We start from the raw sequence: 57,671 nt of genomic DNA, 5'->3' as shown, positions 1-57,671 counted from the left end.
TGAATTCGGATATGGATTATCTTATACCACTTTTGAGTATCGAAATTTAGGTTTTGATAAAGTATTCATTAAAAAGAAAGATTCAATAAAAATAACCATTGATGTTCAGAATACGGGAGTAAGAAAAGGAAAAGAAGTGGTGCAATTATATGTTAGAGATATGTTTGCGAGTGTTACACCAGAGGTAAAAGTGTTAAAAAGATTTAAGAAAATAGAATTGCAACCCGGAGAAACAAAAAAAGTGTCGTTTGTTATTGATAATAGAGACTTGAGCTTTGTTGATACAGAGGGTAATTGGGTGTCTGAGGACGGGGAATTTGAGGCGATAATTGGTGGAGTTGTTAAAAAATTTGCATTAGAAAAAGAATTGTAATTGTTTTTTGTTTTATATTTATAGTCATATTAATGTTAAATTAATGTGACTATAAATAGTTTTTAAGCTATTTTTTACGAAATCATAAATACACAAATCACAATCACACATGCAACCTCTTAAATCTGTAGACTCTATATTATGGACCAAACTAAAATTAGGGGATCTAGATTCTTTTAATGAATTATATGATAAGTATATTGATGACTTATTCTTGTTTGGCAGGCAGTATACTCAAGATACAGGTTACATAAAAGATTGTATTCATGATCTTTTCTTGGATATTTATAAATACAGAAAAAAGCTTTCTGATGTAGATAATGTAAAATATTATCTTTTTACTTCCTTGAAAAGAAAAATTAATAAAAAATATAAATCAAAAATTAAATTATTTTCCTCTGAAGACAAAAAAGATGATATAGTGTCTGTCTATCAATCTGCTGAAGATGCTATCATAGAAAAAGAAAATTTTTCTGAAATCACAACCAAACTTTCTGATGCCTTAACTTCACTCTCGAATCGACAAAGAAGAGGTGTTTTACTTAAATTTAATGAAGAAAAATCCTATGAAGAAATAGCTTCTATTTTAGGAATTTCTATTGAATCAGTAAGAACCCTTATTTATCGTGCAATGAAAAAAATGAGAAATGAAATAGAAGTTAAATAAAAATTAAAAAAAGTATTTTTTTTTGTCTACGTTTAGTAACAATGTTTCTCTTAATAATATAGTAAGTCAAATTCACAATAGTAGTATTTAGTTTTTAAAACGAAATACTTGGATTAATATTAGTGTTTTGGTTGTAATACCAAAGAATAAATAAAGCCCTCAAAATGTTAACAGAAGAAGAAAAGAGTTTTCTAAAATATAGAATTAATACTTCTATAAATGAACATCAAAAAAGTGTCAGGAGGAAAAGGCAAAGACAATTTTTGATAGGAAGTATTGCGGCTATAATAGTTGTAGTTTTTTTGATAGTACCTTATACTGGGTTTAATAACTCAACTTCTAATATCAAAAAGTATGTGAATACTACAAATTTAGATGTTGATACAGATGGAGATATTAAGTTAGTTCTCAATAAAGAAGAAGAAGTGCGTATAGCTGATGAGATGTCTGAGATTAAGTATTCAAGTTCTGGAGGACAGGTTGCTATAAATAATTCGAAGAAAGTAGCACAATCCTCAGAAAACAGTTTTAATACGATTATTGTTCCTTATGGGAAAAGAACTAAACTAACACTTTCTGATGGAACTAAAGTTTGGCTTAATTCAGGATCAAAACTTACGTATCCTGTTGTTTTCTCGGGTAAACAAAGAGAAGTTTATCTCACAGGTGAAGGTGTTTTTGATGTAAAACATAATAAAAAGAAGCCATTTTATGTAGTTACCAATCAATATGACGTAAAAGTTTTAGGAACTGTATTTAATGTTAGTAGTTATCAGGATGATTCTTATGCAAGTACGGCACTAGAAAGAGGAAGCGTAGAGATAAAATATAACGGAGGATCTATATTTGGAAAATCGAGTATGAAGATTACTCCAGGGACACTGGCGGTATATGATGTGAAGACTAAAAATATGAGTAGTCGAAAAGTTGATGTTGCAAAATATATGTCTTGGAGGGATGGTAAGTTTATACTTAAGAAACAGCGATTAGATGGGATATTAAAAAAGCTGTCGCGCTATTATAATATTGAAATAGAAGTTGTTAGTGAAGAACTAAATAGGGAAACATTTTCAGGACATTTGGATCTTAAAAACAATATTGAAGAAGTATTGGATATTATTAAACAAACTTCAGATTTAAGATATAAAATTGAGAATAACAAAATTGTAATTAATTAAAAAAATAAGAATATATGATATAATCAAACAAGAGAATATATCACAAAAAAGTCAGAAAATGCGGGAACATCTCCTGACTACGTGATAGTAAACATTACCGACAAAGCAATATTAAACTACATCAAAAACAAAATTATGAATAAAAAAGCGAACTGGTGGTCTTTTTTCTCCGAAAAAAGAGCCTCCAATGTGTTGTTAACCATTATGAGAGTTTTTATTTTATTTCTGTGTTTTGGATTGTCAAGTGCCTATGCCAACAATTCATACTCTCAAACAAAACTCGATGTTGATCTCAAAAATGCAACTCTAGAAGAGTTATTTGAGCAGATACATTCTCAGAGTGAGTATATCTTTTTTTATAACGATAATATTATAGAGGACGATAAGAAAATCACGATTAATCTTCAGAACTCTACGGTCATGAAGATTTTGAATAAGGCATTTTTGAGTACAGATTTGACTTATTCAATATCAGATAGACAAATCGTAATTTCTAAATCAAAAAAAGAAATTCTTCCGAAATCGTTTTCAAAAAAAGAGGAGCCTATACAAAATTCTGTAAGCGGTACAGTGGTAACAGAAGATGGTACTCCTTTACCAGGAGGAAGTGTTTTGGTTAAAGGTACAGATCGCGGAACTCAAACAGATTTTGATGGTAAATACGAAATATCAGTTTCAAATGGAGATGTTTTAGTGTTTTCTTATGTTGGATTTGCTAATAAAGAGGTTACTTATAATGGGCAAGCCACTGTAGATGTTCAGTTATTAGAAGATGCAGCGGCTTTGAGTGAAGTTGTTGTAACTGGATATACAAAACAAAATACGAGAAATATTACTGGAGCAGTAACTGTTATTGAATCTGAAGTTATAGCTGCAACTACACCGACAGGAATAGAGCAAGCATTGCAAGGACAAGCTTCTGGTATTACTGTAGGGTCAGAAGGAGGACCTGGAGGAAATGCAGCAGTTCGTATTCGTGGATATGGTACCATTAATGGAAATGATCCCTTATATGTAATTGATGGTGTTCAAACGGGTCAAGGACTTAGTGATCTTAATCCAAATGATATTGCCTCTATACAAGTGCTTAAGGATGCTGCAGCTGCTTCTATTTATGGTATTGGTGCAGCAAATGGGGTGATAATAATCACAACCAAAGGAGGAAGAAAAAATAACAAAGTTACGTTTACCTATGATGGACTTACGGGTGTAGATTTTATTCCTAAGTCTGTATTTCCAGATATGGCAACACCACAACAATTAGCCGATGCTTTTTGGGGAGCGACTATAAACGATGGTAGTGCACCTAATCACCCGCAATATGGATCTGGAGCTAATCCTGTATTACCAGATTATATATTGCCAGCGGGAACAGTTGGTAGTATTGATGAAAGTGCATATAGTTTTCCTAATAATAGAATAACAAGAGCAAATAAGGCTGGTACAGATTGGTTTGATGAATTCTTTAGTGCCGCTTTTGTACAACAACATAATATTGGTATGCGTGGAGGAAATGAAAATTCTAAATTTTACATGGGTATTGGTGTTTTGAGTCAAGAAGGTGTTGCAAGGGCAACTAGTTATGATCGTTATAATATGAGGTTAAATTCTGAATTTAATGTTACGGATAAGTTTCGTATTGGAGAGACGTTAAACGTTTCTTTTTCGGATAGAACGAGTGTTTCGGATCCTCTAGGGTCTAATAATAATCAAGATAATGAAGGGATAATCGCAGCATTATATCGTATGCATCCAATTATTCCTGTATATGATATCGGAGGTAATTATGCTGGTACGGCTACCATTGGTGGTGTAGGTAATGGATATAATGCAGTAGCAGAAGTAGAAAGAAATAAAGATAATGTTAATGAAACATTGAGAGCTTTAGGGTCAATATATGCTGAATATGATATCACCGAAGACCTTATGTTCAAGACAACCTATACTGCGGATTTAAGAAACTCTAAGTTTTCATATTTTAGTCCAGAAGAACCAGAAACAGGTTCAGGAAATCAAATAAGTCAATTGAGAGAAACTTCTATAAATGAAAACAACACAAACTGGTTTAATATTCTTCAGTATACAAAAACCTTTAATGATGTTCATAGCTTAGATGTTTTTACAGGAACAGAGTTTAAGAAATTTAGTTATGAAGATTTTTATGCTAATATCGCTGATTTTTTATTTACAGGTCCTAATGCAACATATTTGAGTGCAGGTACTGGTACTGCAACTGTAGGAAGCAGCCAGTCTAAGTCTTCGAGTTTTTCTGTATTTGGAAAAGCGGATTATGCATATGACGATAAATATCTTATAAGTGCGACATTAAGACGAGATCAATCCTCTAAATTTGTTGGAGATAATCAAGTAGCTACATTTCCAGCGGCAAGTGTAGGTTGGAGAATCTCAGGAGAGAGTTTTTTAGAAGATTCTTCAATAGTTAATAACTTAATGTTGAAGCTTAGTTGGGGACAATTAGGAAACAATGCAATTCCATCCAATAGAGCGATAACATCTTATGGTCCGGATACGCAGTTTTATACTTATGGAGGAGAGACCGGTTATTATTTAACAAATATAGGTGACCCTGACTTGACTTGGGAAACTACAACTACAACCAATATTGGTATTTCAGGAACATTTTTTGATAATGCTCTTGACGTTAATTTAGATTTGTATGAGTCGGTAACAGAAGATATGTTATTAGCTACTCCTTTAGATCCTACAGTGAGTGGTAATACAATTAGCTCTATCTACCAGAATTTGGGTCAAATGACAAATCAAGGTATAGATGTAAGTGTGCAATATGCGGGTAGTGCAGGAGAAGATTTTAATTATTCTGTAGGAGTAAACCTTTCTCATTATAAAAATGAAGTAGACTTTTTAGATAAAGAGAATCCGGCACCAATTCCTAATCCTACTCTAGGAGGACAAACAGGTTTTGAAACAACGAATACAGTTGAAGGATATCCGATATCTTCATTCGTTGGTCTTACTTGGGAGGGAATAGATCAAAATACTGGAAGAGCTATTCTAACAGGAGATCCAAGAGATGTAATAGGTAATCCTCATCCTGATTTTACATATGGTATTAACTTTAGTGCTGATTACAAAAACTTTGACTTGTCTCTGTTTTTTCAGGGGTCACAAGGAAATGAAATTTATAATTTGACTAAGTTTTGGACGGATTTTGCAAACTTCGAAGGAGGTAAAAGTGTAGATTATATAGCAAATTCTTGGTCACCAACCAATACAGGGGGAACATTACCTGCATTATCTATTACTAATGCGAGTGAAGAATCTATAGGGTCTTCATATTATATTGAAGATGGGTCGTATTTAAGACTTAAGAATATTTCTCTTGGTTATTCTCTTCCTAAGGATATTACCTCTAGATTGAAGGTGGATAAAATTAGAATTTTTATGCAAGGTAAAAATTTATTAACATTTACTGGATATAGTGGTCTTGACCCTGAGATTAACTTGGTGAACTACACAGATCAAGAAACGGCAAACCTTGAAATAGGTGTTGATAGAGGAGCTTATCCAATCTCAAGATCGGTGAATTTAGGCTTAAATGTTACATTCTAAAAAGAAAGAAAGATGAAAGAATTATTTAAATATATAATAACAAAAAGAATATTAGTACTGACATTTTTTTCTGGGATGGTGATTTTTTTTCAATCATGTCAAAAAGAATTAGACGTTCCTCTTCAAGGGGAGTTTAGTTCTGATGTTATCCCTTTTGATGCAGATTGGATTAGTGGTCAACTTGTGGCTGCATATGGGATGTTAGATTTGAATTTAGATACAAGTGATCCATGGCGTTCTGCCCCTTCAAACTGGCTATATGGAGAAGTGCCTTCTGATAATGCATATAAGGGTAGTGAAGCTGGTGATCAAGGAAGTATAGATAATATGGAGTTTTATACGCCAAACTCAGGAGAGAGTAACTATTATGGGTATAAATGGAGTGCTATTTATGAAGGAGTTGCTAGATGTAATGAAGCGATACGAGGAGTTAATGAAGGTGTAGAAAGAGGAAATTTGACAGAAGCTCAGGCAGCCCAATTTATTGGTGAAGCTAGATTTTTAAGAGGGCATTATCATTTTGAAGCAAAAAAAATGTGGGATAATATTCCTTTTATTGATGAGACCGTAACTGTTTCTCAATCAAATGAAAATGTAGATTCATGGACTCTTATAGAAGAAGATTTTGCATACGCAGCATCAGTTTTGTCGGATGATTCAAGGTTACCGGAAGGAGGAGCAACTAGCTGGAATGCAAAAGCCTATCTAGGTAAAGTGCATATGTATCAATTAGATTATACAAGTGCAGCGCCAGTTTTGGATGATGTTATTAATAATGGTCCATATAGTCTTAATCCTAAATATTCTGATAATTTTAATGCAGAAACTGATAATAGTGCTGAGTCTGTTTTTGCAATTCAGCAAACTACGGATGACGGAGCATCACAAGATGATAATGCTAACTGGGGAGATGTGCTTAACTTTCCTAATGGAGCACCCGTAGGTACGACAGGGGGAGCATGTTGTGGATTTTTTCAGCCGTCACAAAATTTAGTGAATGCATATAAAACAGATGCTTCAGGGTTGCCTTTACTTGATACTTTTAATGACACAGATGTAACTAATGATGATGGTATCTCTTCTGAAGATGATTTTACACCATATACTGGAGAATTAGATCCAAGATTAGATTGGAAAGTAGGACGTAGAGGTATAGATTTTAATGGCTGGGGTATTATGCCTGGACAATCATGGATTAGAAGTCCATCTTATGGAGGGCCATACCTTCAAAAGATAACTATTTTTAGAGCAAGTCAATTTGAAGATCCAGCTATAGATAGTCAAGCTGGTTGGGGGCCTGGTTTAAGCGCAATGGATACCAATATTATTCGATTTGCAGAAGTATTACTATGGAGAGCAGAAATTATGGCTGCAACGGGAGAAGGTGATATGGGAGCTTCTTTGGTGGATCAGGTTCGTATGAGAGCTGCTAATGAAGAAGATTTTGTGAAAGCCTTAGATTCTGATGGAGAACCAACGGATGATCCAGCTGCAAATTATGTTGTCGGTTTATATGGTAGTTTTACCAGTCAAGATCAAGCAATAAAAGCAGTTGCACATGAGTATAGAATAGAAACGGCTCTAGAGGGGCACAGATTCTTCGATTTAGTGCGAAGAGGAGTTGCTTCAGAAGTTCTTACAGCATATTTGGCAGAAGAAGTAACTAAACGACCTCACCTTACTAGTGCTTCGTTTACACCAGGTACTAATGAACGTTATCCAATTGCACAAAGTGTAATAGGAGTAAGTAATGGAGAAATCAAACAAAATACGGGATATTAGCCAACTTAATTTATTTATTTTTTTTAAACAGCGTGGAAACACGCTGTTTTTTACATATAATTGTATAGTATAAATCGTCAAATCATAACTTATTCTTCCACTACAATGGCTTATAAATGTTTTTTACTTTTTATTGGTATAATTTTGGTTACTGGATGTTCTAAAAAAGAGGCTTCTAAAGAAGAAGTAGCTATTCTGGATACAAAAATTTTTGAGAATTTAGAGCCTTCCTCAACGGGTATTGAGTTTAAGAATATACTAACCGAAAATGATTCACTAAACTACTTTACTTATTCTTATTTGTATATGGGTGGTGGTGTCGCTACTGGAGATATTAATAATGATGGGTTACTTGATGTTTACTTTACAGGAAATCAAGTAGCTAATAAGTTATATCTTAACAAAGGAGATTTGAAATTTGAAGATATTAGTGAAAAAGCAGGGGTTGCAGGTGACGAAAGATGGTATACAGGGGTAACCATGATTGATATTAATAATGATGGCTTTTTAGATATTTATTGTTCTGTGGGAGGTTTGTTTAAACCAAAAAAAAATCAATTATTTGTTAATAATGGGGATGCTACTTTTACAGAGCGCGCATCAGAGTATGGTATTGATGATCTTGCAAATAGTGTACAAGGAACCTTTTTTGACTATGATAAAGATGGTGACTTAGATTTATATACAGCTAATTATCCACCTACATCATTTAAATCTCCGAATTTCTATTATAAACATAAGATGAAAAATGTAAAAGACCATGAGTCTGATCACTTATACAGAAACGATGGAAATACCTTTGTGGATGTTACTGAAGAGGCTGGACTCAAAACTTTTGGACTAACATTAAGTGCTACCGTTGGGGATCTTAATAATGACGGATGGCCCGATTTATATGTGTCTAATGATTTCAGTACACCCGATTTTTTATACCTTAATAATGGAGACGGTACATTTAAAGAAGTTGTTAAAGAAGCAACTTCACATACTGCTTTTTATGGTATGGGTGCTGATGTATCGGATTATAATAATGACGGATATTTGGATATATTTCAGGTAGATATGGATGCGCAATCCAATCGTCGTCAAAAATCAAATATGGCAAGTATGAATCCAAAATTGTTTTGGAGCACAGTCAATTCTGGTTTTCATTATCAGTATATGCATAATTGTATGCAGCTTAATACAGGAATCTCCAAAGATGGTATTCCTAAGTTCTCTAATGTTTCGCGAATAACAGGAACCTCTTCTACTGATTGGAGTTGGGGTCCTTTATTTGCAGATTTTGATAATGATGGGTATAAAGACTTATTCATAAGTAATGGAACACGTAGAGAGATTAATAACAATGATTTTTTTAATGAATTAGGTAGCCTAAAAAACAGGAATGATAGTTTATTGCAACGTAGTCTGAGTATACCCTCAGAGAAGATCGATAATTTTATGTTTCGTAATAAAGGGGATTATGATTTCGAAAATGTAAATAAACAATGGGGGATTCAATATGAAGGGTTTTCTAATGGCGTTGTATATGCTGATTTAGATAATGATGGTGATTTAGAAATTATAACCAATAACATTGATGATTACGCATCAGTATTCGAGAATAAAAGTTCTGAAAACAATAATTATATTAAAATACATTTTGAGGGGACAGAAAAGAATAATTTGGGACTAGGAAATCGAGTGTATGTAAAAGTAGGTGATCAAACGCAAATGCAAGAACTTACCTTGTCCAGAGGGTTTCAATCTTCTGTAGCACCAGAATTACATTTTGGAATTAACCAATCCAAAGAGATAGAAGAGGTAAAAGTGGTTTGGTCAGATGGAAAAATACAAATACTAAAGAATCCTGCCGTTAATCAAAAGTTACTTATCAAATATACAGATGCTATCGTAAGTAATAGTGTTGAGAACGAACCTTCTTATATTTTCTCTGAAGACGATGATCATTTGTTTCCTGAATATAAACACGAAGAAAACAGGTTCAATGATTTTAGAAAACAAGTACTGTTACCACACAAAATGTCTTCATTTGGACCAGCATTGGCGGTTGGAGATTTGAATGGCGATGGTAGTGATGATTATTTTGTCGGTGGAGCTTTAGGAAAACCAGGAGCATTGTTTTTTCAAAATCAAGTTGGTTTTGAAAAACAATCAGCAGAAATTTTTGAAAAAGATAGAATGAGTGAAGATGTGGGCGCTATGATTTTTGATGCTGATAACGATGGTGATCACGATTTATATGTTGTGAGTGGGGGATATGAATTTAATCCAAAGTCAAATCAACTGCAGGATCGACTATATATCAATGATGGAAAAGGAAATTTCTCCAAAACCGATGCAGAAGTTTTACCAGAAATGTTGACCAGTGGTTCACGAGTATATAATGCAGATTTTGATAAAGACGGTAAACAGGATGTGTTAGTTTTAGGTAGACAAATACCAGAACATTATCCAGCTTCGGCAGATAGTTATATTTTAAGAAATATTTCAGAAAATGGAGCTCCTAGATTTGAAAATGTTACAAATGAATGGGCAAAGGAATTAACTGCTTTAGGAATGGCAACTAGTGCTGTTATAACAGATTTTGATAATGATGATTGGCAAGATATTATTATTGTAGGAGAGTGGATGCCTATACGTGTTTTTAAAAACATAAAAACAGGTTTCAAAGAAGTATCTAAAGATTTAGGACTCACAAAAGATACTGCTGGATGGTGGTGGAGTATAAAAGAAGGGGATTTTGATAATGATGGAGATATGGATTATATAATTGGTAATAATGGATTGAACTACAAGTATAAAGCCACAGAAGAAGAAACTTTTGACATGTTTGTTAATGATTTTGATAACAACAATAGTGATGATATTGTTTTAAGTTATTATAATGATGGAGAACAGTTTCCTGTGCGTGGTAGACAATGTTCTTCGCAACAGATATCTGCAATAAAGACTAAATTTAAGGATTATGAAAGTTTTTCTGAAGCGACTTTAATAGATGTATACACCGAAAAATCCTTAGAGGAATCTAATCATTATCAAATTAAGTCATTTGCAAGTGTATATATGGAAAACACAGGAAACGGATTTACCTTGCATAAATTACCTATGGAAGCCCAAGTCTCATCAATTAATCAAATCTTAATAGAAGATTTTGATAAAGATGGTCACCTAGATGCAGTTGTTGCAGGGAATTTATATGCTTCAGAGGTTGAGACACCAAGAAATGATGCAGGACATGGTTTATTTTTGAAAGGTAATGGAAAAGGAGCTTTTACACCTGTTTCTTTTACCCAAAGCGGATTGTACATATCAGGAGATGTAAAAGATATGTCTTTGATTAAAACGAATAGGGGTGCATTTATAGTGGCAGCAAAAAATAACGATTCTTTGCAGTTTACTAAAATAAACAAAGTTGATTCAGAAGCAGTGGTCAGTAATACTCTAGAATAATAACAGATTAAGAACCTTTTTATTCTTCTAGAAATCCGTCGGCTTCCCAATCCAAAATTATGTCAATAATATCTTGAGATAAATTTCCCTCTGGGGGCATCGGATTGTTTATTGATTGCATTCTGTTTACGAGATCTCTATTGACACCAATTATAGTTTCTGCATATGTACGCATGGCAAAAGGTGCTCCATTTGTTGGTGGATCATCATGACAAGAAACACAATGCATGTCAAAAATCGATTTTACATCTGCATTATAAGTAGTAGTTTTATCGGGATTAGGATTTTCATTTCCAGAATTAGTATCGTCATCAGTATTATTATCTTGTTCAGAATCATCATCCATGGTGCTTGAATCATCACTATCATTGCAACTAAAGCATATAAAGAAAGATAAAATTAAGAAAGCATTTTTGATATATATGTACATGTTGTTGGGGTTTTAGATAATAAATTATAAAAAAGATTGAATGAATACCAAAACTCGAAATATAGTTATTAAACGCTTAGAATCTACTTTAATTATATTTCTATTTTTACGTTGTATTCTTTCAGGATTTCTAAGTGAGCTTCTACATCAAATTCTGACGCCTTAAAACGATCCCGTCTAACTTTTGCATCTTCCTTTCTGATAATACTTCTTACAAAACGTCTAATAGCCGTTTTATTCTCTAGAATTAAACCTGGGATAGGAACACTTTTTCCTTCTTCGTCTTTGGCTACCATTGTAAAGTAACTAGAATTGCAATGTTTTATAGTTCCTGTACGTATATTTTCTGCTTCTACTCGCACACCTACTACCATTGAGGTAGTACCAACATGATTAACAGAAGCCTTCATTGTAACTAATTCGCCAACTTCTATCGGTTTTAAAAAATCAACTTTGTCAACGCTAGCAGTTACAGCATAGGTTTCTGAGTGTTTAGATGCACAGGCAAAAGCAATTTGATCCATTAAGGATAAGATGTATCCTCCATGTATTTTTCCACTAAAATTAGAATGAGAGGGAAGCATTAATTCAGAGATGATTACTCTGGACTCTGTGTTTGTTTTGTATTTTTTCACGATTTGTTTATTTATTTCTAAAATGTGGAGATACTTCTTCTTCGGCTTCGATAATGAAATATTTAGTATCACCTAACCAAGCCATTTTTGTAAAGCGTTCTTTATAAGTGAGTTTTACATATCGGCCTTGTAGTTTTTCTAACTTTTTTACAATGATATCATCTTCTACAGAAAAACTAAATATTTGCGCACCAGAGATTCCCTGACTAATTTCACCTTCCCAGGTTTTAAAAAATACACCTTTATGACTAAACTTAATCAGCTCTCCACTTCGGGTACCCTTGCTATATGATGCGTAATACACTATTGTATAGGAAATCGCAAAAAGTAGCGTGATACTTAAAAGGATTATTGCGAGTGTCTTTTTCATTTTATTTATAATTTACAAATATGATTAATAAAAGAAGAAATAGAAAAAAACTAAATTAATTTATCTTGATTTTGGATATCTTCTTCATCGGTAGCTCTTTTAATTATAACTTCGGGTAATGATTTTTTTGCTTTGGCTCCCATTTTCTTTAACTTTTCTACACTAATGATAAGGTTCCCTTTTCCTTCTACAAGCTTATTCATTGCCGCTGAGTAATCTTTCTTAGTATCGTCAATCTTTTTGCCAATTCCTGTTAGATCTTTTACTAGTCCTTCGAACTTGTCATAAAGGGCTCCCGCTTGACGAGCAATCTCAATAGCGTTACGCTGTTGCTTTTCATTATTCCACATGGTATCGATTGTTCGTAAAGTAGCAAGTAAAGTTGCCGGAGTAACGATCACAATATTTTTCTCGAAGGCTTGATTGTATAGTTTATTATCTTCATTTATAGCTATTGCAAATGCAGGTTCTATAGGTACAAAAAGTAAGACGAAGTCAGGCGACTCGATATCATAAATATCTTGATAGTTTTTTTCGGATAATTGATCTACATGACGTTTTAAAGAAGTAATATGCTCCTTGAGGTAGTTTGATTTCAGTACATCATCTTCTTCATTTATAAAACGCTCGTATGCAGTGAGTGTTACTTTTGAGTCAATAATCATCTTTTTATTATCGGGCAAATGAATTACTACATCGGGCAGTATACGTTGTCCATGTTCTGTTGTAAAACTCTGCTGTACAAAGTATTCTCTGTTTTTTTCTAGGCCAGACTTTTCTAATACCCGTTCGAGTACCAATTCTCCCCAATTCCCTTGCATTTTATTGTCCCCTTTTAAGGCCTTGGTTAGATTAGTGGTCTCTTTACTCATTTGTTCATTAAGATCTTTGAGTCCTACTATTTGTTGTCGTAACGCGGCATGATAATCAATACTTTCTTTATGCGTTTGTTCTACTTTTTTTTCGAAAGTATTTATTTTTTCTTGAAGTGGACTAAGGATGTTTTTGATATTTTCTTTGTTCTGCTCAGTAAATTTGTTCGATTTTTCGTCCAGAATTTTATTAGCAAGATTTTCAAACTCTTTGGTAAATTTTTCCTGAAGTTTTTCTACTTCATTTTTTTGTTCTTGATTTTTGAGTTGTAAATTTTCAAATTCTGTATTACGTCGTGTAAGTTCAGTATTTAGAAAATCTTTTTCTCTACGGATCTCTTCTCGTTCTTTGGTAATTTCAGAAAGTTGATTCTCAACAGTTACCTTATATTGTTGGTGTTCCTGTTTAGCAAATTCGAGCTGTTGATTCCCCATTTTTTTGGCTTCATCAAATTGCATTTGTAATTGATTGTTGCGTTCATTTAGTGCACTATGTTCACTCTTGTTTTTTAGCGAAGCAACATATTTACCAATAAAAAAACCTATTATAATTGCAATTGCGGCAATGATAAGAGAAATGTATTCTGACATGCTTGATTTTGTTTGTTCAAAGATAAAGATTTAGGGAGTTAGTTATTCTATATAAATAAAAAAAGAAGACCACCTTTTCTAAGGTAGTCTTCAATATATCTGAATAAATAAATCTAAATTCTTTATTCTAAAATTTAAAAAAGTGTAGTAATTGAAGATTGTACTTTTATACTGATTGTAATTTGTCCACTAGATCCATCTCCAGGAACTAATCCAGTTACTTTAATTAATCCCTTATTTCCATAACTATCTACAAATTCTAATACATTACCTACGGATAGATTTGTAACTCTTTCACTAGTTGGAATTGAAATGTTATCTAAATCACTTCTTTCCGTTATCGTATCAAAATCAAGTGTCGACGTAGTAATATAGAAGTTGTTTAATTCTTCTTGTGCAACTCCAGATACCCCAGCAATAGCAGAATCAGCGTTTCCATCACCAGTCGTATCAAAAAGCGGAGGGTAGTTTGCTACAGAAGCTAATGATGCATTGTTCGTTGCTCCATAGTAATATCCAAAATCCCATAATGCTGCTGTTTCTTCGCCTTCATCAATTCTATATTTAAGTCCATCAAATACGGACATAAATGTTTGTGATGTTTGACTACTGAGAGGAGCAGCTAGTATGGTAGTTTCATATGTTTTCAAACCAGAACCATCGTTTGTTCCACTTCCGTTTATAGTTATAGTACCAACCGCTGTATCACTTATAGCATTTCGTTTACTAATATCTCTAAAATCTCCTTTACCAGTGGTTGCCCAAATGGTATATACTATTTTACTGTCAGCTGATGCCGGAATTGGAAATGGGATAGCAAACTCAAAACCATTTCCATTGTCTGAAGATAAATCAAGTGATCCATCTTTTTTATCATCAACAGTAACTCCACCAGTAGAAAATTCATAAGGATCTTCTCCAAAGTTTGAAACATTTTGAGTTACATATAGCCTCCTCATTGTATTGGTAGTCGTTTCAAAAGCAATTTTAACTAAGGCTGTAGATGAAAGCCCAGACGCATTAATTGTTACATTTCTGTTATCTCCTCCTTGCTCAAAAACAGAAAGTTCACCGTCATATAAAGAGTCTTCTTCCTCATCATCACTAATGGTAATGGCATCATTATCCGAACCACAGCTAAACGTAAATAGTGCAATAAGCATTAGAATTGCTAATGATTTGAGTTGTATTAAGTTGTTCATAGTAAATAGGTTTTTAATATTTATGCAAAATTATGTTTTTTGTAATTAAGCGTAAGGTGTTAAGGACACCAAATAGTTACAGTTTATCCATAAAAAGCATATTTTTTCGACAAAGAGCATTTTTCAAACGATTTATTACAGTGAGATCCTTTTATGTCTTTACAGAAATATGATTTCTTTCTAAATGAAAAAGGGGCTTTTATTAAAGAAATATATTTAAAAGAAAAGTTGGAATATATTCTAAATGATCATAGGTAGTAATTACTAATAATATTCGATTTCTCTTTCAATAATATATGATGGGTATGCCTCTTCTTTGCCTTCTGCTAAATAAATAACACATTGAGTCCAATTGTTTTTTTCGTCATATATATATTCATTTTTTGACCTTTTAATTACATCTAATTCTGAATTAAAAAAACACACCTCGATTTTATCACCTTTTTCATTATATGTATAGGTTTTTCTCTTTACTAAATTAAATTCATTTTCATCTGTAAACTCTAATTCTTCTATTAGTAAATTATTATCGTCATATATATATATATTATTTACCAAAAGAGTAGTGCTAGAGCCATTAATGGAATAAATTTTCATAGCAACTTTATTACTATTAGTGTCATATTCATTTATACTTTGGCTAAATAATTCTTTATCTGGCATAAGAAATGAAGAAGATTTGATACCGTTTCCTTTAGTGTCATATTCAGAAATCTCCTCCATTGTCATAGCTTCTTTGGCATCATAATAGTGAGTTTTTATTGTATTTCCGCTTAGGTCATAAAAGAGGAGTATTTTATTTTTTAGTTTTGAGTGCGCATCATAGGTGATAATCTCATTTTTATTTTCTTCTTTGTTATGGGTATGCGATGACCTTTCGAGTATTTGATCATTAGAAGATATGACATGATGTTCTGTCAATTGATCATTCGTATCGTATACAGAATAATAGTCGTAGGATTTGTCATTAACCGATAGAAGATCCGCATCTGTTAATCTAGCCCTATTTCCTTTTATTAATTGTTCAGGATCATACTTGCGCAAGTATGATAGTTCTTTGATCGATTTCACGCTTCCGTTAAGCGTATGTCCTTTTTTCATAAGATTTTTTCTTTTTTAAAGTACTTTATTGATATCCTGAATTAAATGGGGTACTTTTTTAACGAATCATATTTAGTTGTTCAAATGTCATCTCGAAAAATAGTAGTTTATAAATATAGCAACAAAATTAATGTTTAAGGGGGTTAAAAATTGATGAAAGGTATCCGAACAGAGGATGGTAAAACAAAAATAGTATTTCGTGATCGATTATTAAGGAATCGGTTTGTACGTAAGGAGCCTATATTTCTAAGCATATAATCTAAAATTCTGGATACAATTATCTATTATTAGAAGAAGATTCATAAAAAATAAATGACCACTCTATTAATAAGGAGTATACGTATACTAAATTTATGAATGACTAACTACATAGTATCACACTATGCCAATTCTCTGTGTTGAGTTAATTTATCTCTAAAGAAGCGAAGTAATCATGTATTTTCTACTCAGAATAAAGCTTTCTAATTCTCTAATAATTTATTATTAATTTAATTGTATTGAAATTGGTTTTGTATAGTTATGATATGGGGTGTTTTATTATCTTTACAGCTTGTATAATTTTCTTAATTAACAATTAAATGTCACACAATTTATTAAAAGGCAAAAGAGGTATAATCTTTGGTGCTCTTGATCAAAGTTCAATTGCTTGGAAAACTGCAGAACGTGTTTTTGAAGAAGGAGGGAGTTTTGTTCTAACGAATGCCCCGGTTGCTTTACGTATGGGAACAATTAATGCCTTGGCAGAAAAAACCAATTCTCAAGTAATACCAGCTGATGCTACTTCATTAGAAGACCTAGAGAATCTCGTTGATAAAGCTATGGAAATTTTAGGAGGTAAAATCGATTTTGTTCTTCACTCTATAGGAATGTCTGTAAACGTAAGAAAAGGGCGACAATATACAGATCTCAATTATGGTTGGAGTCAGAAAGGTTGGGATGTTTCGGCACTTTCTTTTCATAAAACCATGCAAACTTTATATAAGAAGGAGGCAATGAGTGAGTGGGGAAGTATTGTAGGATTGACCTATATGGCAGCGCAACGTGTATTTCCTGACTATAATGATATGGCGGATAATAAAGCATATCTAGAATCTATCGCACGTAGTTTTGGGTATTTTTTTGGAAGAGATAACAAAGTTCGTGTGAATACAATTTCTCAATCACCAACTCCAACAACTGCAGGAAAAGGAGTAAAAGGCTTTGATGGGTTTATTGCCTATGCTGATAAAATGTCACCATTAGGTAATGCTACAGCTTCAGAGTGTGCCGATTATACGATTACATTGTTTTCAGATTTGACAAAAAAGGTAACGCTCCAGAATTTGTATCATGATGGTGGATTTTCTAATATGGGAGTAAGCCAAATGGTAATGGAAAAATTTACTGAAGACGAATAGATTAATAAAGACAACAGTTTACACTAATATTACCAAATCCCATGCTACTTTACGCATGGGATTTTTAACTTTGTTTGTATAAGAAAATATGTAGACTAATTATACGTTCGGTCAATTAGATTCTTTGTTTTCTTAGTTTGTCTAACTTTATACTTTTAAATAATAAATTTTAAAAATGTACTTCTCCTTTATTATACCTGTCTACAATAGACCAAATGAAATAGAAGAATTGCTGGCAAGTATGGTGGCGATGAAGTATGAAGACAATTTTGAAATAGTAATTGTAGAAGATGGATCTTCTCAAACATCAGAAGCTGTCATCGAAAAATATAGAGATCAATTACGCATAAGCTATTATCCTAAAGAAAATACAGGTCCAGGAGATTCTCGCAATTATGGTATGTATAGGGCCAAAGGGGATTATTTTATAATCTTAGATAGCGATGTAATATTACCACAAGAATATTTATATGAAGTAAAAAGGTTTTTATCTAAAACTTTTGTTCATTGTTACGGAGGACCAGATGATGCGCATACTAGTTTTTCGAATCTTCAAAAAGCGATAAGTTATAGTATGACTTCCTATCTTACAACTGGAGGTATTCGTGGCAGAAAAAGCACTATTGGTAAGTTTCAGCCCCGAAGTTTTAATATGGGATTATCAAAAGAAGCATTCTTGCTTTCAAAGGGATTTGGTAATATTCATCCGGGTGAAGATCCAGATCTGACTATTAGATTATGGAAATTAGGATATGATACAGCATTAATTCCTGATGCACGTGTTTTTCATAAAAGAAGGATTTCTTGGCAGAAATTCTATATACAGGTCAATAAGTTCGGTTTGGTGCGTCCGATACTAAACTTTTGGCACCCAGAAACAGCTAAATTTACATATTGGTTTCCACTATTGTTTATTGTATATGCATTGTTTTCTATCGTAATGACTTTTATGGGATTGTGGCATTTTATGTTCTTGTTAGGAGTATATTTTTCTCTTGTTTTTTTTGGTGCTACAAATAAATATAAGAGTTTATCTATTGGTTTACAGTCAGTTTTGGCTGTTGTTGTTCAGTTTTATGGATATGGAAAAGGATTCTTGAAATCTTATTATTATATTCATGTTCTTAAAAAAGTTCCTGAAGTGCAATTTAAGAACTTGTTTTTTTAACATACATTATATGTCCATTCGAAAAAGAAACAAATTTTCCCTAAAAAGGAGTAATGTTAAAACCTTCTTGTTTTTCCTCCTTTTTACTTCACTTTTGTGGTTATTTATACAATTTTCTAAGAATTATACTAAAGAAGTAGAAGTAGCTGTTGAATATATGGATATTCCTGAGGGTATGATTTTTAATGAAGAAAGTGATCAAACATTAAGGATGGTCCTTAATGGTAATGGTTTTAGGCTTTTAGGTCATAACTGGAGGAGATCAGTATTAAAGTTTAATATAGAAGATGGAATAGTTAGTGGCAATGACGCATATTATTTTCATATTGATAATACTTTTTCTACCGTTAAAAATAAATTAGATTTCAAAGGTCGAATTTTGTCTGTTCAAAAAGATACTTTGATGCTTAAATTAGACCGTAATCAAGAAAAAAAGATTCCGGTAAGAATAACAGATAATATTTTATATGCCGGTGGTTACGGAAGCGATAAAGGGGTGCTTGTTTCTCCCGACTCCGTTACGATTAGCGGTCCTTCTTATTTAGTGGACACAATACAATATATAAGTACAGAAAAACTAAGTCTTGAAGGATTAAATAGCGACTACAGTGAGGAAATCAATATTGATGATAATGGTTTACCATCAAATACTTCTATATTTCCTAAACAAGTAACAGCTAATATTTTGGTAAGTAAGTTTACAGAGGGGAGTCATAAAATTCCAATAACAATCCAGAATACACCAGAGAAAGCAGAAATAAAAATATTTCCCAAAGAAGTAACGGTCGTTTACAGGGTCGGTCTAGATATGTATAATGATATTAGTCATAGAGATTTTGTTGTTATTGCTGATTATGCAAAGGCTTCCGAAGAAAGTTCGTATCTAACACTAGAATTGGTTCGTAAGCCAGAATTTGTGCGTGATGTGCGCTTACAAGAAAAACAAGTACAATTTGTGATTTTAAAACAAGAACAGTAATGAAAGTAGTTGGGATCACAGGAGGTATTGGTAGTGGTAAATCTACAGTAGCTCAAATGTTCAAAAAACTTGGAATTCCTATATATATTGCTGATGATGAAGCAAAAAAAATGATGAATACTAATGAGACCATAAAAAAAGAGATTATCTCATTATTCGGAAAAGAGGCATATGTTGATGGAGTTTTAAATAGAAGTTATATTTCCAAGATTGTTTTTAGTAATAAATTGCTCCTTAGTAAATTAAACAAAATTGTACACCCTGCAGTTGCTAAACATTTTGATGATTGGAAGGACAAACAAAAAAGTCCCTATGTTATTAAAGAAGCCGCAATACTTTTTGAAAATGGAGGTTATAAGCGATGTGACTATACTATACTTGTCTCCGCACCGTTAGAGATAAGAATTCAACGGGTTTTAAAAAGAGATATGGTTACTGTAGAACAAATACAGTCCAGAATTGACAACCAATGGACAGATGCACAGAAAATACCCTTAGCCGATTTTGTTATAAATAATATTGATTTATCAAAAACAGAGCTTAAAGTTTGTGAAATCAATAAAAAAATACTCAATTAGGGGGCTCTTTATTTGGATATCGCAATTTGTTAACATTTGGTTAAACCCTAAAGCAGCTAAATGTTAAAGTCTTATTTTTGAAGTATGAATAAAAGATTATTCGTGTTGCTGATACTCCTGATGAGTTTGTCGTTGATTGGGATTATTTTTGTTCAGGGATATTGGATAAACAACACTGTTGAGAATAATGAGGAACAATTTTCTTTTAACGCTAAACAAATATTAATATCTGTATCTAATAAGATTCAATATAGAGAATTTGAGGAGATGTTTTTTCCTCTTAAAGAAATTTTGGATACCATAAATGAGCCACCCGACAATAAAACGTTAAGGAGGCTTCTAAATATTAGCATTGATAATACAACAAAGTCATTCGATTATGCGAATGGTATACTAGAAGAAGACTATAAGTTATTTTCATCTTTTATGAATTTCAATATCGATACTCTACGACTTAAGAATATAATGAATCGTAGTGCTGATATAGAAGCTCAAAAAAACAAGAAAGAAATTAGTAGAGAAGGGTCTAGGTCTAAATTGTTTAGAATAAGAGGTTTGACAGATCTTCAGAGGATGGATTATGAGATTGTAATAGGTGAAATAGCAAGCTTTATACCTATTCATAGAAGAGTACAAAAGAAGGAAATACAGTATTTGCTAAAAAGAGAGTTAGCAGAGAGAGATATAAAAGTAGATTTTGAGTACGCTATTTACAGCAATGCATTGGCAACAAAAGTGCGTTCTGATGATTTTAGTTTAGATTACCCAACAACCTATGCAATACCTCTTTTTGTAAACGATCAAGGTATCAGTAAATATCAGTTGTATGTTAATTTTACTGGAAAAAAACAATTTGTATTATCTACAATTAAAGGTATGGCTATATTATCTATACTTTTTACATTAATTATTGTTGTTGCATATTCGAGTGCCTTATCGCAGTTAATGCAGCAAAGACAGATATCACAAATTAAAACAGATTTTATTAATAATATGACGCATGAGCTTAAAACACCTATAGCAACGATTAATCTAGCGCTTGATTCTATAAAGAATCCTAAAATAGCTGGTAATCAAGAAAAGGTGCAGAGGTACATGAAAATGATTCGTGAAGAAAATAAAAGGATGCATGCGCAAGTAGAAAATGTACTCAGAATATCTCAATTAGAGAAGAATGAGCTTAATATCAAAAAAGAAAAACAAGAGCTGCATGAGATTATCGAAGAGGCAATAACACATGTTTCGTTGATAGTAGAAAATAGAGAAGGATACACTAAAACACATTTGGGAGCACTCAATGAAACGGTACTTGCGAATGATACGCATTTAACTAATGTAATCGTTAATATATTAGATAACGCCATAAAGTATTCAGAGGAAGCTCCAAAAATTGATATATATACAGAGAATGTAAAAAATAGTATAGTGTTAAAAATTCGTGATCAAGGTATTGGTATGGGGAAGGTTGCGCAGAAAAAAATCTTTGAAAAGTTCTTTAGAGAACATACTGGAGATCTACATAATGTAAAAGGTCATGGATTGGGATTAACCTATGTAAAAAGAATTATTGACGACCATCATGGTCAAATATGGGTGGAAAGCGAAAAGGGAAAAGGCTCCACATTTATAATTAAATTACCGTTAATATCGTAAAATATGGAAACAGAAAACAAAAAGATTTTGCTAGTTGAAGATGATCCAAACTTTGGAACAGTACTGAAAGATTATCTGATAATGAATGATTATGATGTTGTTCATGCCAAAAATGGTATGGAAGGCTTTGAAAAATTCAAAAAAGATGATTACGACATGTGTATTCTTGATGTCATGATGCCTTATAAAGATGGATTTACACTAGCTAAGGAGATTAGAGAAAAAAATTCAGAAGTACCTATTATCTTTTTGACAGCAAAAGCTATGAAAGAAGATGTGCTTAAAGGATATAAAGTGGGAGCTGATGATTATCTTAATAAACCTTTTGATAGTGAGGTGTTATTAATGAAGATACAGGCTATTATGCAGCGCAAAAGTACGGAGTCGGTTGCTGATAGCAAGCAATTTGAGTTTAAAATAGGAGGTTTTCACTTGAATTCAAAACTAAGATTTTTGACATTTAATGATGAGGATCCAATTAAACTTTCTCCTAAAGAAAATGAGTTACTTAGATTATTGGCATTGCATCTAAACGATTTAATGCCTAGAGAATTGGCGCTAACTAAGATCTGGAGAGATGATAATTATTTTACTTCTCGAAGTATGGATGTATATATAGCAAAACTTAGAAAGTATTTAAAAAAGGATGAAAAAGTAGAAATCCTTAATATTCATGGTGAAGGATTTAGATTAGTAGTTAGAAATGAAGAATCATAAGAATTAACGGTAATAATTTTTAAAGGGAAAAAAGATTATAAAAAATCGAATAAATTCAAATATAATTCAGCTTCACGCAGAATTATAACACTAAAAAAGGGCAATTACTTTTATAAAAGTAATTGCCCTTTTTTTATAGCGTTTAATAACTTACTTATATAGTGTGCTTTTCGAAATTTTATTATCAGAAGAATAGAGTAGTTAATAAAGGAAAGCGTCTAAAAAACTGCATGTGGGTCATATAATTCTGAAGCATTCTCTTTTGTTATCAGCAGTTCTGGTGTATGTGATATTTTTAGAAAGTTTCTCTTACCATTTAAATATTGTACAGCATATTCTACTGCAGTCTTGCCAATTAGTTCTGGATTATTCATTGCAGTAGCTCCATAAAACTCACTGTCCATAATATACTTTAATGCCTCTTTCTGTCCATCTGCTGCTGCTACAATAAGAATTTCGTCAATTTTCCCTGCTTTTTCAATAATATCAATTGCCCCTAGTATGCAAACATCTGATTCAGTAATGATTACATTAATCTCTGGATGTGTTTCTAAGATTTCTTGCACTGCCCTTTGTCCCCCTGCATATGTCCAATTTGTAAAGGCTTGTGTGGTAATATTTAGATCAACATACCCCAAAGTTCTAAGTTGCTCTTCGGTTATCCCTCTAAATAATCCTTGCTTGCGCATAATACCCACTGGATTTCCTGGAGCACCACTTAGGAGTGCTATGTTCATTTTTCTAGACCCCATTTTTTTTACCAACCAAGAACCTACTAATTCACCATTTTTGAGATTGTTTGATTGAATAGTCGTTATAAACTCTGCAGATTCATCTATTGAACTATCAATAATGAATACAGGAATTCCTTTAGCTTTTGCTTTTTGTGTAACGCCAATTAACCCATTAGGATCCAACGGATTTAATAGTAATACATCGATATCTTGCTCAATAAGTTTTTCTACTTCGGCAATTTGTTTATCAATATTATCTTGGCCATCAGCAGAAAGAAAAGTCATTCCTGAATTTTCTGTGGCTTCTTGTATACAAGTTAGTAAAGCTTTATAATAAGGAGCATTTAGTGATGGTGTGCAATAACCAATCTTAATCTTGCTAAGATCAATTTTGTTGTCAGTTTTGATGTAACTATTTTCTTGATCTTGATTGACTTCTGCAGATGAAGTAACGCTATATTTATTTATATCTTCTTTAGTTTTATTGGTACAGCCGGCTATATTAAATACAATTACAACGATTAGCAAAGTTTTGAACATTTGTCTTAAAATTGCGTTTAATTTCATAACAATACATTTATTAAATGAGATACTTACTTTTTTGTTTGCGCTTATTTCAAATATACATGTAATTTTGATATACTTTTATATGGTTTTGTACTTTATTAACGTTTGTGAACCTTCTTAATTATCAGTAATTTACAGATGTTTTTTTATAAGCTTCTAACCATTTTTATTGTATAATTTGGACACTTTTTAGTTTATTGTTTTTTTTAGAAGTTCATTTTGTACAAAAATCTTATATACTATTGTCTTCTAAATTTACAATAAAAGAATTCAAGAAATTGATGATTTAAAAAAAATCATAGTAGAAATTTAAGAAGGAAAGTTGTAAAAAAGAAATATATCAATGATTAAGTATATAAAATATTTTTTTTCTAACAAAAACATTTAATAATCAACTAAAACAATGGTTTTTTGTCTATTTATAAAATGAAAAATTTAGTTGCTACTTTGAGAACCCTTATATAACTTTAGTACTTGTTTTTAAATAGTTTTTATTAAAATATACTATTACTAAAGTATTAGTACTTTTTCTTGCATGTATATGATTTATTAAAATATATACTAATATGCTTTTTCGTGCTTAATTTACAAGAATATTTGTCCAGATCATGCCTCAAAAAGATTTAATATTGATATAAAAGTTCGGATCAATCTTTAATTTTTTACCTTCAATAGACTTAGATTTCCATGTTTTTTCTGGTTGAATCCATATAGGGGAACCGTCAACAAATATTCGTATTGGCATAGAAAAATCAGTAATACAATCGGTATATCGATACTTTATTTGGTTATTCGTAAAACGATATTCTAATGTTGGTATTTTTGTGTTCCTAAGATATTGATCAAAAAAAGAAGAAAGATCTATATTGATTTTAGAACTTATATATTCTTCTATTTGTTTAGTAGTTACGGTTTGATGATAGAATTTTTTGTTAATACCTCTAAGAACGGATCTCCATACTTCATCATTTTTAATTAGTTGGCGGAGTGTGTGAAGCATATTTGATCCTTTAAAATACATATCTGCAGAACCTTCATGATTTACATGATATTCACCAATAATAGGGCGATCATTTTGTATGTTTTTTCTGGTTCCAATAACGTATTCTGATGCTGCTTTTTCACCATAATAATAATCTAGAAATAGGCTTTCAGAGTATGCTGTAAACCCTTCATGAATCCACATATCTGCGGCATCCTTATGGGTAATGTTATTGGCAAACCACTCATGCCCTGATTCATGAACAATTATAAAATCAAATTTAGTTCCCCATCCCGATCCTGAAAGATCGGTTCCTAAATACCCATTTAAATATTTATTACCATAGGTAACAGAACTTTGATGTTCCATGCCCAAATAAGGAACCTCTACCAGCTTATAGCTATCTTCATAAAAAGGGTAGGGGCCAAACCAATGCTCGAAGGCTTTCATCATTTTAGGGACTTGCTCGAAGTGTTCTTTTGCATTGGTAAGGTTATCCTTTAGCACATAATAGTCAAGGTCTAGAGTTCCTTTCTCACCTTCATATTGTTCTCCAAAATGCGCATAATCTCCTATATTGATATTGACACCATAATTATTGATGGGATTACTCACGAACCAATGAAATGTTTTGGTGTTATTATCATGTTTCTCTATTGCGCGTAATCGTCCGTTAGATACATTCATAAGTTTATCGGGGACGTTTACACTGATTAGGAGGCTATCAACCTCGTCATACATATGATCTTTATTTGGCCACCATATACTTGCACCTAGTCCTTGACATGCAGATGCAACAAAGTCATTTCCTTTTTGATCTTTTTTCCAGGTAATTCCTCCATCCCAAGGAGCATTAACAGCTTCTTTGGGTTTACCGTGGTAAAAAATTTCCAATGTATTAATGCTATTTTTCTTTTGTTTTTTTGATAGTTTGACAAAGTGAGCATTGCCCTCAGAAATGAATTGTAATTCTTTGCCTTCTTGTACTACTTTACCAATTCTTAGAGGAGGTTGTAAATCAATTTGAAGTGTCTGTTGTTCCTCTAATACATTATAATAGATGGTGTTTTTTCCATTAATAGTTTTTTTATCAATATCAACTTTTATATCCAAATGATAATAAGTGACATCCCACCATGCTCTTTCTTTTGTAATAGATCCGCGGAGTGAATCTTGTCTGGTAAACTGATATTCTTGGGCAATTAGCGTATATGTTAATCCGAGGTAAAGGAATACCCATATTGATTTCTTCATTCTTTGATAGTAATTTCTTAAGGTGCAATATTAATATTAATTTCTAAATACTTCTGAAGGAAATACTACAGGACTCTCATAGCCATCTTTTCCTACTGAGGATATTCCGAAAAAGAAGTTATCGATAACAATGCCTTTAAGTGTAAAAGTATTAATATCACCAACAAAACGACTATAATCCCATGTAGGTGAAGTGGTATCACGCCAATAGATCTTATATCCTATACAGTTGGGGTCGTTATTTTTTTTCCATTTTAATTTTGTTGAAGGTTCTACGATTCCTCCTATCTTTACTTCTGAAGGAGGAGGGGGAGACCAAGCTATACTAGCTAAGTTTATTGCATTTACGGCTGTAAGTTTTGCAGCATATTCAAAATTTACATGTTCTACAACGTCTCCATATTTAATTGTATTTTCTTCTCTGATATCTTGGTGCTGTTGTGTATAGTTTTCATGAGCTTCCATAATTCGAATTCCTGCAAATCCCACATCATTAAATGGTCTATGGTGCCCACCCCGACCAAATCGATCCAAACGATAAATCATCATAGGGTTCATTTCGGGCATATATAACTTGGTAGTTTTATATACGTACCTAGCAAGCTGGCGAGAGATACCATCAACTTCGCCACCATAGAAACGTCTTGATTTTCGTTCTTTTTCAGTTTCAGTAGGAGGAACAGGTTCAGAAAAAATTCTAAAACTTCGATTGTCAATAACACCGTCAACGCCCTTGATATTTCCTATCATATCATTATTCATGACTCCAATAATATCCCAATTGTTTTTTTGTGCATATCCAGCAAGTCCTTTACCTCCGAACAATCCTTGTTCTTCTCCAGATAATCCTACATAAATAATACTATTTTCGAAGGTATATTTTGATAGTATTCTTGCTGCTTCGATTGTACCCGCCATACCACTTGCATTATCATTGGCTCCAGGAGCATCTGATGTATAATTATTGGGGTCTGTGACTCGAGAATCTATATCGCCGCTCATTATAATATAGCGATTAGGATATTTAGTACCTTTTTGTATCGCTACAACATTGACGACCATAACATCTTTTACGATACGCTGATTTGTTCCTTTTGTTACCATATCTTTCTGATAAAAGACATTGAGACAATTGTTGCAGTCTCTAGAGATGTTATCAAATTCAGACTTTATCCAACGTCTTGCAGCTCCAATTCCTCTTGTATTTGACAAGGTATCGCTAAGGGTATGCCTAGTGCCAAAATTAGCTAGGGTATTTATGTCTTTTTCTATCCTAGATGCAGAAATAGCATCAATAATATCATATATTCTAGAGTCAGTCTGAGCACTTAGTAGCACTGATAGTAATAGTACTAAACATGTAAGGATTTTTTTCATAAAATTGAGTTTGAGAGACGAATTTAGGTAAAACTCTGTATGACATGTTAATAGTTAACAAATTTATAAGATGTTCCTAGAATTGTGTGATTAAAAAAAGTATGAAAAGGGTTGATTAATAGTTTTACAAATTAGAATGAAAAATGCCCTTTTCTAGATGTATTATTGAATTACACACTCTAAATATTAACTAATAAACTCCTAAGATTTAGTTCAATATTATGATAGGAGAGTGATTAGATTCAAGGATTATAATGTTAGTAATTAGTCTAATTTGCAAAGTCTGAGACTATGGCAAGTAAATTTCCTTTTGCATTTGCTGCTAGCCTAGTGATAGCTATTATATTTTTATCATCGTCACCAGTAAATGTATAGAAAGTCTTCCATTTCTGATCTGTTTTAGGATTATAACTAAATAGTTTGTTGTATTTCCCCATAATAATAGTTCCGTCATTAAGCCAGCATAGGTCTTCTGCTCCAGGAATAGTATTGATAATAGTTTCTGTGACTCCTGTTAATGGATCTAAAGAATTGATTTTCCATTCTTGATTTTCTTTGCTTATATAACTTATTAAATCAGAATTCGGAATTTTATGTAATGACCTCCCAATATTTTTCTGTATTATTTGATTGGTATTTTTGTTAATATCAGATACAGTTAATGATAATGAACTTCCTTCAAGTACAGAGGAAACAATGATATGATTATTAAACCAAACATGGTAACCAACTTTTAGGTCTTCTAATATAACTTGAGATTCTCTGGTTTCGGGATCATAGCAATATAGTAGTTGTTTACCATTGGTGTCTAATCGAATTGCTGATATGCCATCTGAATCAGGAATTTTGTTAGGAGAATATTCACTTCCATTGGGTGTATCGCTTATCCATTTAAGGGTTTCTTCATTAATACTATAGGAAGCAATATCCGTTTGTTGATTTCGTGTAGAAGAAAACAATATATTTTGATTTGAGTCAAAAAATGGTTGATTATCGTACCCTTCGTTATTAGAGATATTTTTCTGATTTTCTAATTTGATGCCCTCTTCATTTTTGATAATCTCAAAAAGATATATTTCTGTACTTCCTTGTGAGAAGGTCGTTATAGTATATGATAAAATAAAAAGAAGTATGCCAGTTCTCATTAGTTTAAATTTTTTTAAATCAGTTTTTTACGCAAATAATATACTCCAAAAAGCGGACCAAAAACTAGAGGAAGAAATAGTAAGGTAGTATCTATTTTTTCTGCCAAGAAGGTCAGTAACTGTATACTAATGATTGTAATAGCAAATCCTATACAATTAGTTATGGTAAGTGCTGTTCCGCGATTTTCTGCTGGTGCTGCCGCCGCTATCATAGTAGAGAACTGCGGAGAGTCAGAAATAACTACCATTCCCCAAATACACATAATAGTCATAAATAATTCTGGAGAGAGTCCAAAAAGAAAAGGAGATGTGATACACAAGATACCGGAAATTAATAAAGAATAATAAGCTACTTTTTTGCTTCCACTTTTTAGTGAAATAAATCCTCCTAAGATGCATGAAATAACACCTACTCCTATAATTATAAAGGACCAGAAGGAAGTTTTGATATGAATAGATTGTAAATCACTATATCGTTTTAACATAATAGGAATAAAAGCCCAAAAGGCATATAGTTCCCACATATGTCCAAAATATCCAAAAGCAGCTTTTCTGAAGCTTGGGATTTCAAAAAGTTGTGTGATCACACCTATTTGAAACTTTGGTACTGGTTTTCTGAATGGCCCATCAGGAACTAAAAAGCGAATCCCAAGTCCACCAATAATAGATAAGATCGAAGTGCTAACTATCACTGCTCTGTAATCACTACTCCAAGAAAATTCATGGATCAAATGCGGCAATGCTGTTCCGAGAACAAGCGCTCCTACCAGATATCCCAGAGCCTTACCTAGACCGCCTTTATAATAATCTGAAGCAATTTTCATACCTACAGGGTAGATTCCTGATAAAAATAATCCAGTTGCAAATCGAGCGGTAAACAAATTGATAATACTTATGTTGGGGATTAATACACATAAGTTACTAATAGCTCCGAGAAAAGCACATACCATAAAAATACGCGAGGGTGAAAATCGATCTACGAGGGTTAATAATGCAAAAGTTAGTGTCCCGACAATAAAACCAAATTGAACAAAGGATAGTAAGTATCCTAGTATATTAAACCCAACATTAAATTGCGCAGCCAAATCATCAATAACAGCATTTCCTGCGAACCATAATGAGGTGCAAAAAAACTGCGAAATAATAATGACCGGAAGTATGTGTAGTTTTGGTTTCAGTAGCGTATCTTTTTTAATAAATAATTAATTATTTAAAAGCAGTAAGTAAGTCGTACACTTGATCAATATCCTCTACATAATAAGGAGCGACGGTCTTTTTAATACCAACTTTTACCTTAAATGCTTCATTTGGTAATTCCTTAAACATGTGTTCATCAGTCCAATCGTCGCCGATAGCAAAAATAAAGTCGTAGTCTTTTTCTGTTAACATTTTAGAAGCAGATTTCCCTTTACTGACACCACTTACTTTTATTTCGATTACTTTATCTCCTTCGAGAATTTCAAGATTATGATTGGCAATCAAATGCTGTATAGTACTTTTTAATGTATTCGCTCTTTTCTTTCCAAGTTCTGGATCTACATTTCTAAAATGCCATGCAAGAGAATATCTCTTTTCTTCGACCAGTGATCCAGGAGTTCGGTCTGTAAACGACTCTAGAACGGGAGCAATTGATTCGAACCATTGGTTATCCAAACGTTCCATTAGTTCCCAATCTTTATTAGTTTCCTTTAACCACGCACCGTGTTCTGTAATTAATGTATATTCTTTATGGCCAAACCACTCCTGAATTGTATCTCTGTCTCTACCAGTAATAAGAATAACTTTTGTGTTTTCTTGTGCATGTAGCATGTCTAACAAATCAAAAACACGTTGTGTAGGTTTTGCATTTTCAGGTAATTTTGCAAAAGGTACCATAGTACCATCATAATCCAAAAACATTATTTTGTTTTTTGCTTGCAAGAACTTGGTGGCCATTTCGGTTTTTACGCTGTCGTTTATTTTTTTTTGTGTGGACTGTTCAGAATCATTGATAGTAGTGCCTAAGGAATCCATAAAATCATTTGCCCATTTTTCTACATTGTATCTTTTAAGACGTTTCTGTAATGCACTATTTCTTTTTATTTGTTCTTCTTCTGGCATTTCTAGGGCAATTTTTATAGTGTCGGCTATTTCTTCAAAATTATTAGGATTAATGATAAGCGCTTCACTCATTTCATTTGCGGCTCCCGTCATCTCACTTAATATTAGTACACCTTTTTTATTAACTTTAGAGGCAATATATTCTTTGGCCACAAGATTCATCCCGTCTCGAATAGGGGTAAGTAATGCAACTTCACTTGATGTGTAAAGATCTATAAGGTTCTCAAAAGGCATGGATCTATAAAAATACCAGATAGGAGTCCAGTTGACTTCTGCAAATTTACCATTAATTTGACCTACTAATTGGTCAATTTCATTTTTAAGCAGCTGATATTGTGGGACATTTGATCGAGAAGGAACTGCAAGCATTACAAGTCTTGTTTTTCCTCTAAATTCTGGGTATTTCTCAAGAAAATATTCAAATGCGCGTAGACGATTTGCAATACCTTTTGTATAATCTAATCTATCAATAGAAAGGATTAGCTTTGATTGATTTTGTTCTTCTTTTAAATGTTTATCAATTCCTTGCTGAATTTCTGTACGTTCTTTAATTGATTTTTGATTATGAAGTATAGCAGCGTCATGAAACTTTTTAAAGTCAATCCCCATAGGGAAAGAATCTATTTTTGCAATGCGATTTTCAACCGTAATATTATTAAAATTGATTTCATAACCAAGAATTCGTTCTACAGAACTCAAAAAATGACGCTCGTAATCATAGGTGTGAAATCCTAATAGGTTTGCTCCCAACATACCTTTAAGTAATTCTTCTCTACAAGGAAGTGTTCTAAAAACTTCATAAGAAGGAAAAGGAATGTGTAAAAAGAATCCAATAGATACATTTGGTCTTTGTTGCCGTATTAATTGAGGTAACAATAATAGTTGGTAATCATGTATCCATACCGTATCTCCGTCAGTAAGATTTTCTAATACTACTTCTGCAAATTTTTGATTTACTAATTTGTAGGTTTCCCAAGTGTTTTTTTCGAATTTGGCATATTCCATAAAATAATGAAACAAGGGCCAAAGGGTATTATTACTAAATCCATAATAAAACCCGTCTATATCATTTTCGGTAAGCGGGACACTGATGCACTGATGCTTTTTTAAGGCATCATTTACTTTGTTTGTAAGTTCGGGATCGAGCTGTTCCTCGGTAAGTCCACTCCAGCCTATCCAGACGCTTTCTTTTTCAGAGTGCACAGATTTCATTCCTGTTGCCAAACCACCAACACTGGGGGTGGTCTCTATTGTATTATCGAGAATTTGTAATTGTAGTGGTAATCTATTTGAGATTATGATAGTTTTACTCATAAATTGGCTTAAAGGTGATGCGTTTTTTTTGTTTTTTGTTAAATTACGGAAAAGAAGAATTAAAAAACAGGGATCTTAAAAGAAATTTATGAATAATCTTGATTACGGAATTATAGGAAATTGTCAGAGTGCCGCTCTTATCTCTAAATATGGATCTTTAGATTGGTGTTGCTTACCAAATTTTGACTCTTATTCAGTTTTTGCAAAAATTTTAGATGAACAAAAAGGAGGAAGTTTTGAGATAGAAGTAACTGATGATTATAAAGTGTCGCAAAAGTATATAGCTAAGACTAATATTTTGGTGTCTGAGTTTAGCAACGGTACCGACATTTTTGAGTTTATTGATTTTATGCCACGTTATAAAAATGATGATGGTACTTATTATTCACCTCCAGACATTGTACGTTATGTGAAACATATTTCGGGAAACCCTTCTTTTAAAATTAAATATGATCCGAAATTAGAGTATGCCATAGGAGAAACTACACATGAGTTGAATTCTGGATATATAAAAAGTATCAACAATGAAGACAAATATGATACATTATATCTATACTCAAATTTGGATCTTGAAACAATTTTAGAGAGCAAAGAAATACAGATTACTGGCAATGCATACTTTTTGATAAGTTATCATGAGAAAATTTTAGAGCAATCATTAGAGCGATGTTATTTAAAAATGCAGCGAACTAGAGTATATTGGATGAATTGGAGTGAAAACACCACTTCTTATACAGTATATAATGATCAAATCCTCAGAAGTGCTTTGGTGCTTAAATTACTCAGTTATGAAAAATCAGGAGCAGTATTGGCTGCTGCCACCACTTCGCTTCCAGAAACCATTGGTGAGGTGCGTAATTGGGATTATAGATTTTGTTGGATCCGAGATGCCTCAATGGTTATCAAAGTGATTTCAAATCTTGGACATAAAAGATTGGCTCAACGTTTTCTTCAGTTTATAATAGATATTATACCAGATAAAGATGAAAAGATCCAAATTATGTATGGTATTAATGGAGAAAAAAAATTAACAGAGAAAACATTAGACCATTTAAAGGGGTATAAGAATTCTAGTCCAGTTCGTATTGGTAATGCAGCATATCATCAAAAACAGAATGATATTTATGGTATTTTAATGAATGTAATCTATCAACAGTTTGTAAAATTTGATAGTAATTTAGATAACAGTGAAAATTTATGGACTATTAGTAAAAGTATTGTTCATATAGTTAATGTTAATTGGGAAAAGCCTGACAAAGGTATTTGGGAATTTAGGACTGAGGAAAGACATTTTACATTCTCTAAACTTCTATGTTGGGTAGCGGTAGACAGAGCTATAAAAATAGGAGAGCTAATTAATAAGACCAAAAATAACCCAAGATGGATAAAACTTCGGGATCGTATCTATAATGACATTTATGAGAATGCATGGAACGATGATATCAAAGCGTATACGCAGTCATATGGTTCTTCTGATCTCGATGCATCTACATTATTAATGGAGTCTTATGGATTTATAAAACCACATGACCCTCGTTTTATAAGTACAGTAAAGGCCACAGAAAAAGAACTATGCAACGATGGTTTAATGTATCGTTATAAAAACAAAGATGATTTTGGATTACCTTCTTCCTCGTTTACTATCTGTAGTTTTTGGTTTATTAATAGTTTGCATAAAATAGGGGAGGAAGAAAAAGCAAGAAAACTCTTTGATCAACTATTGTCATATAGTAATCATTTGGGGTTATTTAGTGAAGACATTGATTTTAAAACCAAAAGATTGTTGGGTAATTTTCCTCAGGCGTATTCTCATTTGGCGCTTATAGAAACGGCAATCAATTTTTCGGGTGTCGGAATTACGAAAGAAGAAAAACTAAAAGATGCACTTCATTAAGACGGAGTACGTCTGTAATTATAAATTAGGTTCTCTATTTTATTATAACAAAATAGAGAACCTACCTATTCTATGAAATAAGTACTATTACTCTTTCAAAACAATCGTTCCAAAAACATCAGCATTTATCCATCCCAGGTTTTTTTCTTCACCAGGAACAAATACTGAACCTATAAAGTTTTCTCGCTCTTTACTACCGTCATTGTCATTATATGCAATGGCAAAACCTAGTTTTTGATCTTTCTCAAGTACAACAGGATCATTTACTTTTCCTTCGGTATATGAGTCATCGTATATAACAACTTCAAATTCCCAAACAGAGACATCTCCATTGGTTACTCTTTTTGTTTTTACATGATGATTGAGTAATACAGGGTTCTTTGATTCATCAAGATCTACTACATTACCATCAAGAGCAACATGATAAGCAAATGCATTATTAGAGAATTGATGATTTCCTCCAGAATTATCAGCATCAATAAAAATTTCTACACAATCATCATCCCACCAGCGTATTAATGGATCTTTATTTTGATCATAGAGCATTTGGTCTTTAATTTCTGCCAATATGTATAATGCTTCTGGAGTCCATGCTACTTTATATCGACCAAAAAAATCAGAAAATTCATAGGGTTCTCCTAACCATTTTTGGTCAAAACCATACCATTTTGTTTCTTTCCAGATAGGGTCATCCATAATACCGTCTAACTTAGGAACAATAACCGCTTTTTTTACTTCGCGAATTTGATGATCTTTTTTAACGTTTTGGGGTATTGTCTTCTTTTCAATAGAGGCAGCAATATTTTTAGAGTGGGTGCTCACATCTTTCTTACATGATAGTAATAATAGAGAAAGAGCTACTAGAAATGTTATTTTTTTCATTAGTATTTTTTTGTGGATGATAATAATGACACATCATTATACTACCAGTATATAAACTTTATGGTAATATCGAATTTAATAAATATGTCTAACTACATCCGAAAAATAATACTTTCATAGCTATAAATCCTAGTTATGGAACCAAAAAAACAAATGATTTATTGTTTATAAATGGATGAATAGTGAATAATAACCATTTGCTCTACTTTATATTTTTGTACCTGCATCAAACCAAAATTCTAATGTATTTGTTGTTTGTTGACCATTAGATGGTCTATCGGTATTATTTCTATTAGGTGGTCCACCTCCGGATCCTCCTTGAGAGCGTCCACCGCCACCACCTCCGCCAGGTGGGCCTCCACCACCTCTAGATTGGCCACCTCCCATACTCATAGAGGATCGGCCTGAGGGTCTATCTTGATTTTGCGTATTGTTTTTTTCTCGACCTATAATAACTCCAATAGATAGTTTGGATAGGTCTTTTTTGGGGTTAGAATTGATTTGTTCTTTAGGGATACGTAAACGATATATAATTCCGCCCCGTTCCTCGTTATCGAGAGTATGTTCAGAAAAAGAAACATCGATGCCTAAATTGTTGAGGTCTCTATGAAAGGTATTTTTAAGATCAAAGTGTGTATAAATCCCTTTTTGTGATAGGTTCTCGATAATCTCTTGTATTTTAGGGCGTTCTAAACCTTCTATCTCAAGTTCTCTTTCCGACTGATTTTCTATATCTTCTGGAGGACGACGTCGTTCTTGTCTTTGTTGTCCCATTCCCCCTATTTGTCTTTCCTCTTTCTCGGGATATTGCACAGATACATTTTTTTTCTTTTTTCCCTTAATATCAAAATACACTGTAACTCCCTCCTTGAGCATTAACATCATGTTTTTTTTATTATCCGTTTTGATATCAAGATAAAGATATTGTTGATCCCGATGCGTAGTATAAGTAATTTCATTTTCGGTAATTGTTATTGGATCAGAAGTGGATTGACTATTTGATTTTGAATAATAACTAGCGATGCTAACGATTAAAATAAATATATAATGGCGTTTCATATACGTAAGAAGAATTATTTACCTGTTACTTTTTTTGTCAGAAAAGTAACAATGCTATTAATAATGTGGTTTATCATATCAATTATACATTAAACGTTTGACACGTTTTTTTGGGATAAAATACTTTGATATAAATAACTATAAATTTTTGTAAAAGTTATAAAAGGAGGCTTACGTTTCAGTAAATAGAGTGTACTTTTCAGTAGATGTACATAAACACTAATTTTGTAATAGCATAAGATCATGAAATTACTGTTTTCAGACATCATACCGATTGCTTTATTAGTATTATGTGATTTTAAAATATCCGTTATGCCCAAATAAGTTTCTTATCATTTTATAAGAAACCAGTTGCTTTTTAGCAACTGGTTATAGGTAAAGGACATACAATATTTGATATTTTACAAAAGTCATAGCGGATTAAGTCTATGATTTTTTATACTTGAGTTTTGGAAAGCGAAAAAGGAATTTGTGATAAGAAATTTCGAGTTGTCTTTTTTTGTTAATAAGGATTCGATTTCTAGTAGTTTGTAACCCCAACTTTGCGGTTCGTTTTTCTGATTTAAGATTGAGGATTTTTTTCTGTTTTTGTGCTCATATACTATATGTGATATTGCCGTGTCTAATTTTTTATCGCTTGTCTGAATGTTATTTTTTTTAGGTAGTATATAAATGCTAGGGCGATCATTATTTACTATTTCTAAGGATTCTTTTTTATGTTTCCCATTTCCATTATATATGGGTCTTATGTTTTCAACAGTTCCAAAACCACCATCTTCTTTCCTATTTGCTAGTACCAATACCGCTACTATATCAGGGTCAAAAATGTTTTGACTTGTATACATACCTTGTAATTCTTTTATATGGTCTATAGGGTAAGCTACATATAATATGGAAAAGTGTTTTTTAGTTTGGGCCGCATAGTAATATACAAATGGTTTTGTTTTGTTTTTAATTTTTGGATTGCTATTACTTTTCCATAGGTTATATGGGTTATAACTTTTCTCAGGATAGTGGTTATTATTTCGGTTATCATGTTTAAAATTAAATTTATTAGTACTAAAAATATATTGATGAAATTTTGGCGCGTAGCGCTCTGCAATTTCATAGTTGTTGTAAACTTTGCCATCAGATTTTTTTGGTATATCTGTAGTCCCCATGTTTTTTTGAAATAGTTCTTCTCTTGTCTTGTTAATATTACAATTAGTTACTGTCATACCTACAATTATAGGATATGTAATAGAATTAAAATACTTACTCAATGCTGTCATGATTATATAATTTATTGTCTTTCAATTGTTTTGAAATTATATTTTCATTTTGGGGTAATTTGTTCGCTCACATGTATTTAGCTTCTTTTTTTATATGGCTAAAAGCGATATGCAAATATATCTCTAGGTTAGGTATTTCATTTTTTTTGGAGGTAAGAAAAAGGTTGGTTATTTGAAAATTTTAGGTTAGTTTTAGGTTAGTTTTGATAAAATAACCTGTTAATTAGGGTTTTAAGAGTTTGGTTCATTTGTGTTTTACCAAGAAATGGTTCTTTTATTTTATGATTTTTACTATACCTTCTTGGGATGCATTGTACTTTTCTTATGTGTAAATACCTTTTTAATTTTTAATCCTACTACTTATGATAACTGCGAAAATTTGGCAATTTGTTTTTTTCCTGTATTGTCTTAATTTCTATGGGGTTATGCAATCTCAGGTTGTGATAGATACAGATGCTATCAATAGGCTTGATAGTATTTTCAAGAACTATCAGGGAAAACATACGGAAGAAGCCTATATTAATCACCATTATCTTCTCAAAGAATCTATTAAGTTGTCCTACTTAAAGGGAGAACTAGAAGGTTATAAATCAATAGCTTGGTGTCATGGTCATGGTCAGTTTTATAGTGATAGAAATTTAGACAGTACTTTATATTATTTTAACCGTTTCGAATCAAGAATTAACGAACTAGGTACTGATAGGGTAGTCTCTATTGTTGATAGTCTTTCAATAGCCGGTCACTATATTAATAAGGGATATATTTTGGCAAATAGTTTTGATTTTCCGGAGCAGGGTTTAGAGGCTTTTTTTACGGCCTATCCTTTTATTCCCAAAAAAGAAATTAATTTCCTTACTGTTTATGACATTTATATGTCTCAAGTGTATCGTTTTAAAAAACAATATGACCTATCTGTTAAAATATTGAATTCTCGTCTCAAAGATACTTCTCATATACCTCTAGGAACAAAATTATATTTGATGCAAAATGCAGCACGGTCATATGGGCTCATAAAAAATGTAGAGAAAAGTTACGCTATAAACAAAAGAATTTTAGAATTGGCGAAGATGCATAATAAGCCCTATTACATTTGGTGGACAAAAAATGAAATGGCTAACGATTATTTTTTACAAGGGGATTATCAAAAAGCAATAGATTCTGCATTAGCGGTGCGAGATTATTACACCAAAAATTTGAATATATCTGCTTTGTTCAATAACTCTAATAATCTAAGTGATTATTATTATGCGACTGGCGATATTAATAAAGCAATCATATTTGCAAAAGATGCAGCAAAAAATGCAGATTTTTTTCAGAATTTACCTGGAACTTATAATAAGCTCATCAAATATTATAAACAACAAAAGGAATATGGGGCAGCATTAGAAATTTTAGAGAAAAAGGACAAAATTGAAGATAGTTTACGATCGATGGAGCAATCTTTGTTAATTACATATAGTAGCACAAATATTAAGCTATTAGAAGAAAAACGAGCAAATCAAGAGATCATTTATAGAAATCAATTATTAGAAGAGAAGACTAGCAAGCAAAAACTTATTATTTTGATAATTAGTATTGTATTGATTAGTTCCTTTTTATTATTTGTAGCATTATATTTTAGAAAAAGGTATAAAAAAGGGAAAGGCGAAATTGTATATCTAAAAAGTAAAGAAAAAAAGCTTTTAGAAGATCAAATTAGATTAAAAGAAAATCAATTAGGGGCTTCAGAGATTGCAATTTCTAGAAATTACAAAATTCTTAATGAAATAAATAAGGAATTAGATGATATAGAAGACGTAAGGGATATTACAGATACAAAAAGTACAATAAGACAACTAATTAATTCTACAATTTCAGATTTAACAGATATTCGGGATCGTCCAGAATCAAAATACCCGTCATTGGTAATGCGATTAAAGAGTTTACACCCAGAACTTACCGAGGCTGATATTAGATATTGTACCCTTACTAAGTTGAATATGACAATTAAAGAAACGGCTGGTATTCTTAATGTAAACCCCAACACAGTAAAAGTTGCAAGAAGTAAATTAAAAAAGAAAATGGAAATTCCTGCAGAGGTATCCCTAAAAGATTATTTGGATAAAATTTTAGATTCTAATGTGGATAAAATTGCCGTATAAATATAATGTTGTTTAAAAAATGACATATTTATGTTCAGTTACATTGTGTAACTTCAAGAATCTTGATGCATAAATTTTTATGTCTATATGAGATATAATATTTTTGTACCAGATTATACTTTATATGCGTATTCTCTTGACGGCTATGGATATTTTAATAAATAAGAGAATTCTAACTAATTTAATTGTTTTCTGAACGTTCGTCTCATTTTATGCTGTTCATGCTCATATCCATTCCATAGTGCTTGTATTGCTTTGTTTTCTTGTAATTCTGGATTAGTTTCTACCACCTCAATACCATTGCGTAAAAAGACTTCATTCATTTCTTTAAAAATAAGTGCAGTTACTCCTTTGTTTTGGTATTCAGGATCTACACCTATAAGATAAAATGCAGCAGTGTCATTTCGACGTTGAGCTTTTAGGATGTGTAAAAAACGAAGGGGATATACTTTTCCGTTCATTTTTTTTAGCGCTTTAGAGAATGATGGCATTACAATCGAAAAAGCGATAAGTTTACCCGTTTTGTCAGCAATACAGGTAATGTATTCTGGATTTAGGTAGGGCAAGTATTTCTTTTTGTACATATCAATTTGATACTGTTGTATTGGTACAAAAGTTTGTAAACTGCTGTATGTTTTGTTAAGTAAATCAAACATATCATCAGCATACTCTAAAAGATCTTTGCTTTTTTTAAATTTAAGTAGTTTTAGCTCATACCTCTCTTTGATTACTTTGGCAAATTTTATTACTTTTTCTTTAGTCTCTTTAGGGACCTTAATTTTATATTCTACCCAAGTTGCTGCTGGTTCAAAATTAAGTTGTTCAAAATGTTCTGCATAATATGGATAATTATACCAGGTAATCATGGTATTCAATTCTTCAAACCCTTTAATAAGAATTCCCGCTTTGTCCATATTTGAAAACCCAACAGGACCTTCCATATATTCGAGGTTGTGCTGAGCCCCAAATTCAGTAACTTTTTGTAAAAGTGCTTTGGTAACTTCTATATCATCTATAACATCAAACCAACCGAAACGTACTTTTGGTTTTTTTTGTTCTTTTACTTCTATCCAGTTTATGATTGCTGCGATTCTACCTACAATTGTATTGCCTTTGTAGGCTAGAAAGTATTTGGCAATTGCATTTTTAAAAACGGGATTCTTGTCGGGATTCATCACCTCGCGCTCCTCTTTGATAATACTCGGAACATAATAAGGGGAATCTTTATATAATGTAAAAGGAAATTTAACAAAGGTGGTTAAATCTCCTTTTGAAGTAATTTCTTTAATCGTAATCATATATCATATCTACTAATAGCACAAATATATAACCCTTTTATAAAATATGGGTAGTAGAAGTGTATCATTTTATGGATCTATTGTGGTAACTAATGTATATTGTCGTTATTAGTTAATATGTTTAATAAAATGAAATGAGGCTATTTATAGGAGGATATAGCTATATATTTATTTTCTTTTAGTAGTACATATTTTTATATCTATTTTTCTCTTTTATGCATATGAGCGGATGGGGGAGTAGGTGTAATTCTAAAAGATAAGAAAGAAGTATTTATTCAACTCTCTATTTCATTAGGTATAAATTATTTAATGAGGTTTTAAGAATTTGTAGAGCATCGAGAGCATATAAAAAAAATATTCCACTGATCATAAATAAATGATCAGTGGAATATAAGGGATACAAATTCTACATAAATTAAGCACAACTATTAGTATCCTTCATTAGTGAAATAATATTTTGTTTGTTGTAAACATTTATTTCACTTCTTGGTATTTGATGTAAGATAATTAGAATTATACAAGCCTATTATAGATTTTGTATTTTCATAATGTATCAGACCAAACTAGCGGTGATTTTAGAAGGCTAATTCAACTCGTCGCTCTTGTTTGATGGCATTAAAAAATTAATGCCTGTTTATTTATTGTACCAGGGTCTATTGGTTGAGACCAGTTCTGGTTCTAATTTCATCTGATTCACTAAGTATTCTAGTTGTATCACTATCTAATTCTATTGACCAAGATGTACTGTGCTTCTATAATTATTTAAACTAGTACTGTCTTGTATGTATTTAAAAATGATAAGATGTAAAAACATACAAGAACAGTAACTAAATTAAAATACCATTAGGTTTAGTAACCAGGGTTTTGAGGTAATAAGTTAGGGTTTCTCTCTAACTCATCTTCTGGTAGTGGTAATAAATAGTCATCCTCGGTAAAGAAAGGCTTTTCACCTTCTAAACCAGAAGCGCTAAATACTTCTGCTCCTATTCTTCTTCTAGCAATATCATACCATCTTTTACCTTCAAAAGCAAGTTCTAATCTTCTTTCTTCTAATACGTCAGCAACAGTAACCGTACCTGTAAGGTCAGCTGGTACATCACTAGCTGGTATAGTAACCTCGATATCAGCACCTGTTTTGGTAGCTCCACCCATTCTTGCTCTTGCTCTTACTTGATTAACATAATCAAGCGCTGATGCATTGTCTCCTAATTCTACCGCAGCTTCTGCTGCAATTAGTAACACTTCTGCATAACGTATCATTGAATAGTTATGACTTGTCGCTCTACCGCTTCCACGTGCAAATGCTCCTGGGTAACGTGCATATTTTGCAATGTATGGGTTGTTTTTAGCATGCTCATGTCCACTTGCTGTAAAATCCGTGTAAAATTTGTACACTTCTTCGTCTTCTCCATCGCCATCTTCATCTATGATCAGATTCGCTTCGTCATCCATACTTACAGCTCTTCTGTAATCACCCGCATCCCATGTTTCATATACAGCAAGAGTAGGAACAGCAACAGACCATCCTCCTCCTTCATTTCTTGCATCTGATCTAATACCTGTCATTGGTGCTATTTGATCATATGCATTATCATCAGCTTCTACATTATTATAATCTAATGAGAATATAGGTTCAGGAGAGCTGTCTATAACGTCTGCATTAAATAAATTTTGGAAATTTGTATCTAAAGCCAATCCATAAGTCCCTGCATTATCAATCACTTCTTCTGCTTCATCAAAAGCTTTTTGCCATTCTCCTTGCGTTAGGTATACTAAGGCTAAATAAGAACTTGCAGCCGCTTTAGAAGGTTGCGCTCTCGAATCTACCGTTTCTGGTAACCATTCTTTTGCATATTTTAAATCTGCAATAATGTTCTCATATACTTCTGCTGCAGGTGTTTTACTGATAGAAATTGCAGCGTCTACATCTGTAACTGTTTCACCAATATAAGGGATATCTCCAAACAATCGTACTAAATGAAAATAGTAAAATGCTCTCGCAAAATATGCTTGTGCCGTTATTGGGTTTTTAGTAGCATCATCCGTAACTACATCTTCAGCTCCCGAAATAGCTAGATTAGCCGCGGCAATACCTTGATATATTCTTTGCCAAAACGGAGCGATCATTCCATTACTCGCTAGTGTAGTCAATTCATTATGTTCTACTCTTCTTGTTTGGCTAGAGGCAAGATCTACCATGTCAGAACGTAACATTAATGCTATAGAAAGTTTCCTTCCCCAAATCTCTTCATTAATAGCATGTGTGAGCGAACCATCAACTGCTTGTTGAATATTATCTGTAGTCTGAAAAAAACCTTCTGGTGATAGCACACCCACGGGTTCTTCTACTAAATCCGAACATCCAACCATTGATACACCGATCAATAAAAGGACTAAATATTTATATAGTTTCATATTATAAAAATGATTATGATTAGAATTTTACATTTACACTGAAATTCACAGATTTGATTGTTGGATAATTTCCAAAATCAAACCCTTTGGCTGTGTTATCTGATACATTGCTACTACCATCATCTCCACCTTCGTCACCAGAATAATTTACTTCCGGATCTAAGCCAGAGTAATCAGTAAAAGTCAATAAGTTTTGCGCACTAACGGTAAGTCTTACTCCCTCTAACCCTAAGTTTTTGATAAGGTCTGAAGGTAGATTATACCCTAAGGCGATGTTTTTAAGTCTTATATAGCTACCATCTTCTACAAAACGAGAAGAAATTTCTCTACTACTATTGTTTCCAACACGAGGAGCATTTGTATTGGTGTTCGTAGGTGTCCACGCACTATAAAAATAGTCTCTAGTTGTATTTGCATCTCCATTAAACAACTGTACATTGGTCAGGTTAAAAATTTCTCCACCTTGAGAACCTTGGAAGAATATATTTAAATCCCAGTTTTTGTAGGTAAAGTTATTCGTAATACCAAACGTATAATCTGGATTTGGATTACCAATGATTTTTCTATCATCTTCAGTAATTTCACCATCAAGAACTCCATCTTCATCAGGAACATCAGTAAATAAAGGATCACCAGCTATACCACCAGCTATAGTTGCAGTACCTGCTGGCAGTGCACCTCCCTGATAAACACCTGCATATTCATACCCCCAAAAAAGACCAACTTCTTCGCCTTCTCTTAGTACATAAGTTCTATCATGACTAAAATAACTTGGTGCAGCATTAAAAAATAAATCTGAACCACTTTCGTTGGCTAGGCTTACCACTTCGTTTTTATTAAACGCTATGTTAAAGTCTGTAGACCAAGAAAAATTGTCATTTGTAATGTTTCTAGTGTTCAAAGAAATTTCAATACCTTTGTTATTGATCTCTCCTACATTGGCTAAGATGTCATCACCTGTGAAACCTAAATATTCAGATAAATTATTATTTATTAAAATTAAGTCTTTCGTATCAATATTATAATAATCAACAGAAAGAGCAATTTTATTATTTAGTAGGCCTAAATCTAAACCAAAGTTTGTTTGGTATGATGATTCCCATTTTAAATCTGGATTAATAGGTTGTTCTGCTGTAATTGCACTAACCGTTTCCCCATTATTAGAAGCGTAAAGAGTTATAAACTTTTCTAAAGATTCGTAAGCTCCAATTGATGGGTTTCCTGTAACACCATAACTTGCTCTTAATTTTAAGTTAGAAATAGTTTCATTATCTGCTAAGAATTGTTCATTTGATATTTTCCAACCGATAGCACCTGATGGAAAGATAGCATATTTTTCATTAGCAGCAAAATTAGAAGCACCATCTCTTCTTACTGTAGCAGTTAATAAGTACTTATCATCATAGTCATAATTCACCCTTCCGAATTGAGACTGAATGATTACTTCTTCTAAAGAAGCATCTGGTCTTAATACATTTGTTGGATCATTCCCTAAACCATAAAATGAAAATGCATCAGACAGAAACCCTGTAGCTTCTGAATAAAAATTTTCAGTAATCGTTCTTTGGTATGAATATCCCCCAAGTAATGTTAAATCACCTTTTCCTATTTCCTTTGAATAGGTCAAGTAATTTTCACTCAAAAGACTTGTTTTGTTATCATGTTCTACCGAAGCTCTTCCGGACACACCTCCCGCTGTTTGTTCTAATATTGATGGTAGATAAATCCCTCTTGTTCTATTTTCAGTACTTAAACCAAATGTAGTTTTAAAAGATAGACCTTCAAATATATCATAATTTGCATAAAAGTTTGCTCTAAAATTATCCGTTTTAGTTTCATCTATTCTTTCTGTAGCAACTGCGAATGGGTTATCAACTGGATCTCCTACAGTATTCCCAGAGTTATAGCTAAGATCACTATTGAATATAGGTTGATCTGGCGCATATCTTAGAGCCAGAGTAATTACATCATCCCCACCTACAGAAACGGTACCATTCGATTGTGTAGCGGCTCCATTTTTTTCGCCTCTACTACCAAAAAGATTCATTCCTAATTTTAATTTATCTGTAACCTGAGCATCAAAGTTTGTCAAGAATGTTCCTCTTTCAAAATCTGAATTAAGCAAGACACCTTCTTGCTTAAAGTAATTCGCAGAAGCATAAAAGTTTGACTTTTCTGTACCTCCAGAGAAGGAAATATTATGATTTGTAGTATTACCAGACTTATATATTTGGTCTTGCCAATCCGTATTTGCAGGTCCTTGTGTGTATGGTACAGCATCTTCTCCATTTGTTAAGGCAACATTACTTCTTACCAAATTTTGATAAAGTGCGAACTCATCTGCATTTAACAAATCTATTTCGTTAGCAGTAGTTTGTACAGCATATGTACTATTAACTTCTACGCTTAGTTTACCTTTTCTACCTTTTTTTGTAGTTACCATAACTACTCCATTAGCCCCTCTAGAACCATATATTGCAGTTGCAGATGCATCTTTTAATACTTCTAAAGACTTAATATCAGTTGCTTGGGGTAGGGTAGCACCAACAAAACCATCTACAACAATAAGTGGTTTACTACTCGCATTAATAGAAGTGTTACCCCTAATTTGTATACTTATCGGAGCTCCTGGTTCACCACCATTGTTAGACTGAACTACTACACCTGCAGCTCTACCTTGTAGAGCTTGAGCAGCATCTAATACCGGAAAAGCATTTAATTCGTCTGTTGTAACAGAAGATACAGATCCTGTAATGTCACTCTTTTTACGTGTACCATACCCAACTACTACGATCTCATCTAATGATTCAGTATCTTCTTGTAAAGCTACATCTTGAACTTGTTGTCCAGTTATCGCAATCGTTTGCGTAGCGAATCCAACATAAGAAAATTGTAATTGATCTCCTGATTTTACGCTTACCGAATATTTTCCGTCAAAATCTGTAACTGCCCCTGTGTTTGACCCCACAACCAAGACACTGATTCCTGGTATTGGTGAGTTGTTTCCGGCAGAGGTTACCGTACCTGTAATATTATAGTTTTCTTGTGCGTAAGAACCAGTACATATAAATAGTAGTAATAGTATACTCCATAGGTTCTTTTGCTTTTTGTGTAATTGTTTCATTGTTTTGTTTTTGTTTTAGACATAAACATCAAAGTTTGTTTAAGACTTTTTTTGATTTGTGTACACGATTGGTTAGTTCATCATTCACATTTACAAAAAAAATGATGTTCGAATGGTTGTTTTTGCAAAGTGCTTTTTTTTAAACAAAAGTGTTTATTATTCTTAAGTACTATAATTTCTCTTTTTTGCTCGAGAAATGATGTAAGAATAATGAAAAAGAAGAGGTCTTACCTAATTCTTTTTGTTTGACTATTAGTTATTTACATAGGCGTGGTGTTTAATTTAGTATTACAATAGGTATATAAATCTTTGAAATGTGTCTTAAGACTGGCTGTAGCTTCTTCTGGGTCTTTATTTTTTATTGCATTTACAATATTTTGATGTTCGTTAACCAAAGTTGTATAATTTACAGGGTCACATATTTTATTACTAACAAAGTTTGTTATAATTTCTGGTGTGATAATTAACATCAAGGAATTGATCACACTATTACAGCTGCCTTCTGATACTTTAAGGTGAAATAAAAGATCTTCATCAACTGCATTTTCTCCTTTTAGGGATTTTTCAATATAGGCTTCATGTGCTTTCTCTATTTGATATAATTGTGTTTCTGTTCTTCGAATTGCTGCTAGCTTTATTGCTTTTGTTTCTAGAATTAATCGAGTTTCTACAAGTGACTTAAAGTCTGGTGCCTGTAAGTGTAGTATGTTAGAAATCATTAGATTAATAGCATCGACACCAATTTTTGAAACAAATGTCCCACTCTTCGGGAATTTTTGTACTAAGCCATAGAATTCTAGTTTTTGTATAGCTAATCGCAATTGATTTCTACTTACCCCAAATTTTTGGGATAATGCTCTTTCTGATGGTAATTTGTCTCCAGGTTCAAGTTGTCTGGTGATAATGAGTTCTCTTATTTGTGAAATCACAGCCTCAACTTCATCCTTGGTGGACAAATGATTACTTTGTGTATTGATTCTCATAATTTTGGTTGGTGGACCAGATTGGTTAACCAATCTGGTCCACCAAATATAAGAGATTTATTTTAACCTAAACACCTTTAGTGTTAAAAAACCAAGATAATATTAAAAAAAAGTTATTTTTTATTCGATTTCATCATTTTTTTAATAATCCATATGTTTTATTGCAAATTGGTGTAGTGTAGTTTTTTTAAAGAAAAATTGAGAGTGTAATGTGTTAGTAATTAAGGTTTAATGTTTGTTTTTGTTAATAGGGTAGTGGTTTTTTGAAAATGATATTCTCGTAGATTTTATGATTTCTATTACGTATAATTGTTAATTTAATCAGAAAACAAACAAAATATTGATGATAATATTTTTAAACAGTTAATTTCTTATGTGTTTATTGTTTTGTGAAGAACTGCTGATTTTTTAATGCGTATATGTGCAGTAGAAATGCTGACTTTTAATATTTTTTTCCCGTTTTAGGTGAGTCGATGTTATGAAAAGTTTATTAAGTAAAAACTTAAAAAGACCAATCGCATAAGATTAGTTATATTAATAGTTTGTGTGATGAAGGTTTGGTAATAAATAACTTTCTGTCTGCTTTTTGTTTGAAATTAATATTTTTTTATTGGATGGGGAGAAGGTAGGTTATTTACCCTAAAATTAAATGGAACGTATTCTTAATGAACGCAATTTTTTCTATTAGTAGGGTAAAGAAAAAGGCCAACACCAAAAAATACTTTTATAAAGTAATGTCCCATAAATTGTGTGAATAAAAAATAGGCGGGTTTTGAAACCCGCCTATTTTTGTTTACCGTAAAAAAAAGGTATTTAGTCTATATTTTGTTACGTAGAAGAAACTTTATTATTACTAATCATTATCTTCATTGTCTCTTTCTTCTTTTGCTCTTTTCTTTTCCTCTTTTGCTCTTTTCTTTTCTTCTTTCTTTCTACGTTTTTCTTCTTCTTTAGCAGCTTTTTCTTGTTCTTTTTGATATTTATCGTACTCGGCATCTACATCCTCTTCTTTCTCTTCCTCTTTTTCCGCTTCAGCCTTTTTCTTCTCTTGCTCTTCCTCCATATTCAGTTCCCTTTCCAATTGCTCTAACTCTTGGAGTTCTTTGTCAATATTATCAAGTTCCTGATCAACGCCTTGTTCTTTTTCTATCTTATCTAACTCTGCATCAATATCGTCGATCATTTTTTGTTTTTCTTTTTCTGCTTGTATTGCAGCTTTCTCTGCTTGTCTTGCTGCTTTAGCTTCACTTTTGAGACGTCTAGCTTCTTCTTTTTTAAATTTCTTACCTTCTTTTTTGGCTATTTTTTCGTTTTCAATGCGTTCACGCTCCAAACGTTCTGCTGTTCTTCTTTCGTCTAAATCCTGTTCTAGAGCATCTCTGAAGCTGTTATCTTCGAATTCATTAATAAACGGAGTTTTTTCTAACTTAAGGCTATCACTTTCTTCATTTCCTCCGATCCTTTCTATTTTCTGAATACCTAAAGAATTCTGCGGGTCAATAATTTCTACATCATCTTTTTCTATTCCAGCCTCTCCTTCTTTTACACCACCTTCTAATCCTGGTTGTTCAATAATCTCATCCTTTTTGTGCCAATCAAATCTGTAGGAGCCTCCAAAACTAAGTGTCCATAAAGACGGGGTATCTTTAAAGTTAAATGCAATATTTGCATCAAATTGTACGTCTTTATTAAATAAATATGCACCCCCAAACCTCATAATGTCATCACTATAAAAATCACTTTTTTGCCCTTGATATTCACCAAAAGCCGCCCATTTGTCATTAATAGTATGTGTCGAAGTGATGATCCATCCAATGATAGGGTCATTGGTAGTTATTTTATCAATAATAAGATTTGTTACCAATACCCAATCGCCACTAATACTTGTAGACCAATTATTCTGAGTCATAATTACTATTTTGGGACTTATTGCGGCATCATCTGGTGCGGTAAATGGGTTGTCGGCCGATACAAAATTAGCTCCTGCATAGGCAGAAACAGCAGGAATCAAACTTTTCCATTTAAACTTATGTTGTGCTTTCCAGCTATTTAGGTCTATAGAATCCTTTTTTGGTCGCTTATAGGGATCATAGATAAGGTATTTAGCGCCAATAGTATTGACTTCAAAATCACTCCTTTTTATTTTTTGTTCGTTAGCCCCTATTGTTTGCGTTATACCGTCAGCTCTAAATTTACCATTAAGTCGTAGTTCTAATTGTTCTATTAATAATCCATATCTAACAGAATAATCAAAATTAAAAACATTGGTTTTAGTATCTAGCAGTTTGTGTTTTTCTTTTCCAAAACCAAGACCACCTTCTAATTGAAGTACATTATTACCTACAGAGAAAGCTCCTTGGGATGTTCCTGGTCTATTGGTATTAATCTTTTCTGTATACTGCGCAGAAAGAGTAATGCCGACTAGAAAAAAAGGCAGGAGTAATAGGACAGACTTAGGGCTCATAGTCAAAATATTTGTTTCAAATATAGTAGATTTTATTATTTTTTTAAGGTTGTCTTTATGTAATTGTATATAGAGTTCATTATTTTTGAAAAAAAATGATATGCAAGAAGCTTCGTTGCAGGGGGTATTGAAAATAATTCTCATTATAGCATTAATATATTATGGGCTTAAAGTAGTAACGCGAATATTTGGTCCTCTATTGCTTAAATATGTAACAAAGAAGGCTGGAGAAAAGTTTAAACAACGATTTGAACAGTATCAAGAGCCCGAATATTCTCAAGAAGGTGAAGTAACCATAGAAAAAAAATCAAAATCAACTTCTTCGAATAAAGATGTGGGAGAGTATATCGATTATGAGGAAATTGATTAATTTGGTCCTTTATTTTGTAAACCCACACAAATCATGTCTTTAATCAAAAGATTTTTACCTCACATTCTTGTAATTGTAGGCTTTATTATTATTTCTTTATTATATTTTAACCCTGTTCTTAGTGGTAAAATGTTGTATCAGAGTGATATAAAGTTGTATGAAGGAATGGCAAAACAACAAAAAGATCACCGAGAACAAACAGGAGAAGAAACATATTGGAATAACGCTGCCTACGGAGGAATGCCTACATATCAGCTCGGAGCAAGATTTCCTCATGATTATATGGATAAACTGGATCGTTTAATCCGTTTTTTACCAAGACCGGCAGATTACTTGTTTTTATATCTGGTTTCTTTTTATGTGTTGTTACTGGTTATGAGAATTCCATGGAAAATTGCTATTCTAGGAGCACTGGCTTTTGGTTTTTCTGCTTATCTCATCATTATCATAGGGGTAGGCCATAATTCTAAAGCACATGCAATTGCATATTTTCCGTTGGTTATAGCCGGAATTTTATTGGTTTTTCAGAAAAAATACATTTGGGGATTTTTACTTACAGCATTTGCCATGGGATTAGAGATACAGGCAAATCATTATCAGATGACCTATTACCTGGGGCTATTAACATTGGTAATTGGGATTTCATTTTTTATAGATGCTTATAGAAAAAAGCTGCTTCCTCATTTTTTTAAATCGGTAGGTGTTTTGATTGGAGCAGCGTTGTTAGGGTTGGCAACCAATGCGACTACCTTATTATCTACGTCAGAATACGTAGATACGAGTATACGCGGTAAAAACCTTCTAGTTGATGCTAATGCTACTGCTTCAGAAAAAAATGGACTCGATTATGAGTATATTACAGAATATAGTTACGGTAAATTAGAATCCTTAAACCTTTTTGTACCCAAATTGATGGGATTAGGTAGAGCTTCTGATTTGGGTACTGAGTCTGCTTTTTATCAAAAATTAATAGCATTAGGGCAGCCAAGAGAACAAGCACAATATTATAGTGATGTAACAGGATTATATTGGGGGGCACAGCCTTTTGTAGAGGCACCGCCATATCTAGGGATTACCGTGGTATTTTTGGCGTTATTGGGATTACTGTTGGTCGAAGGTCGATTACGTTGGTGGTTATTGGCAGGAATGATCTTATCTCTAACATTGAGTTGGGGAAAGAATTTTGAGTTTTTGACTCGGTTTTTTATAGAGTATATGCCGTTTTATAACAAATTTAGGGCGGTATCAAGTATCCAGGTGATTTTAGAATTGCTAGTACCTATTGCGGCTGTATTTGGGATACATCGATTGTTTAATGATAAAATCCCTTTTGAAGAAAAACAAAAGAAGTTTTTCATTGCCTTAGGTGTTTTTGGAGGATTGTGTACCATATTTTGGTTATTTGGAGGAAATCTATTTGGTTTTAAATCTCCATCAGAAGTTCAGTTAGCAATTGAGCAACCAATGATTTTTGACGCAATAAAGGAGGATAGAATTACAATAATGAAAAGCGATAGCCTTCGTTCTCTTTTGTTTGTACTGCTAACAGGAGGTGTTTTGTGGTTTACTTTAAAAAAGAAACTTTCAGAAAATATAGCCTTGGTGTGCATTGGTGTATTGATCGTGGTAGATTTGGTTGGTGTTGATAGGAGAAGCGTTAATGAAGAGGGGTTTATATCTAAGCGTGAGTATAAGAATTATTTTCAAGCGACAGCGGTCGATAAAGAAATTTTAAAAGACAAGTCGTATTATAGAGTTCTTGATCAAGCAAGAGGATTTAATAACTCTCATACAAATTACTTTTTTAATTCTGTGAATGGATATACAGCTGTGCGTCCGAGAAAAATGGAAGATATCTATTATGGTCATATTGCCAAAGGAAACTTGCAGGTGATTAATATGCTCAACGTCAAATATGTGATACAACAAAATGAAAAGGGGCAATTAGATGTTCAGCAAAATCCTGCGGCCAACGGTGCAGCTTGGTTTATAGAAGAATTAAAGTTTGTAGATGATTATAAGTCTGAGTTTGAGTCATTAGAAACTATAGACTCAAAAAAGACAGCGGTATTACGTAAGAAATATCAAAGTGATTTTAATGATTTCATGATACTAAAAGATAGTGTTTCTACGGTATCTATTTCTAAGACCTTACCTGATCATCTTGTGTATAACGTCTATGCAAATCAACCCGGTTTTCTTGTTTTTTCTGAGACCTATTACAAAGATGGATGGAAAGCCACAATAGATGGAGAAGAGTTGCCAATATATCCTGTTGATTATATGCTTAGAGGAGTCAAAGTACCTAAAGGTAAGCATACATTAGAATTTACTTTCGAACCACAGGTAGTCAAAACAGGTAGTGCAATTACATTAATGAGTTCTATATTGTTGATTTTTTTGGTTTTAGGAGGTCTGTTCTTTGAGTATAGAAATCAAAAACCAGTAGGTTCTGCTGAAGAGAAATAAGAGAATAGTCTTGAAAGTTCTTATCATTACATATTATTGGCCGCCAGCAGGTGGCCCTGGAGTACAGCGATGGCTCAAGTTTGTAAAATACCTTAGAGAGTTCGATATCGAACCGGTATTATATATTCCTGAAAACCCAACATATCCATTACATGATGAGTCGTTGGTTTCTGAAATTGATGAAGAGATCACAATTTTAAAACATCCTATTTTTGAACCGTATAGTTTTGCTCGGTTTTTTTCAAGAAAGGAAACCAAAACAATTAGTAAAGGTATTATTTCAGATACCGAACGACAGTCCTGGATTCAAAAAGTATTACTCTATATCAGGGGGAACTTTTTTATTCCTGATGCGCGAAAATTTTGGGTTACTCCCTCAGTCAAGTATCTAGAAAAATACATTTCTAATCATAAGATACAGACTATTATTACAACAGGACCACCTCATAGTGTACATTTAATAGGTGAGAAATTGAAAAAACAAACCGGAGTAAAGTGGCTAGCAGATTTTAGAGATCCATGGACTACCATAGGCTATCAGTCAAAATTGAAACTTACCAAAAGCTCCCAACAGAAACATAAAAATCTCGAAAAAGAAGTACTGGATACTGCAAATCACATTATTGTTACCAGTTTTAGAACCCAAGAAGAATTTAGAGAGATAACGAATACCAATGTATCTGTTATTACCAATGGATATGATATTGAGAAAGTAGAAAGTGATGTCTTAGACAGTATCTTCACTATTTCTCATATAGGGTCTTTACTATCTGGTAGAAATCCTAAAAAACTTTGGAAAGCTTTATTTGAATTAACTCATGAATATCCTGATTTTGCTGATGTATTTCGGTTACAACTGGTAGGAGCGGTAAGTGAAGATGTATTGATGTCAATCAAAGAAGCTGGATTGTCTGATTTTTTAATTGTTAAGGGGTATGTTGCGCATGCAGAAGCTATCAAAATTCAACGTAGTTCGCAAGTATTGGTATTAATAGAGATTGATAGTGAGGATACTAGATGTATTATTCCGGGTAAGTTATTTGAATATATGGTATCCCAAAGACCAATTTTGGCACTTGGACCCAAAGATGCTGATGTGTCAAGGCTTCTGAAAGAAACCAATGCAGGGACATTTTTTGAATATCACGAATATGAAGAGATTAAAAATCAAATTCTTGACTATTTTAAAAGTTTTCAGGAAGGAGAATTAGCATCTCAAGTTTTGGACATCAAAAAGTACAGTAGGAGGGAACTCACTAGGAAACTCGCTGACCTAATAAAAACATTGTAAATCATATCTTTTTTATTGAAGACCTAATGCTTAATTTTGGGTAATATTATGGGAGTAGTAGTTAATCAAACTATAAAAAATGTCATTGTCACCTGCCTTGGATTTGGCATCGGTGCTATCAATACATTATTTTTGTTTACCAATTTTATGCAAGAAGAGTATTATGGCTTGATAATGTTCCTTTTATCTACTGCTAGTCTTGTTTGGCCTTTGATGGCTTTTGGGGTACATAATACATTAGTTAAGTTTTTCTCTTCATATACAGATACACAGCAGCAGGATCGATTTTTGACCCTGGTTCTTTTTTTGCCTATTGGTATGGCTCTTTTTTTAGGAGTTTTTGGAACTTTATTTTATAAGAGTATTCTTGAATTTTTGAGCAAAAAAAACACTATCGTCGCACCTTATGTTTGGGCAATATTTGTTTTGGCTTTTGCAATGTCTTACTTTGAAGTATTTTTTGCATGGTCAAAAGTAAAACTGAAAAGTGTTTTCGGAAACCTGATGAAAGAATTGTTTTTAAGAGTCTGCACTAGTATTCTATTACTGTTACTTTATTATCAAGTATTGTCTGTACGTCAATTTATATATTTTATGGTAGGTGCCTATGTAGTGAGAATGATTATTATGAAATTCTATGCTTTTAGATTACACCCACTGAAATTACGATTTAGATTGCCAAATAATTATAAGGTTGTTCTGCAGTACTCTCTACTGATTTTGATTGCTGGTTCGGTGGCCACTTTATTACTTGATTTGGATAAAACTATGATAGGATATTATTTACCTATAGAAAATGTAGCAAAATATGGTATGTGTGGGTTTATAGCAAGTGTAATTATAATTCCATCTCGTGCAATGCATCAGATAACCTATCCCTTAACCGCAAAGTTAATAAACGAAAAATCGATGGACCAGTTGCATGTACTATATAAAAAAAGTTCAATTAACCTGTTGATAACTAGCGGTTTGTTGTTTGTTCTTATTTTGTGTAATGTGAATCAGCTTTTCGAAATTATTCCTGACCAATACGAGTTATTAATTTGGATCATTATTTTGATAGGAAGCGCAAAACTCTTTGATAATACATTGGGTAATACGAATTCTATTCTTTTTTGCTCTGATTATTATAGACTTGTTTTGTTTATAGGAATTGGTATCGCAGTTTTGGCTTTTGTATTAAATACTATTTTTATCACCACATATGGAATTACAGGAGCAGGTATTGCTACTTTTTTGACGATCGTATGTTATAATATAATTAAACTATTTATCGTATATACGAAGTTTAGGATTCATCCATTTTCGCCTAAGACCTGGCTAGGACTGTTAATAGTTTTGATATTTGTTTTTGGGTTTTACTTTTGGGATCTGCCATTTTATCCTCTAGTTAATATAGCAATTAAAAGTATCTTAATCGGAATATGCTATACAGCAGTTTTATATGTCTTGAAAGTTTCTGAAGACGTAAATGTGCTTATCAAAAATTTCATTCAAAAAATTTGGGTTAAGTAAGTAGCTAGCTCTCAAAATTGATTTAATTCCTTTGGTACTATTTATTTTCTAAGTTCTTAAAAGTCTTTTTCAATACAATCAATTTCTGCTGTATGACTTTGCTTTTAATCTCCAGTTGTTTCATTACGATTCATATCTATGTCATAATAAAGAAATAATAATAAAAAAAGAAAATCCCTCAAGGTGCTAAGCATACAACTATGAGGGATTTTCCAACTAACCAACCAAAAAAATAAATTTCTTATACTACTTCTAGTTTTCTTTTACATAAATAGAAGCTTATCTAGTTCTTCTATATGTAGAAGATGTGCTTTTTTGTTTGCTTTTATTTGATGTGTTCCTTGTACTACTTGTATTAGAACTTTTTCTTGTCGTATTTCTAGAATAGTTGTTTTTTGAACTCTTTTGAGGCTGACTTACTCTTGCCACAGATTTTTGAGTTCTACTATTTGTATTTCCTTGATATCTTGATCTGTTCGCATTAGATCCATTAGATACAACATTTCTTGATCGTTGTGTTGTTTGCGTACCTTGCTTATTTTGATTAGTTCGGTTTATTGTACGGGTTCTCGTATTCGGAGTTACCTTTCTGGTAGTACTAACCGTTCTTCCCGTGTTATTATTTGTTCTCGTTTTAGTAACCGTTCTATTAGGAGTAGTATAATTTCTACTTCTGTTTACATTGTTTGTATTCTGTTGTTGAGATCTACTTCTGTTTACATTGTTCGTAGTATACTGACGAGATCTGCTACGGTTTATTTTGTTAAAATTTTGATCATTTCTTTTATACATAGAAGTTCTATGATTTCTAGTTCTATAGGCTATATTTCTTGCATTAGAAACTCTATATCCTCTATTATAACTCGATACTCTATTATTAGGTCTATAGTAGGTACGACTTCTATATGGTCGTTGGTAGTATCCAGTATGATAGTTTCTTCTGTATACATTATAAGAACATCTATAAGGTGTATAATATCTTCTATATGGTCTGTTGTATACAATACATCTGGCAGCTATCGGAGCTCTAAAATAGGCGTGAAATGGTCTGTATACATAATGTCTGTTAAAATCATTGATATATCCAGTAAAGTTGATAAAGTTTCCGAAGTTATTGTAATGAACATATAAACCACCTACTCTAGATACACGTCCGAAGTTGTTATAGTTAATATAAATATCTCCGGCTTGTATAATCCTACCATAGTAATCATAAAATACAGGAACATTTTCTATCTGTACAACAGCTCCATAATCATCATACTGTACATATGGGTCATAGTTGTATCCTGAATTAAAACTTATGTTTACATTTGGGGTATTGACACCGATGTTAACACCACCTCTTGATCCATTAAGGTAAAAATCAAATTGTCCATCTGCATAAACAGAGAAATCAACCCCACCTTCGGTAAATATAAATGAGTTACCATTGTTATTATATCGAGTAAAAGACTCGCTGTTTGTTTCTGTGGCTGTAGCTGAAAAAGAAGCTAATAAGAAGCCAGTAAAAAGTACTATAAGATTTTTCATAATTTTTGATTTTAGAGGAGCAACTTAATTTTTATATTTTGTTACTCACTTGTATAGTATCAAGCAGCGTGCCAAAAATTTAAATAATTGATTTTGAGTGTTTTGAAAAGTTGTTGTTGTGAAAGAGAATATATTTAATAAAAATTTTCTATGAAGAAAAGGATGGGTATTCGGGGGTAATGAGATGTTATATTAATACTTGTTCGTTGGTATTTGAGTTTTTGAAGTAACTCAAAAGGCACTATTTTTATATATGTGAAGATGAAAAAATATAATTTTAGCAGTGCCCTATTTAAATATAGGAAGGAAAAGCAATTTTATTAAGGGTGTGATTCTCTTTTTAATACTATTAATAATTTTCTCTGAGAGCAGATAAGCACTTTCGTCCTACCCAAAACACTTTCTACTCTCGAGAGAGAAATTATACTGTATTCATATTTTTAAGATTATACTTAATCTATATATATGATGCAGTTTTTAAAAAATATAACAAGAATGTATTGAGTTTTTTACCCCAAATAGGATCGCATCTATATTTTCCAAATTTCGTTGTCTGTTTTTATTAAAGAACTTCATACATAGCGAACAATTTTTGACAATAGATACTTATTATATAATATTGTTGACATATATTTTTTTGCTAAACAGTGTTTAGGTAAATTTCGTGGTATTAATAATAAAAAACCAGCTACATTGCTGTAACTGGTTTTTATCATTACTTTGTCTTGTCCTGAAATAGCGTTACAATT

General features: G+C 32.4%; 39 protein-coding genes (1 of these 39 running past the window's edge). 18 read left to right on the top strand and 21 right to left on the bottom strand.

The annotated features are described in order from the left end of the window. The 6 genes from DZ60_RS0108470 to DZ60_RS0108445 form a co-directional block, all read left to right on the top strand. Nucleotides 1-373 carry the end of a glycoside hydrolase family 3 N-terminal domain-containing protein gene (locus tag DZ60_RS0108470; protein ID WP_025741659.1) on the top strand. It extends 1,922 nt beyond the left edge of the window, so only the last 373 of its 2,295 coding nucleotides appear in the window; its start codon lies beyond the left edge, outside the window; the stop codon is at nt 371-373. Nucleotides 374-482: 109 nt separating this feature from the next. Further along, nucleotides 483-1,040, top strand: a complete 558-nt coding sequence (locus DZ60_RS0108465; protein WP_025741658.1) for an RNA polymerase sigma factor — start codon at nt 483-485, stop codon at nt 1,038-1,040. Between the two features lie 164 nt (nt 1,041-1,204). After that, nucleotides 1,205-2,218, top strand: a complete 1,014-nt coding sequence (locus tag DZ60_RS0108460; RefSeq protein WP_025741657.1) for a FecR family protein — start codon at nt 1,205-1,207, stop codon at nt 2,216-2,218. 135 nt (nt 2,219-2,353) lie between these two features. Next, entirely contained in the window at nt 2,354-5,809 is a 3,456-nt protein-coding gene (locus DZ60_RS0108455) for a TonB-dependent receptor (protein WP_025741656.1), read from the top strand. A 12-nt stretch (nt 5,810-5,821) separates the two neighbouring features. Continuing rightward, on the top strand, nt 5,822-7,591 hold the full coding sequence (locus tag DZ60_RS0108450; protein WP_025741655.1) for a RagB/SusD family nutrient uptake outer membrane protein: 1,770 nt from the start codon (nt 5,822-5,824) through the stop codon (nt 7,589-7,591). 105 nt (nt 7,592-7,696) lie between these two features. Further along, complete coding sequence (locus DZ60_RS0108445; protein WP_025741654.1) at nt 7,697-11,047, top strand: VCBS repeat-containing protein; 3,351 nt, start codon at nt 7,697-7,699, stop codon at nt 11,045-11,047. A gap of 19 nt (nt 11,048-11,066) precedes the next feature. On the opposite strand, the gene DZ60_RS22735 is transcribed toward DZ60_RS0108445, so the two are convergent. From DZ60_RS22735 to DZ60_RS0108415, 6 genes are all read right to left on the bottom strand, one after another. Next, nucleotides 11,067-11,477, bottom strand: coding sequence for a c-type cytochrome (locus DZ60_RS22735; RefSeq protein ID WP_025741653.1), 411 nt, complete (start codon nt 11,475-11,477; stop codon nt 11,067-11,069). A gap of 92 nt (nt 11,478-11,569) precedes the next feature. Further along, on the bottom strand, nt 11,570-12,112 hold the full coding sequence (locus DZ60_RS0108435) for an acyl-CoA thioesterase (protein ID WP_034229176.1): 543 nt from the start codon (nt 12,110-12,112) through the stop codon (nt 11,570-11,572). A 7-nt stretch (nt 12,113-12,119) separates the two neighbouring features. Next, nucleotides 12,120-12,482, bottom strand: coding sequence for a hypothetical protein (locus tag DZ60_RS0108430; RefSeq protein ID WP_025741651.1), 363 nt, complete (start codon nt 12,480-12,482; stop codon nt 12,120-12,122). A 50-nt stretch (nt 12,483-12,532) separates the two neighbouring features. Then, entirely contained in the window at nt 12,533-13,945 is a 1,413-nt protein-coding gene (locus DZ60_RS0108425; RefSeq protein WP_025741650.1) for a DNA recombination protein RmuC, read from the bottom strand. Between the two features lie 134 nt (nt 13,946-14,079). Then, nucleotides 14,080-15,147, bottom strand: a complete 1,068-nt coding sequence (locus DZ60_RS0108420; protein ID WP_025741649.1) for a hypothetical protein — start codon at nt 15,145-15,147, stop codon at nt 14,080-14,082. Between the two features lie 264 nt (nt 15,148-15,411). After that, complete coding sequence (locus DZ60_RS0108415; protein WP_025741648.1) at nt 15,412-16,248, bottom strand: hypothetical protein; 837 nt, start codon at nt 16,246-16,248, stop codon at nt 15,412-15,414. A gap of 578 nt (nt 16,249-16,826) precedes the next feature. Here DZ60_RS0108415 and DZ60_RS0108410 point away from each other — a divergent pair. The 6 genes from DZ60_RS0108410 to DZ60_RS0108385 all read left to right on the top strand — a co-directional run bounded on the left by DZ60_RS0108410 (nt 16,827) and on the right by DZ60_RS0108385 (nt 22,740). Beyond that, the gene (locus DZ60_RS0108410; RefSeq protein WP_025741647.1) at nt 16,827-17,645 is read left to right on the top strand and encodes an enoyl-ACP reductase FabI; all 819 of its coding nucleotides are present in this window, start codon (nt 16,827-16,829) and stop codon (nt 17,643-17,645) included. 175 nt (nt 17,646-17,820) lie between these two features. Further along, nucleotides 17,821-18,813 carry a glycosyltransferase gene (locus DZ60_RS0108405; protein WP_025741646.1) on the top strand — a complete coding sequence of 331 codons (993 nt, stop codon included), beginning with the start codon at nt 17,821-17,823 and terminating at the stop codon, nt 18,811-18,813. Nucleotides 18,814-18,907: 94 nt separating this feature from the next. Further along, nucleotides 18,908-19,792: a CdaR family protein gene (locus DZ60_RS0108400; RefSeq protein ID WP_025741645.1), complete on the top strand. Its 885-nt coding sequence runs from the start codon at nt 18,908-18,910 to the stop codon at nt 19,790-19,792. Further along, nucleotides 19,792-20,370: a dephospho-CoA kinase gene (coaE, locus tag DZ60_RS0108395; RefSeq protein WP_025741644.1), complete on the top strand. Its 579-nt coding sequence runs from the start codon at nt 19,792-19,794 to the stop codon at nt 20,368-20,370. Before DZ60_RS0108400 ends, coaE begins: the two co-directional genes overlap by 1 nt. A gap of 84 nt (nt 20,371-20,454) precedes the next feature. Further along, entirely contained in the window at nt 20,455-22,023 is a 1,569-nt protein-coding gene (locus DZ60_RS0108390) for a sensor histidine kinase (RefSeq protein WP_025741643.1), read from the top strand. Between the two features lie 3 nt (nt 22,024-22,026). Next, nucleotides 22,027-22,740, top strand: coding sequence for a response regulator transcription factor (locus tag DZ60_RS0108385; protein ID WP_025741642.1), 714 nt, complete (start codon nt 22,027-22,029; stop codon nt 22,738-22,740). 218 nt (nt 22,741-22,958) lie between these two features. Here the strand turns inward: DZ60_RS0108385 and DZ60_RS0108380 are convergent, their stop codons facing one another. The 6 genes from DZ60_RS0108380 to DZ60_RS0108355 all read right to left on the bottom strand — a co-directional run bounded on the left by DZ60_RS0108380 (nt 22,959) and on the right by DZ60_RS0108355 (nt 32,213). Next, a complete protein-coding gene (locus DZ60_RS0108380; RefSeq protein ID WP_025741641.1) occupies nt 22,959-24,041 on the bottom strand; it encodes a substrate-binding domain-containing protein in 1,083 nt (360 codons plus the stop codon). A gap of 613 nt (nt 24,042-24,654) precedes the next feature. Continuing rightward, on the bottom strand, nt 24,655-26,277 hold the full coding sequence (locus tag DZ60_RS0108375; protein ID WP_025741640.1) for a M1 family metallopeptidase: 1,623 nt from the start codon (nt 26,275-26,277) through the stop codon (nt 24,655-24,657). A 36-nt stretch (nt 26,278-26,313) separates the two neighbouring features. Beyond that, nucleotides 26,314-27,654: a M28 family metallopeptidase gene (locus DZ60_RS0108370; protein ID WP_025741639.1), complete on the bottom strand. Its 1,341-nt coding sequence runs from the start codon at nt 27,652-27,654 to the stop codon at nt 26,314-26,316. 269 nt (nt 27,655-27,923) lie between these two features. Further along, nucleotides 27,924-28,799 (bottom strand): TolB-like translocation protein, encoded by an 876-nt coding sequence (locus DZ60_RS0108365; RefSeq protein ID WP_025741638.1) that lies wholly within the window; start codon nt 28,797-28,799, stop codon nt 27,924-27,926. 14 nt (nt 28,800-28,813) lie between these two features. After that, nucleotides 28,814-29,941, bottom strand: coding sequence for an MFS transporter (locus DZ60_RS0108360; RefSeq protein WP_316929884.1), 1,128 nt, complete (start codon nt 29,939-29,941; stop codon nt 28,814-28,816). Nucleotides 29,942-30,005: 64 nt separating this feature from the next. Beyond that, a complete protein-coding gene (locus DZ60_RS0108355) occupies nt 30,006-32,213 on the bottom strand; it encodes a bifunctional alpha,alpha-trehalose-phosphate synthase (UDP-forming)/trehalose-phosphatase (protein WP_025741636.1) in 2,208 nt (735 codons plus the stop codon). Nucleotides 32,214-32,301: 88 nt separating this feature from the next. On the opposite strand from DZ60_RS0108355, the gene DZ60_RS0108350 reads away from it, so the two are divergent. After that, nucleotides 32,302-34,107, top strand: a complete 1,806-nt coding sequence (locus DZ60_RS0108350; protein WP_025741635.1) for a glycoside hydrolase family 15 protein — start codon at nt 32,302-32,304, stop codon at nt 34,105-34,107. 87 nt (nt 34,108-34,194) lie between these two features. Here the strand turns inward: DZ60_RS0108350 and DZ60_RS0108345 are convergent, their stop codons facing one another. The 3 genes from DZ60_RS0108345 to DZ60_RS0108335 all read right to left on the bottom strand — a co-directional run bounded on the left by DZ60_RS0108345 (nt 34,195) and on the right by DZ60_RS0108335 (nt 37,319). Continuing rightward, on the bottom strand, nt 34,195-34,989 hold the full coding sequence (locus tag DZ60_RS0108345; protein WP_025741634.1) for a sugar-binding protein: 795 nt from the start codon (nt 34,987-34,989) through the stop codon (nt 34,195-34,197). Between the two features lie 207 nt (nt 34,990-35,196). Further along, nucleotides 35,197-36,048, bottom strand: a complete 852-nt coding sequence (locus tag DZ60_RS25435; protein WP_025741633.1) for a hypothetical protein — start codon at nt 36,046-36,048, stop codon at nt 35,197-35,199. 410 nt (nt 36,049-36,458) lie between these two features. Continuing rightward, nucleotides 36,459-37,319, bottom strand: a complete 861-nt coding sequence (locus DZ60_RS0108335) for a hypothetical protein (protein WP_025741632.1) — start codon at nt 37,317-37,319, stop codon at nt 36,459-36,461. Between the two features lie 362 nt (nt 37,320-37,681). On the opposite strand from DZ60_RS0108335, the gene DZ60_RS0108330 reads away from it, so the two are divergent. Further along, complete coding sequence (locus DZ60_RS0108330) at nt 37,682-39,460, top strand: tetratricopeptide repeat protein (RefSeq protein WP_025741631.1); 1,779 nt, start codon at nt 37,682-37,684, stop codon at nt 39,458-39,460. A 176-nt stretch (nt 39,461-39,636) separates the two neighbouring features. On the opposite strand, the gene DZ60_RS0108325 is transcribed toward DZ60_RS0108330, so the two are convergent. The 5 genes from DZ60_RS0108325 to DZ60_RS24135 all read right to left on the bottom strand — a co-directional run bounded on the left by DZ60_RS0108325 (nt 39,637) and on the right by DZ60_RS24135 (nt 49,744). After that, a complete protein-coding gene (locus tag DZ60_RS0108325; protein ID WP_025741630.1) occupies nt 39,637-40,758 on the bottom strand; it encodes a GNAT family N-acetyltransferase in 1,122 nt (373 codons plus the stop codon). An 849-nt stretch (nt 40,759-41,607) separates the two neighbouring features. Beyond that, entirely contained in the window at nt 41,608-43,173 is a 1,566-nt protein-coding gene (locus DZ60_RS0108320; RefSeq protein WP_025741629.1) for a RagB/SusD family nutrient uptake outer membrane protein, read from the bottom strand. Between the two features lie 19 nt (nt 43,174-43,192). Continuing rightward, the gene (locus tag DZ60_RS0108315; RefSeq protein ID WP_025741628.1) at nt 43,193-46,297 is read right to left on the bottom strand and encodes a SusC/RagA family TonB-linked outer membrane protein; all 3,105 of its coding nucleotides are present in this window, start codon (nt 46,295-46,297) and stop codon (nt 43,193-43,195) included. Nucleotides 46,298-46,557: 260 nt separating this feature from the next. After that, nucleotides 46,558-47,280 (bottom strand): FadR/GntR family transcriptional regulator, encoded by a 723-nt coding sequence (locus tag DZ60_RS0108310; protein ID WP_025741627.1) that lies wholly within the window; start codon nt 47,278-47,280, stop codon nt 46,558-46,560. 853 nt (nt 47,281-48,133) lie between these two features. Beyond that, nucleotides 48,134-49,744, bottom strand: a complete 1,611-nt coding sequence (locus DZ60_RS24135) for a transporter (RefSeq protein ID WP_025741626.1) — start codon at nt 49,742-49,744, stop codon at nt 48,134-48,136. An 85-nt stretch (nt 49,745-49,829) separates the two neighbouring features. Here DZ60_RS24135 and DZ60_RS0108300 point away from each other — a divergent pair, with 85 nt between their 5' ends. The 4 genes from DZ60_RS0108300 to DZ60_RS0108285 are packed head-to-tail and all read left to right on the top strand — an operon-like array spanning nt 49,830 to nt 55,389. Next, nucleotides 49,830-50,114 (top strand): DUF4834 family protein, encoded by a 285-nt coding sequence (locus DZ60_RS0108300; RefSeq protein WP_241448733.1) that lies wholly within the window; start codon nt 49,830-49,832, stop codon nt 50,112-50,114. A 33-nt stretch (nt 50,115-50,147) separates the two neighbouring features. Beyond that, on the top strand, nt 50,148-52,583 hold the full coding sequence (locus DZ60_RS0108295; RefSeq protein WP_034229169.1) for a YfhO family protein: 2,436 nt from the start codon (nt 50,148-50,150) through the stop codon (nt 52,581-52,583). A gap of 4 nt (nt 52,584-52,587) precedes the next feature. Next, a complete protein-coding gene (locus DZ60_RS0108290; RefSeq protein ID WP_034229168.1) occupies nt 52,588-53,874 on the top strand; it encodes a glycosyltransferase family 4 protein in 1,287 nt (428 codons plus the stop codon). A 48-nt stretch (nt 53,875-53,922) separates the two neighbouring features. Continuing rightward, nucleotides 53,923-55,389 carry an oligosaccharide flippase family protein gene (locus DZ60_RS0108285; protein ID WP_025741622.1) on the top strand — a complete coding sequence of 489 codons (1,467 nt, stop codon included), beginning with the start codon at nt 53,923-53,925 and terminating at the stop codon, nt 55,387-55,389. Between the two features lie 279 nt (nt 55,390-55,668). Here the strand turns inward: DZ60_RS0108285 and DZ60_RS0108280 are convergent, their stop codons facing one another. Further along, entirely contained in the window at nt 55,669-56,922 is a 1,254-nt protein-coding gene (locus DZ60_RS0108280; RefSeq protein ID WP_025741621.1) for a hypothetical protein, read from the bottom strand. Nucleotides 56,923-57,671 lie beyond the last annotated feature (749 nt).

The organism is Aquimarina pacifica, from assembly GCF_000520955.1.
Classification (GTDB): domain Bacteria; phylum Bacteroidota; class Bacteroidia; order Flavobacteriales; family Flavobacteriaceae; genus Aquimarina; species Aquimarina pacifica.
This window is presented reverse-complemented; position numbering and strand designations above follow the sequence as displayed.

Bases quoted from the DNA above. Each gene is read 5' to 3' on its own strand.
- DZ60_RS0108465 (WP_025741658.1), top strand. From the start codon at position 483: ATGCAACCTCTTAAATCTGTAGACTCTATATTATGGACCAAACTAAAA.
- DZ60_RS0108460 (WP_025741657.1), top strand. From the start codon at position 1,205: ATGTTAACAGAAGAAGAAAAGAGTTTTCTAAAATATAGAATTAATACT.
- DZ60_RS0108455 (WP_025741656.1), top strand. From the start codon at position 2,354: ATGAATAAAAAAGCGAACTGGTGGTCTTTTTTCTCCGAAAAAAGAGCC.
- DZ60_RS0108450 (WP_025741655.1), top strand. From the start codon at position 5,822: ATGAAAGAATTATTTAAATATATAATAACAAAAAGAATATTAGTACTG.
- DZ60_RS0108445 (WP_025741654.1), top strand. From the start codon at position 7,697: ATGGCTTATAAATGTTTTTTACTTTTTATTGGTATAATTTTGGTTACT.
- DZ60_RS22735 (WP_025741653.1), bottom strand. From the start codon at position 11,477: ATGTACATATATATCAAAAATGCTTTCTTAATTTTATCTTTCTTTATA.
- DZ60_RS0108430 (WP_025741651.1), bottom strand. From the start codon at position 12,482: ATGAAAAAGACACTCGCAATAATCCTTTTAAGTATCACGCTACTTTTT.
- DZ60_RS0108425 (WP_025741650.1), bottom strand. From the start codon at position 13,945: ATGTCAGAATACATTTCTCTTATCATTGCCGCAATTGCAATTATAATA.
- DZ60_RS0108420 (WP_025741649.1), bottom strand. From the start codon at position 15,147: ATGAACAACTTAATACAACTCAAATCATTAGCAATTCTAATGCTTATT.
- DZ60_RS0108415 (WP_025741648.1), bottom strand. From the start codon at position 16,248: ATGAAAAAAGGACATACGCTTAACGGAAGCGTGAAATCGATCAAAGAA.
- DZ60_RS0108410 (WP_025741647.1), top strand. From the start codon at position 16,827: ATGTCACACAATTTATTAAAAGGCAAAAGAGGTATAATCTTTGGTGCT.
- DZ60_RS0108405 (WP_025741646.1), top strand. From the start codon at position 17,821: ATGTACTTCTCCTTTATTATACCTGTCTACAATAGACCAAATGAAATA.
- coaE (WP_025741644.1), top strand. From the start codon at position 19,792: ATGAAAGTAGTTGGGATCACAGGAGGTATTGGTAGTGGTAAATCTACA.
- DZ60_RS0108390 (WP_025741643.1), top strand. From the start codon at position 20,455: ATGAATAAAAGATTATTCGTGTTGCTGATACTCCTGATGAGTTTGTCG.
- DZ60_RS0108385 (WP_025741642.1), top strand. From the start codon at position 22,027: ATGGAAACAGAAAACAAAAAGATTTTGCTAGTTGAAGATGATCCAAAC.
- DZ60_RS0108380 (WP_025741641.1), bottom strand. From the start codon at position 24,041: ATGAAATTAAACGCAATTTTAAGACAAATGTTCAAAACTTTGCTAATC.
- DZ60_RS0108375 (WP_025741640.1), bottom strand. From the start codon at position 26,277: ATGAAGAAATCAATATGGGTATTCCTTTACCTCGGATTAACATATACG.
- DZ60_RS0108370 (WP_025741639.1), bottom strand. From the start codon at position 27,654: ATGAAAAAAATCCTTACATGTTTAGTACTATTACTATCAGTGCTACTA.
- DZ60_RS0108365 (WP_025741638.1), bottom strand. From the start codon at position 28,799: ATGAGAACTGGCATACTTCTTTTTATTTTATCATATACTATAACGACC.
- DZ60_RS0108355 (WP_025741636.1), bottom strand. From the start codon at position 32,213: ATGAGTAAAACTATCATAATCTCAAATAGATTACCACTACAATTACAA.
- DZ60_RS0108350 (WP_025741635.1), top strand. From the start codon at position 32,302: ATGAATAATCTTGATTACGGAATTATAGGAAATTGTCAGAGTGCCGCT.
- DZ60_RS0108345 (WP_025741634.1), bottom strand. From the start codon at position 34,989: ATGAAAAAAATAACATTTCTAGTAGCTCTTTCTCTATTATTACTATCA.
- DZ60_RS25435 (WP_025741633.1), bottom strand. From the start codon at position 36,048: ATGAAACGCCATTATATATTTATTTTAATCGTTAGCATCGCTAGTTAT.
- DZ60_RS0108335 (WP_025741632.1), bottom strand. From the start codon at position 37,319: ATGACAGCATTGAGTAAGTATTTTAATTCTATTACATATCCTATAATT.
- DZ60_RS0108330 (WP_025741631.1), top strand. From the start codon at position 37,682: ATGATAACTGCGAAAATTTGGCAATTTGTTTTTTTCCTGTATTGTCTT.
- DZ60_RS0108325 (WP_025741630.1), bottom strand. From the start codon at position 40,758: ATGATTACGATTAAAGAAATTACTTCAAAAGGAGATTTAACCACCTTT.
- DZ60_RS0108320 (WP_025741629.1), bottom strand. From the start codon at position 43,173: ATGAAACTATATAAATATTTAGTCCTTTTATTGATCGGTGTATCAATG.
- DZ60_RS0108315 (WP_025741628.1), bottom strand. From the start codon at position 46,297: ATGAAACAATTACACAAAAAGCAAAAGAACCTATGGAGTATACTATTA.
- DZ60_RS0108310 (WP_025741627.1), bottom strand. From the start codon at position 47,280: ATGAGAATCAATACACAAAGTAATCATTTGTCCACCAAGGATGAAGTT.
- DZ60_RS24135 (WP_025741626.1), bottom strand. From the start codon at position 49,744: ATGAGCCCTAAGTCTGTCCTATTACTCCTGCCTTTTTTTCTAGTCGGC.
- DZ60_RS0108295 (WP_034229169.1), top strand. From the start codon at position 50,148: ATGTCTTTAATCAAAAGATTTTTACCTCACATTCTTGTAATTGTAGGC.
- DZ60_RS0108285 (WP_025741622.1), top strand. From the start codon at position 53,923: ATGGGAGTAGTAGTTAATCAAACTATAAAAAATGTCATTGTCACCTGC.
- DZ60_RS0108280 (WP_025741621.1), bottom strand. From the start codon at position 56,922: ATGAAAAATCTTATAGTACTTTTTACTGGCTTCTTATTAGCTTCTTTT.